General features: G+C 55.3%; 54 protein-coding genes (2 of these 54 only partly in view). 13 read left to right on the plus strand and 41 right to left on the minus strand.

Annotated features, from left to right (window positions below):
• The 3 genes in view from HCH_RS26150 to HCH_RS26160 are tightly spaced (each overlapping or abutting the next) and all read left to right on the plus strand, a layout consistent with a single transcriptional unit that may run on beyond the window.
• Positions 1-2,675 carry the 3' portion of a hybrid sensor histidine kinase/response regulator gene (locus HCH_RS26150; protein ID WP_011399541.1) on the plus strand. Its footprint begins 781 nt before the window's first position, so 2,675 of the gene's 3,456 nt are visible here — the last part of the coding sequence; the start codon falls outside the window, past its left edge; its stop codon occupies positions 2,673-2,675.
• Positions 2,672-3,157: a hypothetical protein gene (locus tag HCH_RS26155; RefSeq protein WP_011399542.1), complete on the plus strand. Its 486-nt coding sequence runs from the start codon at positions 2,672-2,674 to the stop codon at positions 3,155-3,157. Before HCH_RS26150 ends, HCH_RS26155 begins: the two co-directional genes overlap by 4 nt.
• Positions 3,111-3,602, plus strand: a complete 492-nt coding sequence (locus HCH_RS26160) for a chemotaxis protein CheW (RefSeq protein ID WP_011399543.1) — start codon at positions 3,111-3,113, stop codon at positions 3,600-3,602. The genes HCH_RS26155 and HCH_RS26160 overlap by 47 nt, the downstream gene beginning before the upstream one ends.
• A 76-nt stretch (positions 3,603-3,678) precedes the next feature.
• Here HCH_RS26160 and HCH_RS26165 read toward each other — a convergent pair whose 3' ends face one another.
• The 13 genes from HCH_RS26165 to HCH_RS26225 form a co-directional block, all read right to left on the minus strand.
• Positions 3,679-5,097, minus strand: a complete 1,419-nt coding sequence (locus tag HCH_RS26165; protein WP_011399544.1) for an ABC1 kinase family protein — start codon at positions 5,095-5,097, stop codon at positions 3,679-3,681.
• A gap of 33 nt (positions 5,098-5,130) precedes the next feature.
• Positions 5,131-6,129: a lipoyl synthase gene (gene lipA, locus HCH_RS26170; protein ID WP_011399545.1), complete on the minus strand. Its 999-nt coding sequence runs from the start codon at positions 6,127-6,129 to the stop codon at positions 5,131-5,133.
• Positions 6,122-6,796, minus strand: coding sequence for a lipoyl(octanoyl) transferase LipB (gene lipB / locus HCH_RS26175; RefSeq protein ID WP_011399546.1), 675 nt, complete (start codon positions 6,794-6,796; stop codon positions 6,122-6,124). Before lipB ends, lipA begins: the two co-directional genes overlap by 8 nt.
• A gap of 27 nt (positions 6,797-6,823) precedes the next feature.
• Positions 6,824-7,099 (minus strand): HP0495 family protein, encoded by a 276-nt coding sequence (locus HCH_RS26180; RefSeq protein ID WP_011399547.1) that lies wholly within the window; start codon positions 7,097-7,099, stop codon positions 6,824-6,826.
• Between the two features lie 139 nt (positions 7,100-7,238).
• Positions 7,239-8,399 (minus strand): D-alanyl-D-alanine carboxypeptidase family protein, encoded by a 1,161-nt coding sequence (locus tag HCH_RS26185; protein WP_011399548.1) that lies wholly within the window; start codon positions 8,397-8,399, stop codon positions 7,239-7,241.
• 140 nt (positions 8,400-8,539) lie between these two features.
• On the minus strand, positions 8,540-9,439 hold the full coding sequence (locus tag HCH_RS26190; RefSeq protein WP_011399549.1) for a septal ring lytic transglycosylase RlpA family protein: 900 nt from the start codon (positions 9,437-9,439) through the stop codon (positions 8,540-8,542).
• Positions 9,393-10,451 carry a lytic murein transglycosylase B gene (gene mltB, locus HCH_RS26195; RefSeq protein ID WP_011399550.1) on the minus strand — a complete coding sequence of 353 codons (1,059 nt, stop codon included), beginning with the start codon at positions 10,449-10,451 and terminating at the stop codon, positions 9,393-9,395. The genes HCH_RS26190 and mltB overlap by 47 nt, the downstream gene beginning before the upstream one ends.
• Positions 10,452-10,500: 49 nt before the next feature.
• A complete protein-coding gene (rodA, locus tag HCH_RS26200; protein WP_011399551.1) occupies positions 10,501-11,652 on the minus strand; it encodes a rod shape-determining protein RodA in 1,152 nt (383 codons plus the stop codon).
• A 98-nt stretch (positions 11,653-11,750) separates the two neighbouring features.
• Positions 11,751-13,616, minus strand: coding sequence for a penicillin-binding protein 2 (mrdA, locus tag HCH_RS26205; protein WP_011399552.1), 1,866 nt, complete (start codon positions 13,614-13,616; stop codon positions 11,751-11,753).
• A 283-nt stretch (positions 13,617-13,899) separates the two neighbouring features.
• Positions 13,900-14,370: a 23S rRNA (pseudouridine(1915)-N(3))-methyltransferase RlmH gene (rlmH, locus tag HCH_RS26210; protein ID WP_041598945.1), complete on the minus strand. Its 471-nt coding sequence runs from the start codon at positions 14,368-14,370 to the stop codon at positions 13,900-13,902.
• 40 nt (positions 14,371-14,410) lie between these two features.
• A complete protein-coding gene (rsfS, locus tag HCH_RS26215; RefSeq protein ID WP_011399554.1) occupies positions 14,411-14,764 on the minus strand; it encodes a ribosome silencing factor in 354 nt (117 codons plus the stop codon).
• A gap of 107 nt (positions 14,765-14,871) precedes the next feature.
• Positions 14,872-15,531 carry a nicotinate-nucleotide adenylyltransferase gene (gene nadD, locus HCH_RS26220; protein ID WP_011399555.1) on the minus strand — a complete coding sequence of 220 codons (660 nt, stop codon included), beginning with the start codon at positions 15,529-15,531 and terminating at the stop codon, positions 14,872-14,874.
• Positions 15,532-15,561: 30 nt separating this feature from the next.
• Positions 15,562-16,818: a glutamate-5-semialdehyde dehydrogenase gene (locus tag HCH_RS26225; protein ID WP_011399556.1), complete on the minus strand. Its 1,257-nt coding sequence runs from the start codon at positions 16,816-16,818 to the stop codon at positions 15,562-15,564.
• A 122-nt stretch (positions 16,819-16,940) separates the two neighbouring features.
• On the opposite strand from HCH_RS26225, the gene HCH_RS26230 reads away from it, so the two are divergent.
• The 3 genes from HCH_RS26230 (at position 16,941) to HCH_RS26240 (ending at position 20,577) form a co-directional block, all read left to right on the plus strand.
• Complete coding sequence (locus tag HCH_RS26230) at positions 16,941-17,945, plus strand: GGDEF domain-containing protein (RefSeq protein WP_011399557.1); 1,005 nt, start codon at positions 16,941-16,943, stop codon at positions 17,943-17,945.
• Complete coding sequence (locus HCH_RS26235) at positions 17,935-18,921, plus strand: GGDEF domain-containing protein (protein WP_011399558.1); 987 nt, start codon at positions 17,935-17,937, stop codon at positions 18,919-18,921. The genes HCH_RS26230 and HCH_RS26235 overlap by 11 nt, the downstream gene beginning before the upstream one ends.
• A gap of 222 nt (positions 18,922-19,143) precedes the next feature.
• Complete coding sequence (locus tag HCH_RS26240) at positions 19,144-20,577, plus strand: bifunctional DedA family/phosphatase PAP2 family protein (protein WP_011399559.1); 1,434 nt, start codon at positions 19,144-19,146, stop codon at positions 20,575-20,577.
• Between the two features lie 3 nt (positions 20,578-20,580).
• Here HCH_RS26240 and HCH_RS26245 read toward each other — a convergent pair whose 3' ends face one another.
• Positions 20,581-21,162: an LON peptidase substrate-binding domain-containing protein gene (locus HCH_RS26245; RefSeq protein WP_011399560.1), complete on the minus strand. Its 582-nt coding sequence runs from the start codon at positions 21,160-21,162 to the stop codon at positions 20,581-20,583.
• Between the two features lie 217 nt (positions 21,163-21,379).
• On the opposite strand from HCH_RS26245, the gene HCH_RS26250 reads away from it, so the two are divergent.
• Positions 21,380-22,237, plus strand: a complete 858-nt coding sequence (locus HCH_RS26250) for a potassium channel family protein (RefSeq protein WP_011399561.1) — start codon at positions 21,380-21,382, stop codon at positions 22,235-22,237.
• On the opposite strand, the gene HCH_RS26255 is transcribed toward HCH_RS26250, so the two are convergent.
• Positions 22,234-23,499, minus strand: coding sequence for an HDOD domain-containing protein (locus HCH_RS26255; protein WP_011399562.1), 1,266 nt, complete (start codon positions 23,497-23,499; stop codon positions 22,234-22,236). The two genes, HCH_RS26250 and HCH_RS26255, sit on opposite strands and share 4 nt — an antisense overlap.
• A 167-nt stretch (positions 23,500-23,666) precedes the next feature.
• Between HCH_RS26255 and ilvD the strand changes: the two genes are divergently transcribed.
• Positions 23,667-25,511: a dihydroxy-acid dehydratase gene (gene ilvD, locus HCH_RS26260; RefSeq protein WP_011399563.1), complete on the plus strand. Its 1,845-nt coding sequence runs from the start codon at positions 23,667-23,669 to the stop codon at positions 25,509-25,511.
• A gap of 112 nt (positions 25,512-25,623) precedes the next feature.
• On the opposite strand, the gene hrpB is transcribed toward ilvD, so the two are convergent.
• Genes hrpB through HCH_RS26285 form a run of 5 tightly spaced genes read right to left on the minus strand, consistent with a single transcriptional unit; the run spans position 25,624 to position 31,033 of the window.
• Positions 25,624-28,089: an ATP-dependent helicase HrpB gene (hrpB, locus tag HCH_RS26265; RefSeq protein ID WP_011399564.1), complete on the minus strand. Its 2,466-nt coding sequence runs from the start codon at positions 28,087-28,089 to the stop codon at positions 25,624-25,626.
• 11 nt (positions 28,090-28,100) lie between these two features.
• Positions 28,101-28,598 (minus strand): dihydrofolate reductase, encoded by a 498-nt coding sequence (locus tag HCH_RS26270; RefSeq protein WP_011399565.1) that lies wholly within the window; start codon positions 28,596-28,598, stop codon positions 28,101-28,103.
• 11 nt (positions 28,599-28,609) lie between these two features.
• The gene (gene thyA / locus HCH_RS26275) at positions 28,610-29,404 is read right to left on the minus strand and encodes a thymidylate synthase (protein ID WP_011399566.1); all 795 of its coding nucleotides are present in this window, start codon (positions 29,402-29,404) and stop codon (positions 28,610-28,612) included.
• 10 nt (positions 29,405-29,414) lie between these two features.
• The gene (lgt, locus tag HCH_RS26280; RefSeq protein WP_011399567.1) at positions 29,415-30,236 is read right to left on the minus strand and encodes a prolipoprotein diacylglyceryl transferase; all 822 of its coding nucleotides are present in this window, start codon (positions 30,234-30,236) and stop codon (positions 29,415-29,417) included.
• Positions 30,233-31,033 carry a sulfite exporter TauE/SafE family protein gene (locus tag HCH_RS26285; protein WP_011399568.1) on the minus strand — a complete coding sequence of 267 codons (801 nt, stop codon included), beginning with the start codon at positions 31,031-31,033 and terminating at the stop codon, positions 30,233-30,235. Before HCH_RS26285 ends, lgt begins: the two co-directional genes overlap by 4 nt.
• Positions 31,034-31,151: 118 nt before the next feature.
• Between HCH_RS26285 and HCH_RS26290 the strand changes: the two genes are divergently transcribed.
• Positions 31,152-31,940: an NRDE family protein gene (locus tag HCH_RS26290; RefSeq protein WP_011399569.1), complete on the plus strand. Its 789-nt coding sequence runs from the start codon at positions 31,152-31,154 to the stop codon at positions 31,938-31,940.
• On the opposite strand, the gene HCH_RS26295 is transcribed toward HCH_RS26290, so the two are convergent.
• From HCH_RS26295 to pomA, 3 genes are all read right to left on the minus strand, one after another.
• A complete protein-coding gene (locus HCH_RS26295; RefSeq protein ID WP_011399570.1) occupies positions 31,882-32,469 on the minus strand; it encodes a PilZ domain-containing protein in 588 nt (195 codons plus the stop codon). The two genes, HCH_RS26290 and HCH_RS26295, sit on opposite strands and share 59 nt — an antisense overlap.
• A 125-nt stretch (positions 32,470-32,594) precedes the next feature.
• Positions 32,595-33,575: a flagellar motor protein MotB gene (locus HCH_RS26300; protein WP_011399571.1), complete on the minus strand. Its 981-nt coding sequence runs from the start codon at positions 33,573-33,575 to the stop codon at positions 32,595-32,597.
• Between the two features lie 14 nt (positions 33,576-33,589).
• Positions 33,590-34,348, minus strand: coding sequence for a flagellar motor protein PomA (gene pomA, locus HCH_RS26305; RefSeq protein ID WP_011399572.1), 759 nt, complete (start codon positions 34,346-34,348; stop codon positions 33,590-33,592).
• 246 nt (positions 34,349-34,594) lie between these two features.
• On the opposite strand from pomA, the gene HCH_RS26310 reads away from it, so the two are divergent.
• From HCH_RS26310 to dxs, 3 genes are all read left to right on the plus strand, one after another.
• Entirely contained in the window at positions 34,595-34,873 is a 279-nt protein-coding gene (locus HCH_RS26310) for an exodeoxyribonuclease VII small subunit (RefSeq protein WP_011399573.1), read from the plus strand.
• Positions 34,857-35,756 (plus strand): polyprenyl synthetase family protein, encoded by a 900-nt coding sequence (locus HCH_RS26315; RefSeq protein ID WP_011399574.1) that lies wholly within the window; start codon positions 34,857-34,859, stop codon positions 35,754-35,756. The genes HCH_RS26310 and HCH_RS26315 overlap by 17 nt, the downstream gene beginning before the upstream one ends.
• Before the next feature lie 133 nt (positions 35,757-35,889).
• On the plus strand, positions 35,890-37,821 hold the full coding sequence (dxs, locus tag HCH_RS26320) for a 1-deoxy-D-xylulose-5-phosphate synthase (RefSeq protein ID WP_011399575.1): 1,932 nt from the start codon (positions 35,890-35,892) through the stop codon (positions 37,819-37,821).
• An 80-nt stretch (positions 37,822-37,901) separates the two neighbouring features.
• Here dxs and ribA read toward each other — a convergent pair whose 3' ends face one another.
• The 8 genes from ribA to HCH_RS26360 form a co-directional block, all read right to left on the minus strand.
• A complete protein-coding gene (gene ribA / locus HCH_RS26325) occupies positions 37,902-38,525 on the minus strand; it encodes a GTP cyclohydrolase II (protein WP_011399576.1) in 624 nt (207 codons plus the stop codon).
• Positions 38,526-38,657: 132 nt separating this feature from the next.
• A complete protein-coding gene (gene moaA / locus HCH_RS26330) occupies positions 38,658-39,644 on the minus strand; it encodes a GTP 3',8-cyclase MoaA (protein WP_011399577.1) in 987 nt (328 codons plus the stop codon).
• Between the two features lie 105 nt (positions 39,645-39,749).
• Positions 39,750-40,001 carry a molybdopterin converting factor subunit 1 gene (gene moaD, locus HCH_RS26335; RefSeq protein WP_011399578.1) on the minus strand — a complete coding sequence of 84 codons (252 nt, stop codon included), beginning with the start codon at positions 39,999-40,001 and terminating at the stop codon, positions 39,750-39,752.
• Positions 40,002-40,004: 3 nt separating this feature from the next.
• Positions 40,005-40,484 (minus strand): cyclic pyranopterin monophosphate synthase MoaC, encoded by a 480-nt coding sequence (moaC, locus tag HCH_RS26340; protein WP_011399579.1) that lies wholly within the window; start codon positions 40,482-40,484, stop codon positions 40,005-40,007.
• Positions 40,485-40,505: 21 nt separating this feature from the next.
• Positions 40,506-40,910: an 8-oxo-dGTP diphosphatase MutT gene (mutT, locus tag HCH_RS26345; protein WP_011399580.1), complete on the minus strand. Its 405-nt coding sequence runs from the start codon at positions 40,908-40,910 to the stop codon at positions 40,506-40,508.
• A 21-nt stretch (positions 40,911-40,931) separates the two neighbouring features.
• The gene (gene argJ, locus HCH_RS26350) at positions 40,932-42,152 is read right to left on the minus strand and encodes a bifunctional glutamate N-acetyltransferase/amino-acid acetyltransferase ArgJ (protein ID WP_011399581.1); all 1,221 of its coding nucleotides are present in this window, start codon (positions 42,150-42,152) and stop codon (positions 40,932-40,934) included.
• Positions 42,153-42,157: 5 nt separating this feature from the next.
• Complete coding sequence (gene secA, locus HCH_RS26355; RefSeq protein WP_011399582.1) at positions 42,158-44,884, minus strand: preprotein translocase subunit SecA; 2,727 nt, start codon at positions 44,882-44,884, stop codon at positions 42,158-42,160.
• Between the two features lie 317 nt (positions 44,885-45,201).
• Complete coding sequence (locus tag HCH_RS26360; protein ID WP_011399583.1) at positions 45,202-46,137, minus strand: M23 family metallopeptidase; 936 nt, start codon at positions 46,135-46,137, stop codon at positions 45,202-45,204.
• 139 nt (positions 46,138-46,276) lie between these two features.
• On the opposite strand from HCH_RS26360, the gene HCH_RS26365 reads away from it, so the two are divergent.
• Complete coding sequence (locus HCH_RS26365) at positions 46,277-46,720, plus strand: DciA family protein (RefSeq protein WP_011399584.1); 444 nt, start codon at positions 46,277-46,279, stop codon at positions 46,718-46,720.
• A gap of 5 nt (positions 46,721-46,725) precedes the next feature.
• On the opposite strand, the gene lpxC is transcribed toward HCH_RS26365, so the two are convergent.
• The 10 genes from lpxC to mraY form a co-directional block, all read right to left on the minus strand.
• Positions 46,726-47,634, minus strand: coding sequence for a UDP-3-O-acyl-N-acetylglucosamine deacetylase (gene lpxC, locus HCH_RS26370; RefSeq protein ID WP_011399585.1), 909 nt, complete (start codon positions 47,632-47,634; stop codon positions 46,726-46,728).
• A gap of 93 nt (positions 47,635-47,727) precedes the next feature.
• Entirely contained in the window at positions 47,728-48,891 is a 1,164-nt protein-coding gene (gene ftsZ / locus HCH_RS26375) for a cell division protein FtsZ (RefSeq protein ID WP_011399586.1), read from the minus strand.
• A gap of 91 nt (positions 48,892-48,982) precedes the next feature.
• Complete coding sequence (gene ftsA / locus HCH_RS26380) at positions 48,983-50,215, minus strand: cell division protein FtsA (RefSeq protein ID WP_011399587.1); 1,233 nt, start codon at positions 50,213-50,215, stop codon at positions 48,983-48,985.
• A gap of 29 nt (positions 50,216-50,244) precedes the next feature.
• The gene (locus HCH_RS26385) at positions 50,245-51,084 is read right to left on the minus strand and encodes a cell division protein FtsQ/DivIB (RefSeq protein WP_011399588.1); all 840 of its coding nucleotides are present in this window, start codon (positions 51,082-51,084) and stop codon (positions 50,245-50,247) included.
• Between the two features lie 113 nt (positions 51,085-51,197).
• Positions 51,198-52,145 (minus strand): D-alanine--D-alanine ligase, encoded by a 948-nt coding sequence (locus HCH_RS26390; protein WP_011399589.1) that lies wholly within the window; start codon positions 52,143-52,145, stop codon positions 51,198-51,200.
• Positions 52,146-52,234: 89 nt separating this feature from the next.
• Positions 52,235-53,668, minus strand: a complete 1,434-nt coding sequence (gene murC, locus HCH_RS26395) for a UDP-N-acetylmuramate--L-alanine ligase (RefSeq protein ID WP_420794865.1) — start codon at positions 53,666-53,668, stop codon at positions 52,235-52,237.
• Complete coding sequence (gene murG, locus HCH_RS26400; RefSeq protein ID WP_011399591.1) at positions 53,661-54,743, minus strand: undecaprenyldiphospho-muramoylpentapeptide beta-N-acetylglucosaminyltransferase; 1,083 nt, start codon at positions 54,741-54,743, stop codon at positions 53,661-53,663. The genes murC and murG overlap by 8 nt, the downstream gene beginning before the upstream one ends.
• Complete coding sequence (gene ftsW / locus HCH_RS26405; protein ID WP_011399592.1) at positions 54,740-55,933, minus strand: putative lipid II flippase FtsW; 1,194 nt, start codon at positions 55,931-55,933, stop codon at positions 54,740-54,742. The genes murG and ftsW overlap by 4 nt, the downstream gene beginning before the upstream one ends.
• Positions 55,930-57,270 (minus strand): UDP-N-acetylmuramoyl-L-alanine--D-glutamate ligase, encoded by a 1,341-nt coding sequence (gene murD, locus HCH_RS26410; protein WP_011399593.1) that lies wholly within the window; start codon positions 57,268-57,270, stop codon positions 55,930-55,932. The genes ftsW and murD overlap by 4 nt, the downstream gene beginning before the upstream one ends.
• A 7-nt stretch (positions 57,271-57,277) precedes the next feature.
• Positions 57,278-57,671, minus strand: partial view of a phospho-N-acetylmuramoyl-pentapeptide-transferase gene (mraY, locus tag HCH_RS26415; RefSeq protein ID WP_011399594.1) — the end only. The gene runs 689 nt beyond the window's last position; 394 of the gene's 1,083 nt are visible here — the last part of the coding sequence; its start codon lies off the right edge, out of view — the gene reads right to left on this strand; its stop codon occupies positions 57,278-57,280.

Here is a 57,671-nt window from a genome sequence, read left to right on the forward strand (position 1 = left end):
TGGGATTGTCCGGCCTGCAACTGCTGTTCGATATGGTGGCGATTCGCCTGCAGTCCATTGACCAGGTGGACCCGGAGCTGGCGGACTTACTGGAACAGTGGCCCGTATTGCTTCACGAATACCTGCAAAGCGGCGCATCAGAAGAAAGCTGCCTGTGTCTGATGCAGTTTATCGACGACGCCACCTGGGGCGAGCGTCTGGACGAAGAGACGCAGCAAGCTATTCTGGAAAATCTGGTGGACTTCCAGCTCAGCGACGACGAGTTTATGGAGGAAACAGCAGAAGACGCCGTATTAACGCCTGAAGATATCTCCCTGGTTCCATCTGACGGAGCCAACCAGGAAGTATTCCAGGCGTTTTTGCTGGATTCACCCAACCATACTCATGCGCTGTTCCATGCGCTGTCCTCCCTGCATGGCGATCTGTCTGACAAGAAAGCCTTCCTGCAGCAGGCCCAACGCGCCAGCCATACCTTGAAAGGCGCCGCCAACCTGATCGGCATCAAGGGCGTCGCCAATATCAGCCACGCCATGGAGGAGATCTTTGAAGCCCTGGCGGACGGCAAGGCGGCGTGGAGCCTAGAGATGAAAGACATGTTGCTCAGCGCCGCGGATTGCGTCAGCAGCATGATCGACCACCTGCTGGGACGGGATCAACCGCCGGAAGACGCCCTTCCTCTGCTCAACGCACTGGTGCACTGGCGCTCTCCAGAGAAAGCCGAAGCCGCCTGGGCGGCGATGCAGGAGCACCATGCAGACACTGAAGTCGACGCCTCCCCGGCGGATGACAAAGTGGTGGCGCTGCCCTCCCGCGACAACGCTGCGGAACGCGCGCCGGCTGCCCCCGCACAGGAAGAAGCCTCCGCCGCTCCCGCGCAGCAACAGTTTGCCGCGCCGCAGGACAACGCCGGTCTGGAGCAGTTGCTGCAGTTAGCGGAAGAGATGAGCATCAACACCGTACAGGCGCAGGAGCTGTACAAGCGCGTGCAGCTCACTGGCTTTGATCTGAAAGGCCACGACACCCGCTTGAACGAAACCCGTCTGGAGCTGGAAGGCCTGATCGACAGCCGCAGCATGGCGCGCAAACTGCGCCCGGACAGCGAACATGCGCAGGATCTCGATCCGCTGGAGATGGACCGCTATGACGACATGCATCGCTGCTCCCACCAGCTGTTCGAAGCCATCGCTGACGTACGCGAGTTGAACCAGAAGCTACAGGACCAACTGGCGATGATGGATGCGCTGATGCGACAACAGCACCGTCATATCGACACTTTGCAGCACCAGTTGCTGTCGCGCCAACGGGTCGCGGCGCAGGTTCTGAGCGGCCGTCTGCAGCGCTGCGTGCGTCAAGCCTGTCGCGCCGCCGGCAAACTAGCGGATCTGGTTATCGTTGGCGAAGATATTCAGGTGGACCGGGAGTTGGTGGAGAAACTGGCCGACCCGCTGATGCACCTGTTGCGCAATGCCGTCGACCACGGCATCGAAGATGAACAAAGTCGTCTCGCCACCGGCAAGTCCGGACAAGGTCTGATCGCCCTGAACTACCGCCAGGATGGACGTTTCCTGGAGATCAGCCTCAGCGATGATGGCCGCGGCCTCGACTTCGACAGCATTTACGAAAAAGCCAAGCAACGCGGCCTGCTGCCCGCCGACGGCGGACGCCCGGACAATCAATCCCTGGCGCAGCTGGTTTGGCTCCCCGGCTTCAGCACCAAGGACAAAGCCACTCAGTTATCCGGCCGCGGCATTGGCATGGACGCAGTGCGTAGCCAGGTTGAGCTGCTCGGCGGCACGGTGCGCTTCAGCTTCGATGACGAAGGCGGCTGCCGCCTGCTGATCCGGGTGCCAGTGAAGGAAATCACCCAGTACATGTTGCTGGTGCTTGTGGGCGCGCAACGCTTCGCCCTGCCCACCGCCGTTCTGAAACAGATTCTGCCGACTCACACCGGCGAACTGGAAGAGGTGGCCGGCAAGCCCTATCTGGAATATGACGGTCAGCTTTACCCTTATATCGACCTGGCGCAGCGCCTGTATGGGCAACCCGCTCCGGAAGGCGCCGGCAAACCAGTGGTGATCGCCGAACTCAACGAACGCACCGTGGCCATCGCCGTAGACATGCTGCTCACCGGCGAACAGCTGGTGGTGCGGACGCCGGGTAAATTGATCCCCGGTCTGCGCGGCGTCTTCGGCTTGACCATTCTGGGCGACGGCTCGCTGGTGCCGGTGCTGAACCTGTCGGATCTGTTGCAACAGAATCAATCCAAACAGGCTTATCAAACCGCTCACATCATCACCGAGAGCCAGGTTGATTCCCCTAAAATACTGGTGGTGGACGACTCCCTCAGCGTTCGCAGCACCCTGAAGCAGCTGCTGCAGGACTGCGGCTTTGAAGTCGTCACCGCCAGCGATGGCCTCGACGCCGTCGAGAAACTGCGGCACATCACCCCCAACCTGTTGTTGGTGGATATGGAGATGCCGCGCATGGACGGACTGGAGTTGACCCGACACCTGCGTCAGCAGCAGGACTGGGCCAACATGCCTGTGGTTATGCTGACCTCACGCAGCCACGAAAAACATCGTAGTCTGGCCCATAAGGCCGGGGTGACGGCTTACGCCACGAAACCCTACAACGACAACGAGCTCATGGATACCATCAGGGAGTTGCTGACATGATTGGAGAAAAGTCGAGCTTAACCGCATATTACTCACTGGTCGTCGCGGGCAGGACCTTGTATCTGCCCGCCAGCGACATTCTTTATCTGGCGGGAAAGGAAGAAGTGCTGGATATAGAACACATTCCATGCATCCGTTTTAACGGTGAACTGTATCCCGTTTACGGATTTCGCGAAGGGTTCATTCCCCAGCCCGGGCTACAGGGCGGCGATTCCCGCGCCGCCCTGATATGCAGCCCCGAATCCGGCGCCGAACCGGCGCTGGCGCTTTCCTGTCGCGCCATCTATAAACTGCGCGCCAATCATCGACCGCGCCGCCTACCGGACTTCATGGTCGGCTCAAGTCCGATCGAAGGCGTTCTGCGCCACAATACCGGCTGGGAGTGTTACACCAGCGCCCATCAACTGATCGAATACTTTGAGAAGGCATTACGCTATGAACTCCCCCAATTCCAATTTCAAAATGTTCGTTTGGTTAGCTGACGCCGGCGAGCGTCAGAGCATCGCCTTCGTCGCCGATACGCTTTGCGAATATCTGCAGGATGTGGCGGTGCAGGATTTGCCCACCTCCGCGCCGAGCTGTTCGCATGTCGTGGAGTGGATGGGGCATGTGGTGCCGGTGTTTCGTTTGCGTCCCGGCAATAGCAACGAACACGTCAACGTAGTGGTGTTGCGCGCCTCCGCCAACCAGGAAAACGGTTATATCGCGCTGGAAACCCGCAACGCGCCAGTGAAAGTGGAGATCACCGACGATCAGTTCGAGGCGTTTGACGCCAATGAGCGTCCGTTGTGGCGGGAGGCGCTGATCTCCGGCTTTATCCGCGACGGTCAATCCATTCCCATCGTGCATCCGGATTTACTGTGCGCCAAAGGCTTCGTCAGCACGGCTAATTCATACTTCATTAAACATTTGCGCCTGACGGCGTAATGCGCTTCCCGGCTCCCGCGTTCTATTTTCAGGGTGGACGGCGCGGGGGCCTTTTTTCAGCGTTAAGCCAGGAGGCTCATGCGCCCTGAACGGCAGTCTGTGGATAGAGATAACGTTCCAAAATAGCGCTGCCGTTGAATTCCGCATCCAGCACTGACACAAATGTGTAAACGCCAACCAGCTTACGATTAAGAAAGACAAACTCCTTCGGAGGAATCTGAAAGTAACGGTTAATCGCCGATTTGGCGGCGCGTTTGGCGATGCGGGTCGGCAGGTCGCTGCGCCGCCAGCAGTATTCATTGTCCGCATTCAGAGCGAATTCAGGTACATCCTCCGCCTCCGCAGCCAAGGGCTCCAGCACCGCCATGCAGACTTTACCGAATTCATCCAGCACGCTGGCCGGCCAGTCGCGACGCATGAAACGCAGTTTCACCGCACCCTCGATCACTCGCTCCAGATCCCGCTCATAGGAGGCTCGGATCATGTCGCATACGGGACGGATAAATGAATCCGGATATTTTTGCACAGCGCCGAAATCCAGCAGCACGATGCGGTCCGGCTCGCCTGGATTAGCGCCAAGGCGAATACGGTAGTTGCCGAAGTTGGGATCGGTCTGCAGCTCGCCCCATACAAACAGCTCGCGGAAGAATAACTCCAAAGCCGCCTGCGCCAGATGGTTACGACGCGCCAGGGACAATTCCTGGACCTGCGCATGGGTGACGCCCAGACCCGGCTCATAGGATGTCGCCATGACATGGGAAGTGGAATATTCGGGGAAAACGTCAGGAACCACGAAACGATCGTCGTCTTTGAGCATCTCGCCGAAGCGGCGGGTAGTTTCCAGCTCAAGGCTGTAATTCACTTCCCGGTGCATCATGGCGCGGACTTCTTCCAGCCACTCGTCGAAGTCAGGGCCGAACGACACCATACGCGCAACTTTCAACAGACGGGCGACGGAGTCCAGGTCAGAATCCACCGCCTCCGCAACGCCTGGGTACTGAATCTTCAGACATAGCTCTCTGCCGTCGGACTTGCGGCGCGCCCGATGCACCTGCCCCAGGGAAGCGGCGCCGATAGGCTCATGCAGGACATCCAGCTCCTTGAGCTTATCCGCTCCTAGCTCCTGAAGCAGAACTTGATGAATTTTGCTCCATCCCAGAGCTGTCGTGCGGTCTTCCAGAGTATGCAGAGCTTCGGTCACTTCCACAGGCAGGAAGTGTTCGCCATACAGCGCCATGACCTGGCCGATTTTAACAACGCTGCCTTTAAGCTGTCCCAGCTCCTCCACCAGATACTGAGCCTGACGGGACAGCGCTTCGCGACGGCTTTCCTCACGTTTTTCACGGGACTTGAACAGGTTGGCGGCCATATTGCCCGCCAACCGCGATCCCGCGACCAAACCAGCCCGCGTCAGGCTGAGGCGTCGTTCAAAGCTTCCAGTCTTGATACGGTCAACCTCCCGGGCATTGTTCTTGGCGTCTGGTTTATCACTCATGCCGCATTCAATATTCCCTTTAAAAGTTCCGCGTCAGGAGATGGTCTCGCCGGCGGCCTGCTTGTCCGCGTGATAGGAAGATCTCACCAACGGCCCGCTCGCCACCTGTTTGAAGCCGATTTCGTATCCGTAATCCGCCAGCTCCTTGAACTCGTCAGGATGTACGAAACGCACAACGGGCAAGTGGTCTTTGGAAGGAGCCAGATACTGGCCCAAGGTCAGCATATCGGTATTGTGCGCGCGCAGATCTCTCATGACCTGCTTAACTTCTTCAATTTCTTCGCCAATACCCAGCATCAGACCGGACTTGGTCGGCACATCCGGCGCCGCTTCTTTGAAACGCTTCAGCAGCAGCAATGACCATGCGTAGTCAGCGCCGGGACGCGCCTGCTTGTACAAACGAGGCACCGTCTCCAGGTTATGGTTGAAAACGTCAGGGGGCGACTCGCGCAGAATATCCAGCGCCACGTCCATACGACCACGGAAGTCGGGCACCAGAACCTCAATTTTCAGGTTGGGGCTGTATTTACGGGATTCGCTGATGCACTTGGCGAAATGTCCCGCGCCGCCATCACGCAGGTCGTCGCGGTCCACCGAGGTGATGACCACATACTTCAGATTCATTTCAGCAATGGCCTGCGCCAGATGCGTCGGCTCGTTTTCGTCAAGCGCGTTGGGACGACCGTGGGCCACGTCACAGAACGGACAGCGGCGGGTACAGATATCGCCCATGATCATAAAGGTGGCGGTGCCGTGACTAAAACACTCGCTTAAGTTGGGGCAGGACGCTTCTTCGCAGACAGAGTGCAGATTCAGCTTGCGCAGCTTTTGCTTGATGGCTTCCACGCTGGGGGAAGAGGACAGGCGCACCCGTATCCAGTCCGGTTTTCTGGGCACGGCGTCAGTGGCGATAATCTTAACGGGATTGCGGGATACTTTATCGTAACCGCGCAGTTTGACGCCCTGCTCCACCCGCTTGACCGCCGCTTTCGGCGCCTCAGCCAGAGAACCTTGTACGTTGGTTTCACTCATCTCCGGGTAACCCTCTCTGCTCTACAACTGATTGGAAGCCCGCTGCGCGGACAAATTGGCTCAGCCACGCATCGGCGACTGATGCCCAGCTCACATCCGGTACGAATTCTTTTATCTGCGTCATCCGCAACCCCTGATAGCCGCAGGGATTAATGCGCAAAAAGGGCTCCAGATCCATATCCACATTCAAGGCCAGACCATGGAACGAGGAACCGCGTCGAATTCTTAACCCCAGGGACGCAATCTTGGCGTCTCCCACATACACGCCGGGCGCATCTTTGCGGGCATGGGCTTCGATACCGTATCCCGCCAGCGTATCCACCAGCGTGTTTTCGATCATTGTCACCAGATCTCGGGCGCCCATTTTGAGACGCCGCAGATCCAAAAGTAAATACACCATTAGTTGGCCGGGACCGTGGTAGGTCACCTGGCCGCCGCGATCCACCTGCACAACCGGGATGTCGCCCGGGAACAGAACATGCTCGGCATCGCCGGCCTGCCCCTGAGTAAACACGGGCTCATGCTGCAATAGCCAGACTTCGTCCGTGGTTTCAGCGTCGCGCTGCTGGGTAAAATCCTGCATCGCCCGCCAGACCGGTTCATAGGACACCAGCCCAAAGCGCCGCACTATCAACGTCTGAACTTGCGTCGACGCCACAGTTTCCATCTCGACAGAGTCCTGCTGGGTCACGACTTACAACACCATTTGCACGGCGCTGTGCGCTTTCAGATCCAGAAACAGGCGACGAATATGCTCCTCGCTCTGTGCCTGAATGCTAAAACGCAATGAAAGATATTTACCGTTGCGGCTGTCGAGCGCGTCAATCGAAGACGCATCGAACTCAGGCGCATGGGCGCGCACAATTGTCGCCACGACTTCCTGAAAATCAGGCCCCGCCACACCGATGACTTTCAACGGATAGTCGCAGGGAAATTCAATTTTGGGAGCCTCTTTTTGGCTATCGGTCATGAGAGCACCTTTAACAGCAACCAAGACAAACCGCCTGGGTTAAAAATGAACAAAACCTCTGGTCGCCACGCGGCCAGAGGTCTGCTTATTATACGCTTTTACAGGGCGTTTTGGCTCGCCCTTGTCCCGGCGTTTGCGCTTATTCAAATAATCCCATAAAGAACAGCACGATAGCGTGCCAGATACGCTTGAAGAAGCCAGCCTCTTCAACTGCTTCCAAAGCCACCACTGGTTTTTCCAGCAGTAATTCGCCATTCAGCTTGACAGTTAGCTTGCCCAGCTCCGCGCCCACTTCGATTGGCGCCTTGATAACCTTATCGATATCGACAGTGGCTTCCAGCGCGTCTTTTTTACCCCGCGGGATAGTCACTACAATTTCCTTGCTCAACCCCAATGGAAGGGTGTCGGCGGAGCCGGCCCATATATCGCTGTCCACCAGTTTTTGCCCGGCTGAGTACAGCTTATGGGTTTCAAAATAGCGGAAGCCATAGTTCAACAACTTCAGCGTCTCGCGAGCGCGGGCTTCCTCGCTCTTGGCGCCCATCACCACACTGATCAGACGCATGCCGTCGCGTACGGCGGAAGACACCAGGCAATAGCCCGCTTCTTCCGTATGGCCGGTTTTAAGTCCATCCACGGACTTGTCGCGCCACAACAACAGGTTGCGGTTAGGCTGGCGGATATTGTTGTAAGTAAAGTATTTTTCTGAATAAAGCGGATATTGATTAGGGAAGTCGTTGATAATCGCTTTCGCCAACTTCGCCAAGTCATGTGCGGAGGAGTAATGATTCTCCGAAGGCAGGCCAGTGGCGTTTGCGAAATTGGTGTTGCTCATGCCCAGACGCTGCGCGTGCTGGTTCATCATGGAAGCAAAAGCGTCTTCGCTGCCGGCGAGAAACTCCGCGACGGCGACGCTGGCGTCGTTGCCGGACTGAATGATAATGCCCTTGAGCAAATCGCCCAGACGAACGCTGGTGCCTTCGCGCACGAACATTTTGGAGCCGCCGGTTTTCCAGGCTTTGACACTGATCGGCGCTTCGTCGTTGAAGCTGACATTGCCCTGGTCAACTTCGTAATCCAGCACGTAGGACGTCATCATCTTGGTCAAACTGGCGGGGGGAAGGCGTTCTTCAGAATTTTTCTCAACGATAATGGCGCCGCTTTCGGCGTCCATCAGGATGTACGAAGAGGCTGCGATTTGCGGCGCCGAGGGTATCAGGGAAGCTTGGTCCGCCCAGGCTGCGCCGACGGCCCAGCACAGGAAAAATGCAATATAAACTCGCATCCTTGGTAATGACATGATTGGTTCTCTGGCTTTTACTTGGATTTGTGTGTGATTAGGTCGCGGTTTTGCAGCTGAATAGTAACGGAAAGCCGGGGCTAATTCACCCCGAACTGAAACTCTGTCGCATTAACTTGCGGTAACCCGTAACGCGCCGTTCAAATGCTGGGATTATTCAGCGCCCGCTTGATCAGCATGGTTTCCGGATAGGCCGCGCGCTGCAGGATATCCAAAAAACGAGCCGCTTCCTCCTCTTTGACGAACGGCCCCACTCTCACCCGATAGATCGAGTCTGTATCCGGTTTGCTAACGAACACTGGCGCGTCCAGCAGTGAGCTGATGTGGTTACGCACTTTAATCGCCCCCAGTTCCGTACTGAACGCTCCCACCTGTAAAAAATATCCTTGTGCGACATCCGAAGTGGGTGCGGGAACCGGCGTCGGAGCCGCCGTCACAACCGGTTTGGAAGTCGCCGCATGCGCCACCTGGGCGGGCGTCGTGGCTTCCGTCACCACTTCCACCCTTACACGAGCGGTCCCCTTTTTGTCATAGCCCAGCTTTTTCGCCGCCGCGTACGATAAATCAATCAACCTGCCGCCATGGAACGGGCCGCGATCATTCACCCGCACGATCACGCTACGGCCATTTTCCAGATTGGTGACTCGTACATAGGTGGGCAAAGGCAGACTTTTATGAGCGGCGGTGTAGTCATACATGTTGTATGTTTCGCCGTTGGACGTCTTATAGCCGTGAAATTTGGTTCCATACCAGGAGGCCACGCCTTCTTCCACATAGCCGTCGCTGGAGTTCATCACATAATATGTTTTACCCCAAACAGAATAAGGGCTCTTATTACCGCCGCGACTACGCGGCTCTTTGCGGGGAGTTGGCTCTTTCAGATGGCTCAAGTCCACCTCGCCGTCTGGTCCCCGGTCGTGCTGAATATGGTAGCGGGAGGGCGGCGTCGTGGAGCACCCCGCCGCCAGCAGGATCAATAGTAGCGCCAGGGCGTTAACCCCCAGCCGCCTCCACTGACCCGTCGGTATCGCTCGAATCATCGTTACGTATCGCCTCACTGAGTTGGAACACCGCCATAGCGTATAAATCGCTGTGGTTATAGCGGGTTATCACATAAAAATTCTGTAGTCCCAGCCAATATTCCTTGCTGGTTTCCGCTTCCAACGCCATCAGTCTGGCGCGAGCTTTATCATCCAATGATTCAGGGACAGGCACCCCCGCCTTTTTTAATTTACCCACGCTATGCGCAGGCTTCTGCTTCTTCGGCAGTAGCGCTGCGGGCGGAGCCTCTTTCATCTCGACCTGCATTGCAACGCTTTCTCCCTGACGCCAGCCATGCCGCGCCAGATAGTTAGCCACACTGCCAATCGCATCCGTTTTGTCAGTCAGAATATCAGCAATCTTATCGCCATTAAAATCAACGGCATAGCTGCGGTAACTGCTAGGTATGAACTGACCGTAGCCCATTGCGCCCGCATAAGAGCCAGTCAAGCTCATAACATCAAAGCCCTGCTCCCGACCGAGTAACAGATAATGCTCCAGTTCGCTGCGAAAGAACTTGCTGCGCGGAGGGTAATCAAACGCCAGCGTGGATAAAGCGTCAATGACCCGATAGCGCCCCTTATGTCGACCGTACAGGGTTTCCACACCAATAATCGCCGTGATGACCTGCGCGGGGACGCCATATTCCGCTTCCGCCCGGATCAACGCATCCTTGTTCTCCTTCATGAACTCCTTACCGCCGGCAATGCGCTGGTCGGTGAGAAATATCCGGCGATAATCCTTCCATTCCAGCACTTTTTCCGCAGGCCGCTTCATTGCGTCGATAATATCCTGTTTCTTCTCCGTTCCCGCGAAAATCTGCTGCAGCTGCGCTTTATCAAAGCCGTGCTTGGTCGCCATACTGGCGATAAACTTTTTGGCTTCCGGGTGAGACTTATAGGCGACGCTTTCCTCCGCCGCATTCACAGCGCTTATTCCCAGCGCGCTGAATACAAACAACGCTAGCGCAGACTTTTTTATTGTTTGCGGAATGTCATTCCAAGATTGCATAAATCCCCTTCGTCTCTAAGGCCCCGCCACGCAGGACTGCCTCGTGAGTTTATCTGGACAGCATTTTCTTATGAGTATGAATCGACATCAGTATGCCGAAGGACGCCATCAGGGTAAGCACGGAGGTACCGCCATAGCTTACCAATGGCAAAGGCACGCCAACCACCGGCAGAATGCCGCTCACCATGCCCATATTGACGAAAACATATACGAAAAATGTCATGATCAACGATCCCGCCAGCAAACGGGAAAACGTATCCTGGCCGTTAGCCGCTATATACAGCCCGCGACCGATAATCATCATATACAGGGTAAGAATACAGGCCACGCCGATATAGCCGAACTCTTCCGCCAGCACAGCGATAATAAAGTCCGTATGGCTCTCCGGCAGGAAATCCAAATGAGACTGGGTGCCTTCCAGCCAACCTTTGCCGCCAAAGCCGCCGGAACCAATCGCAGTTTTGGACTGGATGATATTCCAGCCAGTGCGCAGAGGGTCCGATTCGGGGTCAAGGAACGTTAACACCCGCTGCTTTTGATAGTCGTGCATGACGAAAAACCACATCGCCGGCGCCAGCGCCGCAACGCCAGCAAGACAGCCGAGAATCCACCGCAACCCAAGCCCCGAGAATAACAACACGAAGACGCCGGAGGCGGCGATCAGAATGGCCGTTCCCAAGTCAGGCTGTTTGGCGATCAAGGCGGCGGGCACAAAGATAATGATCAGCGTCCCGATAATATGCTTAAAGGAAGGAGGCAGGATACGGTCCGACAGATACCAGGCCACCATCATCGGCACCGCCAGTTTCATGAATTCAGATGGCTGCACCCGTACGCCGACGCCTGGAATCTTCAGCCAGCGTTGAGCGCCTTTGGCGTCGCTGCCGACCACCAGTACCGCCACCAGGCCGGCCAAACCAAGGAAAAACACCCACGGAGCCCAACGCCTGAACACCTGCGGATCAAATCTCGCCAGCACCAGCATCAAGGCGGAAGCGATGCCGAAGTGAATGCCTTGCCTGGCCACATCGGACATACTTTTCTCACTGCCGCTGTAAAGCACGAACAAGCCGCCAAACACCAGAATCAGCAGCAAAGTGAATAGCGGAACGTCGATGTGAAGAACGCTGGCGAGCGTGCGAGGGCGACTGAAATGCGCCTCACCGCCGGGTAACTGCCTTACGAAATCGCTGCTTTTCATATCCCAAGTATCGATCTGCGTCACCCGACTCTGGTCGGGACGAATGTTTATAGTAATAGTCGCAACGGGGCTCGCCCGCGCATCAATACAAATCTAGTTCAGGGCGAAGCCGCCTGCATCCGCCCCGGTTCCAGTTCGGGTCCAACCAAATGGGCGTCAAACATTTTGCGCGCCACCGGCGCAGCCGCACCGCTGCCTCCGCCCCCGTTTTCAACCAATACCGCCACTGCGATTTTGGGGTTATCCACTGGCGCAAAGCCGACAAAAAGAGCGTGGTCACGATGACGTTCAGCGATGGCTTCCGCGTCATACACGGCATTCTGTTTGATGCCGATTACCTGCGCCGTCCCGGTTTTTCCCGCCATTTTGTAGGGTGAGTCCTTACCGCTGGAGCGGGCTGTGCCATGACGCCCATGCATAACGCCTTCCATCGCCTTGATCACATAGTTCCAATACCACTCCTGCTTGAGCGTGACGTCAGGCGGCGATTCAATATCCGTCACTTCACTTTCATTCAGTGTCTTGATCAAACGAGGACGCACCCACTTGCCTCGATTAGCCAGAACCGCCGTGGCGGTGGCCAACTGCATGGGGGTGGAAAGCATGAAGCCCTGACCGATGCCCATATTCAAGGAGTCGCCCGGGAACCAGGGAAGTCGCCGCGCCGCGCGCTTCCACTCTCGTGAGGGTAAGATGCCATCCTGAGCTTCGTCGATGTCGTAAACCGTCTGCTCACCGAAGCCGAACTGCGCCATATAGGCGTACATGTTATCGACCCCCATACGGAAAGCCATATCGTAGAAGAAAACGTCACACGATTGCTCAATGGAGGCATTGAGATCCACCCAGCCATGGCCGGAGCGCTTCCAATCGCGATACTTGCGGTCATCGTTTTTAAGCTGATACCACCCCGGATCCCATATCCGGGTATTAACGTTGATGGTTTCCGTATCCAATCCCGCCAGACCCAGAAACGGTTTGACGGTGGAGCCGGGCGGATATTGCCCCCGCAGCGCGCGGTTAAAAAGAGGAATGTCAGGTGAATCCTGCAATGCTTTATAGGTCGCGGAGTCGATGCCGGTGACAAACAGGTTGGGATCAAAACTGGGCGTACTGACCAGCGCAAGTATCCCGCCGGTGGAAGGCTCTATCGCCACGACCGCGCCCCGTCTGCCATCCAGCGCCTCTATGGCGGCGCGCTGCAGATTGACATCCAGGTACAAGGAAATATCGGAGCCAGGGGTTGGCGCAGCACGATCCAGAACTCTTAAAACCCGCCCCCGCGCGTCAGTTTCCACTGTCTGATAGCCAACGGAGCCATGCAGCAGGCTTTCATAATGACGCTCCACGCCAAGTTTGCCGTAATACTGCGTGCCGCTGTAATTGGCGGGGTCGACCTGCTTCAACTCCCGCTCGCTGATGCGGCCGACATATCCCAGCACATGAGCCAGGGTGTCGCCCAGCGGATAGTAGCGGATCAACTCAGCCTCGACTTCAACGCCCGCAAGTCGGTGTCGGTTCACGGCGATGCGAGCGATCTCCTCTTCCGTCAGCCTTGACTTCAATGTCACCGATTCGTATGGACGCCTACGCTGCCCCATCCGCTTGCGAAACGACTCAACGTCATCTTCTGTAATCTCAAGAATGTCTTGTAGTTCCGCGATTGTGGCTTCCAGATCTTGCGTTCTTTCTTTCACCAATGTGAGGGAAAACGTAGGCTGATTATCCGCCAGCAACACGCCATTGCGATCATAGATCAAGCCACGAGTGGGCGTGATGGATTGCAACTGCATGCGGTTACGGTCAGAAAGGGTCTTGTAGACTTCGTGTTGGCTGATTTGCAGGTAGTAATAGCGCGCAAACAGCGCAAGGCTCAAGGCGATCACTCCCAGTGCAGCCCAAATGGCCCGTTGGAAAAAAATGCGTTGCTCGCGGAAGTGGTCTTTCAGCTCTCGGGAAGCCATGGCTCTTTGTGGTCAATACCGTCAGTTGCTGGTTATGTCAGGCTCCGCCGGTAGATATTATTCTGGTCGCGGACGCAGGCGCTATTATCTTAGTCCTATCTATCCGAGGACGGTACTTACTATCTTTCCATTATTCCCATACTTACCTCCTTTTCTCCTTTAATTCGGGAAACGACTCAGTCAATCTTCAATTTGGAGCCGCCCTCAATCAGGGCCGGGGCCGTCTGTGCGGCCCGCCCGCTTGGTCTCCCCGCCTTGATCAGGCCTGACGCCGGTATATTGATTATTCCCGGTGGTAAGGATGTCCTTGCAATATGGTCCAGGCTCGATAAAGCTGCTCCGCGAGCAGCACTCGAACCAACGGATGCGGCAGCGTCAACGGCGACAGCGACCATTGTTGATTCGCTCTCGCTCGACACGCATCGCTCAGCCCGTCCGGTCCTCCCACCAGCAAAGCGACATCCTGCCCGGACATGCGCCAGCGCTCCATTTGTTGCGACAATTGGGGAGTGGACCATGACTTGCCTTCGACTTCCAATGCGACGACATGATCGCCGGAACCCAGTGACTGCAAAATGCTCTCTCCTTCCTGGATCTTGAGCTTATGCGGGTCCGCGTTCTTTTGACGCCTGGGCATGGGTATTTCGATGAGCTGCAAGGGCATGTCACGAGGCATACGTTTAACGTACTCGTTATAACCCTGCTCAACCCAGCCAGGCATTTTACCGCCCACTGCGATTAGCTTTATCCGCACTGTAATTCTTTAATCGTCAATAAATACTTTATCGCCGGAATTACACGTGATGCGACATGGATTCCGCCACTGGCGAATCGCGCCAGAAGCGCTCCAGATCATAAAACTCCCGGGACGACGGCAGCATGACATGAACCACGATATCGCCCAGATCCACCAGGATCCAATCGGACGCCGCGCCGCCTTCAGAGCCCAGCGGACGACCGCCGTTGGCTTTGACTTCAGCAATGACGTTATCCGCGATGGATTTAACGTGACGATTTGAGGTTCCGCTGGCGATAACCATGTAGTCCGTTACGCTGGTGCGGTCTTTTACATCCAGCACGGAGATATCTTTTGCTTTGATATCTTCCAGTGCTTTAATGACTATCTCTTTCAGATTTTCAGTCTCCATAACGCCTCATAGAGGGGGGGGTTAAAGAATATTTAAATAATGCGGCGCCCGCCGCCCGCAAGCGGTTTCCAATAACTGTCGCGTTGCAATAATTAAGGAAAAGCGCCCTAGGCATTCACAGCGCCATACAAACGATGCTGGCGAATATATCGCCACACCGAATCCGGTAGTAAGAAACGGGGGGATAGGCGCAAGCCGATCAGCTCACGCACCTTGGAACTGGAAATTCCCATTTGGGTAAGCGTAATAAATCCAACCTTTCCGGCAGGCTGGCGTATCAGGTCGTTATTGCTCTCTGCGGAGTGCTGACGCAAAAAATCTCCCAATTCACCTTGCTCACAAAATGACCAACCCGGTCTGTTAACCACCATTATATGGGCTAATTGAATAATTTCCAGCCATCTTCGCCATTTTGGCAGTGACTCGAATGCGTCAGTCCCCATAACAAATATCAACGGCCGCAGATTACCTACCTCTTGACGCAGCTCCAACAGCGTATCCACCGTATAGCTGGCGCCAGTTCTGCGAACCTCAACTTCGTCAATACGCAAGCTTGGTTCTCCTTCCAACGCCAGCCGCAGCATGGCTAGACGATGTTCCCCGGACGCCTTGGGAGCCGAGCGATGACGCGGGTCGCCACAGGGAATCAGGCGCACTTCGGCTGACTCGCCGAAGTGCTGCTGTAGTTCCAGCGCCGTACGCAAGTGACCGAAATGTATGGGATCGAAAGTGCCGCCAAGCAGCACTATGGGAGAATGTTCCTGCATGATCAGGTAGGAAAACTCGCCTCGCGCCCGTTACTGCCTAATATGGCCATCTCCGAGCACCACGTATTTTTGTGAGGTCAGCCCTTCCAGTCCGACGGGACCACGCGCATGAATTTTATCGGTGGAAATGCCGATTTCCGCGCCCAAGCCATATTCAAAGCCGTCAGCGAATCGTGTGGATGCGTTGATCATCACCGAGCTGGAGTCTACCTCCGTCAGAAAACGACGGCCTTTGCTGTAGCTCTCCGTCACGATCGCGTCAGTATGATGCGAGCCATAGTGATTGATATGAGCTATCGCCTCATCCAGGTTTTCAACTACCTTGATCGCCAGAATCGGCGCCAGATATTCTTCGGACCAATCCGCTTCCACTGCGCTCAACGCCTGCGGCAGGATTTCCCGGGTTCGCTCGCAGCCCCGCAACTCAACGCCTTTCTCGGCGTAGGCTTGCGCCAACTGCGGCAAAATGGTTGCGGCGACAGGCGCGTCCACCAATAGCGTCTCCATAGTATTACACGTGCCGTAACGCTGGGTTTTCGAGTTAACCGCAATAGTCAGGGCTTTATTCAGATCCGCATCGCGGTCGATAAAAACATGGCAGACGCCATCCAGATGCTTTATGACAGGCACCCTGGCTTCGCGACTGATGCGCTCGATCAGTCCCTTGCCGCCACGAGGGACGATAACGTCGACATAATCAGGCATGGTAATCAGTTCGCCCACAGCAGCGCGATCCGTCGTCTTGATCACCTGCACCACTGATGCAGGCAAACCCGCTGTTTTCAAACCATTTTCGATACAGGCGGCGATCGCCTGATTGGAATGAATGGCTTCAGAGCCCCCGCGCAGAATGGTGGCGTTGCCTGATTTCAAACACAGGCTGGCCGCTTCAACGGTCACATTGGGACGAGACTCATAGATGATGCCCACAACGCCTAACGGCACGCGCATTTTGCCGACTTGAATTCCGCTGGGACGATAGTTAAGACCCGTAATTTCGCCTACCGGGTCCGGCAGTGCTGCAACCTGATGCAACCCTTTGATCATAGCGTCGATACGGGCCGGCGTCAGCTCCAGACGATCAAGCAATGCAGCGTCCAGGCCATTCGCCCGACCGGACTCCAGATCTTTGGCGTTAGCGGCCATCAGTTCTTCTCGCGCGGCGTCGATAGCTTCCGCAGTAGCGATCAGCGCTTTGTTCTTGACGCCGGTGTCCGCTTTAGCGATCAATCGGGACGCCGAGCGGGCTTCGCTCCCCACTTCGCGCATGTAGGCATTTATATCCATGCAGTCTAAGACCTCTGCTTGGTATTTCCGAAACATGATGTAAACTGGCTATTATACATCAGCAAATGCTGAATAATACTGACAACTTATACTCAAATCCCCGATGCATAACATAAAACAACATGACGCCCGTTGAGCTAAACAACCAACTGCGCAGTAAAGCTTATTCTCTCGCGGCGGTAGTCGCCGCACTTTTGGCGCTGGGCGCCGCACTCTTCGCAGAGTGGTTGATGGCCGGCGTCGCCGGCGTATTCGCAGGCCTGTTGCTGGCCAACGGCAAGCTCAATCAACGCCATGGAGAGCAACCCGCTCCGTTATGGTTGTCCCATGTCATCGTGGTGTTTCTGGTGATCATCACCCTGGCGGCCATGGTGCGCTATCCGGGCACCGCCGAGCAATGGTGCTACATTGTGCCGTTGATCGCCTTTCTGATTTATCGGATTCAAGTGGCGACTATCGTCACCTCCGCTTACTCCATCGCATTAGCGCTGGCGCTTATCGGCTATTATCAGGGGCCGGAAAAAGTGCAGATCTTCTTCATCTACTTATTGAGCTTGGCCATGTCTCTGGCTTTTGTGTATCTGCGCGAGATCAAAGAACAGCAGCTCAAGCCGTTGCGCCGCACCGACAACCTTACTCTGGCGTCCACCCGCGAGTATCTGGCGCAAGACCTCGACAAGGAAATTCAGCGCAGCGAGCGCGAAGGCACTGACTTGTCTATTCTGGCCTTGAGCATTGATAGCAACTCCCTGGAGCACGCCTCCGCCGACGATAAAGATCACATTCTGCACAGGCTGGGTCGCATGCTGCATGAGAATCTACGCCTGTTCGACAGCTACTATCGTTATGAAAACGTGGACTTTATTATTCTGCTGCCCCACTGCAACTCCAGAGAGGCGACGAAGAAAGCATCGCAGTTGAGAGTGAAAGCAAAACAGGCGCTGAGCACGCGCGAGATCACAGTCACCGTCAGCCTGGGACTGGCGACGCTCAATGTTGGCGATACTCCAGAAACGCTGATCGCCAACGCCCGTCGCGCGCTCACATTCGCCCGCAACAAAGGCGCGAATCAACAGACTGATTTCCTGGAAGTGGAATCCGACGGAGGAGCGACACTTGCTGGCTGAATCCTATTTACGCACCCGTACGCGCATCGCCTTATACCTGGCGACGTTGTTCCTGCTCTTGTTCATGTCCGTACAAAATGTTCGCTACGGCTTATATGACCTGTTTTACATGAGCATTCTACTGGCGCCGGCGATGCTGTTCGGAGCCATTTACGCCTGGGCTCGACGCAGCGACCTGAACGCCTATGGCGGTCATCTCGCGGTGTTGACCGTTATGCTCGTGGTGGTCTCGCTACAGCTGAGCGGCGGTCAAAAGGCGATCGTACATTGGCTGTATGGCATCGGGCTGTTCAGCTTTTTGCTTCTTCCTCTGCGCCCCGCGTTTACTTTCAATATTGTCACCTTGCTCATCAGCAGCGTCGCTCTGTCATACAGCGACTCTTTCTATAGCACGCTGCGTTTCGCCACCAGTTATGCGCTGTTAGTCGGCCTGGCCGGCGTCTACGCCTATTTGTATCACCATAAATCCCGCTTTCTGGTGCATGCGTCCATCAAAGACCCACTCACCGGCGCCTACAATCAAAAGCACCTGGAATTCTCTCTCAAGCAGGAAATTTCTCGTTCGGAAGCCACGTCCCACCCCTTGTCTCTGGTGGTATTGGAAGTCGACTTTTTCGATCAGCAGCGCGAAGTGCAGGGGCAGAATTTCATTAATGAGCTGCTTTCTCAATTCGGCGCCCAACTCCTGCAAATGACCCGAGCGGGCGACAGTATCTACTACGTCGATAATGGCCGCTTTTTCATTATGTTGCCGATGACGCCAGAAGAAGGGTTGCTGGTGATCGCGGAGCGTTTACGTCGCAGTGTGGAGGAGCATACCTGGCCAATTATCGACAGTCTCACTGTCAGCGTAGGTTGCCTGACGCGGAAATCCGGAGAAACAGACGATCAGGCTCTGACGGACCGGGCGTTGACCGCTTTAAAGCAGGCCCAGCAATCCGGTCATAACCGCGTGGTGCTAAGCAAGTCCAAATAACCGGAGCCATTCAGGCTCCTGTCGCCGCCAAATGATCAGGTCACTTACTCTTTCCTGGTCTACCTGTACGCCCGCGTGAGCGGCCAAACATTACCAGTCTTTCAGGGCGGAAAGTTAGAAAAAAGGCCGCCTGCAGCTTAAAATAGCCCTCCGAAAAGCGCTCACCTGGAGATACTTACAATCGGGCGATGCGCCAATAGTTTCAGTTGCAAAGGAAACACTGTGTCTCCGAATTCTCTTCTCATTTGGATGCAACAGCATCCTGACTGGTTAGCTATCGCCGTCTTCCTGGTGGCTTTTCTGGAATCCCTGGCTATCGCCGGCATTATCATACCCGGAGTCGTATTGCTGTTCGGTCTCGCGGCGATTTGCGGCGGCGGCGCGCTGGCGTTGCAATGGACCATCATGGCGGCCTTTTTAGGCGCAGTCTGTGGCGATGGCTTGAGTTTCTATCTCGGTAAATACCTGGATGTCCGCGTTCGCGGGTTGTGGCCTTTGTCGAAATACCCTGACCTGCTGACGCAAGGAGAAAGCTTCTTTCAGCGCCATGGCGGAAAAAGCGTCATTATCGGGCGCTTCATAGGCCCCGTCCGTCCTGTCATTCCCCTGGTGGCGGGGATGCTCAATATGAGCGCGCGCCGCTTCTTTACCTTTAATCTGTTATCCGCTCTGGCCTGGGCGCCCTTGTATGTCGTACCCGGTTTTCTGGTCGGCGCCGCTATCGACACGCGTGCGCCATTGCCTCCGCATTTCTACCCGGTATTAACCGTCGTCGTTCTGGTCCTGGTGAGTCTGGCCAGCCTGTTTACTCAGTTTCATTATCAATTGCGCCCCAGCGGCAAGCTTTACCGTTCCCTGCTCCGTTTCGGCGCTAAGCGCCCTGGCGTCGGCCGTTTATGGTCCAACAGCTATAGTCTCCGTGGCGGCGTCAAAGAATATCCTATCAGCTCCTTTCTTCTGGGCTCCTGCGCGCTGTTGCTTTTCATCTTGTGGAGCTTGTTGGTGATGAACACCGACGCAGTGTCGCACTTGAACGCCTGGGTCGCGGAGAATATACAACGTCTGCACACTCCAATTCTGGATTATCTCTTCACAGGCATGACGCTACTGGGCGATCCCGCATTTTTATACATCGCCTTCGGATTCTTCTGTCTGTTGTTACTACTGCAGAACAACCTGCGCCTGATGTTGTGCTGCGTGGGCGCTGGCCTGGTCACCCATGCCGCAACCACTGGACTGAAACACTGGTTACAAATCGCCCGGCCGGAAGCGCTGCTGGCGCCTGAGTCTTTCGCCTATCCCAGCGGCCATACCAGCGGCGCGGTACTGGTCTATGGACTGGCGACATCAATGCTGGCGCGGGAGTTCAGGCCACCGCAACGTTGGCCGATCTATATTTCCGGCGCGATGGCCGCCTTGCTGATAGCGTTCAGCCGCCTGTATCTGGGCGTACATTGGTTTTCAGACGTCGTCGGAGGCGCCTTACTGGGACTGACAATCTGCGGCTTCGCCCGGGTAGCGCAAAGCCATTTCGACAGAGCCCCGATGTGGCGGGCCGGTTGGCGCTATGCGCTGCTATTCGGTTTTATTCTGGCGGCGTGCGCCTATCTTGGCTGGACCATGCCGGAAGCCGTCAGCGTTCAAATGAAGGGGTAAGGGCTATTCCGCCAGGGCGTGGATAAGGTACCGGATTTGCTCAAGTCGGTAGACGGGGTCCTCCAGAGTCAATAGATACTGTTTATCCTCCATCGCCAGCGGCAATAGCTCCACTAAGCGCCACCCCACATCGCGGGCGTCATGAAAATCCACGCTCATGCCCAGCGCCTGAATGACCGGATGACGCAACAGGTCCTCCAGGAGGTCCGCCAGTTCGGAATATTGCTCGGGGGTTTCCGTCGGGGTCTCCAGACCTAGCGCCTCAACTTTCGCCACATATAACCCATCACTTTGCCGATGCGCCTGAGATATGCTCACCTTGCACTCCCCTTCCGCAGTGATTCCTAAAAAACCATTCGGCAACTGCTGGAAATCGACGACCCTTGCGTAAGAGCCGACATCAAAGAAAGTGCATTCGCCACTCGCTTCCTTGCCGTTTTTGATCAGCACAATGACAAAGCCTTCGTGAGATTTCAGGCACCGGCTGATCATAGACAGATAACGTTGTTCGAAAATCTGCAGTGGCAATCGCCCCTTGGGGCACAACACAGAATTCAGCGGAAATATAGGGAATTCTTTCGTCATTATCACAGCATCCCCCCCGTTAAGCCGGGGAACAGCGCCCGTCTGTTCGCCTTGCGTCGCTCCTTACGCGCCAAAGCGGCCTAATCTCAGATATTAGACCGCCTATGTGAAATGGCAAGTTACTGAAACAAAAGGCCCTGACTTGCATCGCCACGCTGGCTATATTTGTTTCATAAACATGAAACAACACACCAAGCAGAGTTAGCCCAAATCCAATATGTCTTTATCCGACCGCCTCCCTATTGTCACCGGCCTTGCCGGCGTATCCGTCACTGAGAATTCACGCGCCAGATTCTGGGGACAGATTTTGGAGTGGCCGATGATGATGCTGGCGATCTGGATCATCATTGAGTGGTATTTACAGGCCAACGACGAACTGTCCGGCGAAGCGCTACTCATCACTGACTGGCTGATCTGGCTTTTCTTCATCGTGGAAACCCTTCTGCTCACCGCCCTGGTGGACAAAAAAACCTATTACCTGCGCAATAATTGGGTCAATCTGATCATCATTCTGTTCGGCTGTCCCTTGATCTGGTGGTTCTCACCGCTGGCTGGCGCGTTGCGCACCCTGCGTTTATTGGTCATGTTCAGCCTGTTGCTGCAGATTTCCGGCACGGCGCGGCGCCTTTTATCTCGTCATAACCTGGGTAACACGCTGTTTATCGGATTTATCGTGATTATCATGGCGGGGTTTATCATCGCTGGACTTGATCCGGCCATTGAAACGCCTTGGGATGGAGTCTGGTGGGCATGGGTGACGGTGACGACGGTCGGCTATGGCGATATTGTGCCGACCAGCACTGTCGGCAGGCTATTCGCCTCCTTTTTGATTCTTCTCGGCATGGCGTTGTTTTCATTACTGACAGCGGGATTTTCCGCCTTCTTCGTCTCTCAGGATGAAAAAGACCAAGTACGCCGCGACCTGGAAATTCTTAACAAGTTGAACGATCTGGAAATGAAGATGGAGCGGCTGGAGCGCCACCTCACCGTGTTGGCGGAGGAAGTTAACGTCAAAAACAATGGCCGTCCCGATGCGACGGAAGACCTGGACACCCGAGAAACGCCAGACGTTTAGTCCATCAGCAAACGCCGCACGCTGTTGATTTCCTCTTCCGCCATTTGCAGCACCTGCAGGCTACGCTGCGGCGATAGTTCGCCCAAGGCCAGTTTATGGAAGGCGGGAACCTGATCCAGCGGCGGTATGGAACCGTGCTCCGGCTTACCAATGTAAGAATGTATCTGCGCCACAATCACCAGATCCGCATAGGTAGGCGTTTCCTGGCCGGAGTCGTACATGTAGTCCTCAGCATGACGCGCCGCCGCTACGAAGGCGTCGGGGAACTCCCAACTCTCCAGCAAGGCGCAGCCGATTTCCTGCCGCAGCTCCATAATCAGGCTTTCCAGCATGTCCTCGTGAGTCCGCAGCGCCGGATGCTCTTCCGCATACATAATCACCGGCACCACGCCGATGTCATGAAGAATACCCGCCAACAACGCCTGCTCCGGTTTGATTCCCGGCGTCATGCGCGCCAGCACAAACGAGATCGCACCAACATCGGAAGAGTGGCGCCATAGCTTGGTCATGCGTTTTTGCAGCATAGCGTTCTTGCTGCGGAAGATTTCCCGCAGCGTGAAAATCGTGATCAGCTGTCGCGTGGTATCCAGCCCCAAACGCACCACGGCGTCCTCGCAGCACTCAATTTCCTTGAAACCTCGGTACAAAGGGCTGTTGGCGGAACGAATCAACTTCGCCGTCAGTACGGGATCGCGCACGATCACCTTGGCGATATCGTTGAGGTGAAAGTTCGGCTGCTCGGTGACATGGCGAATACGCATCGCCATGTCCGGCAGACTGGGCAAAGTCAACCGGTGCGCATTCAGGTCCTGATAGAACGAGGTGACCAGTGAGTAGGCGGGATGCTCCGTGCGGTCCACCTGCGACACACCTTCGCCAATCTGGTAATCCAGCGGCGCGTCCTTCAGCATGCGGGTCAGGGTCGGCTGATCCACCACCAGCATCACACAAGGCGATTTCGCTTTGACTTCATAGCGGCGCGGCTGCAAATGCGCGATGGGCTGTCGCGCCGCCTGCGACGCGGCAGCGATCAACGCCGTGCGTCCATCCTCCGCCGTCAGCGCGACTTCGCCTTCCAGCAAAAAGTAGTCATAACTGTCCTTGCTCCCCAAGTCGAGAATCTTGGCGCCTTTGGAGAAGCGTCGATAGTCCGCTCGCGAGGACAAAACCACCAACTGCGGGTCGGATAGCTTGGCCAGTAGAGAAAAGTGCTTCAGTCGCGACAAGTTGGAGCTTGCCTGATCAAGGGATTCTGATGACATGGGAGGCGCATTCCGGTTGGCTCACACTCTACAGTAGCAAGTCTAGACCTATATCCAAAATGCAGCGACCCAGATCGGCAAAAGAATTTATGGGGTCAGGCAAGTTTGCTATCCTGTAGCCGATGAGTGCTTTTCGTTAGCTGTTTTAATAACCACGGAGTATAACCATGCCCGAATACCGCTCCAGTACCACTACCAAAGGCCGTAATATGGCTGGGGCTCGCGCTCTTTGGCGCGCCACCGGTATGAAGACCGAAGATTTTTCCAAACCCATTATCGCCGTAGTGAACTCTTTCACTCAGTTCGTTCCTGGGCATGTTCATTTGAAAGACCTGGGACAACTGGTGTGTCGGGAAATTGAAGCCGCCGGCGGCGTTGCGAAAGAGTTCAACACCATCGCGGTGGACGACGGCATCGCCATGGGGCATGACGGCATGCTGTACAGCCTGCCTTCCCGGGAAATCATCGCCGACTCTGTGGAATATATGGCTAATGCGCATTGCGCCGACGCCTTAGTGTGCATCTCCAACTGCGACAAGATCACTCCCGGAATGCTGATGGCGGCGCTACGCCTGAATATTCCAGCTATTTTCGTCTCCGGCGGCCCGATGGAAGCCGGTAAAACCAAATTGTCCGAGCACAAACTGGACTTAGTGGACGCCATGGTGATTGCGGCGGACTCCAGCGCCTCCGACGAATTGACCGAAGAATATGAACGTTCCGCTTGCCCGACTTGCGGCTCCTGCTCCGGCATGTTCACGGCGAACTCCATGAACTGTCTGACTGAAGCCATCGGCCTGTCCCTGCCCGGCAACGGCACCACGCTGGCGACTCACTCTGATCGTGAACAACTATTCCTGACTGCAGCGCGCCGCATCGTCGACTTGACCAAGCGCTACTATCAAGACGAAGACACTTCCGTATTGCCGCGCTCCATCGCCAGCTTCAAGGCCTTTGAAAACGCCATGACTCTGGACATCGCCATGGGCGGCTCCACTAATACCATTCTGCATCTACTGGCGGCGGCTCAGGAAGCCGAGGTGGATTTCAGCATGACCCACATCGACCACCTGTCGCGGAAAGTCGGCCAGTTCTGCAAGGTCGCCCCCAACACGCCGAAATATCATATCGAAGACGTGCATCGCGCCGGCGGCATCATGGCGATTCTAGGTGAACTGGATCGCGCCGGACTGCTGCATACCGACGTCCCCACGGTCCACAGCGACACCATGAAAGACGCATTGGATGCATGGGATGTCATGCGTAATAATGATCCGGAACTGCACAAGTTCTTTAAAGCCGGTCCGGCTGGCATCCCGACCCAGCAAGCATTTAGCCAGTCCACACGCTGGTCATCGCTGGACCTGGATCGCGAGAACGGTTGTATCCGCAGCGCCGAACACGCATTTAGTAAAGAAGGCGGTCTGGCGGTGCTGTACGGCAACATCGCCGAAGACGGCTGTATCGTAAAAACCGCGGGCGTCGATGAAAGCATTCTGTTGTTCAAGGGCAAAGCCAGAATCTTCGAAAGCCAGGACGACGCCGTAAAAGGCATTCTGAACGACCAAGTGAAAGAAGGCGACGTGGTGATCATTCGCTATGAAGGCCCCAAAGGCGGACCGGGCATGCAGGAAATGCTGTATCCCACCAGCTACCTGAAATCCAAAGGCCTGGGCAAGGCCTGCGCCCTGCTCACCGACGGCCGTTTCTCCGGCGGCACCTCCGGTCTATCCATCGGCCATTGCTCTCCGGAAGCAGCGGCGGGCGGCGCTATCGGTCTGATTGAGGAAGGCGACGAGATCATCATTGATATTCCCAATCGCGGCATCAACGTCAGTCTGACGCCGGAACAGCTCAAAGCGCGTCGTCAGGCGATGGAAGCCAAAGGCGCCGACGCCTGGAAGCCGGCTCAGCCTCGTCCACGTAAAGTCACCACGGCGCTGAAAGCCTATGCGCTACTGGCGACGTCCGCCGATAAGGGCGCTGTGCGCGATAAAGAGTTATTGAAGTAATCTGATATCGCCCTACCAGTGCGGAGCCAGTCTCCGCACTGGCTTCACATTGACGGCGCGTCTAAAACAACTCTGCCTCCCCTCACCAACGCGTCCTTCATTGCTTAATCTTTCAGAACTGTTGCTTCTTGGTTCCCTGCTTGGCTTCCGCCGTCAGAGGATCTTCCGGCCAGGGGTGTTTGGGATAACGGCCGCGCATGTCTTTACGCACATCCGGATAGCTATTGCGCCAGAAACTGGCTAAATCGCTGGTGACCGCCAGCGGTCTTTGCGAAGGCGATAATAAGTGAATCACCACCGGTACTCGCCCACCAGCCACTCGTGGCGTTTCTGTCCAGCCGAACAGCGCCTGCAGTTTGGCGGCAAGCACCGGGCCATTCTCCGCCCGGTAATCCAGAGTGACCTTCTGTCCGGTAGGAATCGTCAACACAACCGGCGCCTGGGCGTCGAGAGTGTGTTGCGCAGTGTAGTCAATCAAGGTTTTCAGGGCCGACAGCACGTCCAGTTTTTGCAGTCCTGCCCAGTTGGATACGCCATTGAGGAAGGGGCCAAGCCAGTTTTCCAGCTCAGCCAACAGCGCATCATCGCTAAGGTCAGGCCATGCGTCAGGCTGCTGTTTGCGCATCAGGCCGACGCGCGCGCGCCACTGCCGCGCAGCGTCGCTCCATGGCAGGCTGTCCAGTCCTTTGCGGCGCACAGCGGTCAGCAGCGCCTCTCTGATCAACTCAGGGCCTACGGCAACTGGCCGCTCTTCCAAAATCAACGCGCCTAACCGTTTGACTCGGCGCGCTACTACCGCGCCTCGCTGATCGTCCCAATCCGCCATGTCTTCCGTGACGATATGAGCGCTCAGACCCATTTCAATGTCAGCGGGGTTCAAAGCCGCCGCCAAAAATATTCGAGACTCCCGCGCCTGCCCATCAAGATCGGCGGCGACCAGCCAAGTCTCCCGACCCAGCGGGTCTTCTTCCGCCAACGCCGCCCCACGTCCATTGCTGAGCTGATAACGGGGACTGGAGCCTTGGCGCCGCCGGGCGATGCGATCTGGATAAGCGAACGCCAGTAAACGGCCGGCGGCCTCAAGCCCCAGGTCATCCCTGGCATTTCCATTGACCAGTTTGCGCGTATCCTGGCGTACGCTTTCCAAGCGCCGGCGATCCAACTTGGCGCCTTTGTACTCCCCACGCAGGGCTCGCACTCGCTGCTGCAGGTCCGCGCCGACATCGCGCCCCAGCAAATCCCGCTCTCCCAGCAGCGCTGCGACTTCCGCCGCAAGCACCGGCGCGCCTATCGCTTTCCCCATCACCACCATATGCGCCAAACGGGGGTGTATGCCGAATTCACGCAGATTTTCCCCGTGAGAGGTGATTGCGCCCGTCTCATCCAACGCGTCCAGCCATCGCAGCGTATCTACAGCTTGACGCCAGTGCGCCTTCGGCGGTGGGTCCAGCCAGACTAGATCCTGTGGCTGACGCGCTCCCCATTGGGCCAACTCCAGCACTAACGGAGCCAGATCCGCTTCCAGTATTTCAGCCGGTGTATACGACGCCAGCCCCTGTTGCTCCGTCTCCGACCAGAGGCGATAACACACCCCAGGCTCCAAACGCCCGGCGCGACCTTTGCGTTGCTCCGCCGACGCCTTCGACACTCTGCCTGTTGAGAGGCGGGTCATGCCGCTGTTGGGATCAAATACCGCCCGTCGCTGCAGACCGGCGTCTATCACTACACGCACGCCTTCAATGGTCAAACTGGTCTCTGCAATAGCGGTGGCGAGAACCACTTTTCGCTCGCCCTCGGCGCAAGGCAGAATCGCCTGATCCTGCTCTTCTGCTTTAAGGTTGCCGTACAGAGGCGCTAATCGCACTCCACTTGGCAAATGCTCCGCCAATAAATCATGAGCACGCCGAATTTCACCAACGCCCGGCAAAAACACCAACAGCGAGCCGCTTTCCTCCGCCAGCGCCTCTCGCACCACTGCGACAACTTTTTCCACCGGTCGCTGCTCTCGTTGTAGAGGGCGATAGCGCACGTCCACTGGATAGGCGCGACCTTCGCTGGTCAGCACTGGCGCATCATCCAGCAGTTTCGCAAGGGGGGCGGAGTCCAACGTCGCGGACATGACCAGCACCCGCAAGTCTTCGCGCAGCGCCTGCTGACTCTCACGCACCAAGGCCAAGCCTAAATCCGCCTGCAAAGAGCGCTCGTGAAATTCATCGAACAGCACCGCTGCATAGTCTTCCAGGGCGGGATCAGATTGAATCAGGCGGGTCAAAATACCTTCCGTCACCACCTCGATACGGGTATCGGCGGAGACTTTGGTGTCCTGGCGAGTGCGATAACCAACCCGGCGTCCAACCGGCTCTCCCAGTTGCTTCGCCATATAGCGAGCGGCAGAGCGCGCCGCCAATCGACGCGGCTCCAGCATTAGAATTTTGCGCTCACCGCGCCAGGGCGAATCCAGCAGCGCCAGAGGAACCCGAGTGGTCTTACCGGCCCCTGGCGGGGCCTGCAGCAGAACAGTGGAGTGAGCTTCCAGGGTGGTGAGAAGCTCGGGGATAATGTGATCGATAGGGAGCATGAACTGAGGCGTTATGATCGCTCAAAGACAACAAAATCATGGGGATACTGATTTTTCTCATCCGCCGGGTGCGACTCGCGAGATGTTTCACGCCAGTCAGCGAGGTCAAGCTCAGGGAAGAACGCATCACCCTGCACGGAAGTCTTTACTTCCGTCAGATAAACGCGTTGCGCGGCAGCCAGCCCTTGCCGGTACAATTCCGCGCCGCCAATCAGCATGACTTCTTCCGCCTGCTCCCGCGCCGCCAGAGATACCGCCTCATCCAGAGAATGAGCCACATTGACGCCATCGTGACGCCAGTCTTTATTACGGGTCACCACAATGTTGGTTCTGCCCGGCAGCGGACGCCCAATCGAATCGAAGGTCTTGCGGCCCATGATAATCGGCTTGCCCATAGTGACCTGCTTGAAATACTGCAGGTCGTTGGATAAACGCCAGGGCAGCGTATTTTCCACGCCAATAGCGCCATTCTCAGCACGGGCGACAACGATTGATAACACTACGCTCATATCTTTGCTCCTTAAACCGCTACCGGCGCTTTGATATGAGGATGCGGGTCATACCCCGTAATCTCAAAATCTTCAAATTCATAGTCAAACAGCGACGCAGGCTTGCGACGAATCTGCAATTGCGGCAGCGGGCGTGGTTCACGATCCAGTTGTTCTTTTGCTTGATCTAGGTGGTTGTTGTACAAGTGGACGTCGCCGCCGGTCCAGATGAAATCTCCCACATCCAGATCGCACTGCTGCGCAAACATATGTGTCAGCAACGCGTAGCTGGCGATATTGAAAGGCACGCCCAGGAAAATATCAGCGCTGCGCTGGTACAACTGGCAGGACAAGCGTCCTTCCGCCACATAAAACTGGAACATGGCGTGACAGGGAGGCAGCGCCATTTGGTCCACAAACGCCGGGTTATACGCCACCACCATATGACGGCGGGAGTCCGGGTTGCGTTTGATCTGCGCCAGCACATTGGAAATCTGATCAATATGCTCGCCATTCGGCGCCGGCCAGCTGCGCCATTGATAGCCGTAAACGGGCCCCAGGTCGCCGCTTTCATCCGCCCACTCGTCCCAGATGCTGACGCCATTGTCCTTCAGATATTTGATATTGGTGTCGCCATTCAGAAACCACAGCAATTCATAAATGATCGAACGCAAATGCAACTTCTTGGTGGTCACCAAAGGAAACCCCTGTTGCAGATCGAAGCGCATCTGGTAACCAAATACGCTACGGGTGCCGGTGCCGGTGCGGTCGGTTTTGACGGCCCCTTGTTCGCGCACGTGGCGCATCATGTCGAGATACTGTTTCATATAACGTCTACTAACTCCGCGCCGCTTTTGCTTCCGCCCCATACACGGTGCGGCCATAAATAATGAAAGCCACCCCAATCACAATCATCGGGGTTGATAATACCTGCCCCATGGTCAGCCAGTCCCATGCAAGGTAGCCTAACTGCGCATCGGGTTCGCGCACAAACTCCACCAGGAAACGGAAGCAGCCGTAACATAGCAGGAACAGGCCGGAGACGGTCATGCGCGGGCGGGGTTTGGCGGAATAGAACCACAGGATCAAAAACAGGGCGACGCCTTCCAGAGCGAACTGATAAAGCTGTGAGGGATGGCGCGCCAAGTGTGATGGATCGCGCGGAAACACCATGGCCCAGGGGACATCAGACGCCCTGCCCCATAACTCACCGCCGATAAAATTACCCAAACGCCCTGCGCCCAAACCGATAGGCACCAGCGGCGCGACAAAATCCGCCACCTGAAAGAATGAAAGTCCCAATGAACGACCGTAGACCCACATGGCGATAATGACGCCGATCAGTCCGCCGTGGAATGACATGCCGCCAGTCCAGACTTCAAACAACCAGAGAGGATCATCCAGAAACTGCTCGAAATTATAGAAAATGACATAGCCAACGCGCCCACCCAGCACAACACCCAGCGCGCACCAGAATATCAGGTCAGCGACCTGCTGCTCCTTCATAGGCGCATGCGGCTGATGCGAACGGTGTTTTCCCAACATCCAGGCTGCGGCGAACCCCAGCAGGTACATCAACCCATACCAATGCACGCTTAGCGGCCCAACGGAAAAAGCCACCGGGTCGATATTCGGATAGTCAAACCAACGTTCTGTCACAATTGTCCCCACGCTTGATATAGAAACCGGCCGCCCACAATAAACAGCAGCACTGAGAAAATTCGTTTAAGCACGTCTCCGGGCAGACGATGAGCCAACTTGGCGCCCAGGCTCGCGAACGGCATGCTGGTTATCGCAATGCCCGCCAGCGCAGGCAGGTAGATAAACCCCAGACTATATTCCGGCAACGCCGCTTCGCCCCACCCTTCCCAGATATTAGTAATGGCGCCCATTAACGCAATCGGCAAACCGCAGGCGGCGGAGGTGCCCACCGCCTGTTGCATGCGCACGTTACACCATGTCAGATAGGGCACCGACAGAGAACCGCCGCCGATGCCGAAGATGGCGGACGCCCAACCGATACCGCCGCCCACGCCGACCAGAACGCCACTCCCCGGCAGGCTTCGATGGGGCTTTGGTTTCAGCGCCAGAGCCATCTGCACGCCGATGGTAATGGCGAAAATCCCGATTACCAGCTTCAATTGCGCCGCCGGCATCAACGAAGCCGTCTGCGCGCCCAACACCGCGCCAACCATCAGCCCCACCGCCATGGGACGAAATACGCGCCAGTTCACCCCTTGCTTCTGGTGGTGCGCGCGAATCGAATTAATTGAAGTGAAAATGATTGTCGCCAGTGACGTACCGACAGCCAAGTGCGTGGCGACGCTTGGGGCCACACCCTGCAGTTCGAAGCTGAAAATCAATGCGGGGACAATAATCAATCCGCCGCCGATGCCGAACAGTCCGGCCAACACTCCCGCTAGCGCGCCCAATGCCAAATACGCCAGGAATACCATTTCGCCCCCAAAATAGGATCAGGCCACTCCGCCCGGAGCCCCGTATAAAGAAGGTGGTATGATACATAAATTAAGGACTCTGTGCTTTTCCAATTCCACGCACGTCTGGGAGCAAGCTATGTGCCTACTATTTGTCGCTTACCAAGCGAATCCCCGGTTTCCGCTGATTGTCGCCGCCAATCGCGATGAGTTCTATGCCCGTCCCACCCAACCTCTGACGCAATGGCCTGAACGCCCGCGCATCTATGCGGGACGCGACTTGCAGGAAGGCGGAACCTGGATGGGCGCGACGACGAACGGTCGTTTCGCCGCCGTCACCAATCACCGTTCCGGCCCCCGCGAAGCCGCGCAGCTATCCCGAGGGGCCCTGGTCAGGAGCTTTCTGGAATCGGAATTATCCGTGGGTGACTTCGCCGCCGCCTTGGAACCGACCAGCCAGTCCTACGGCGGCTTTAACTTGATGATGCTTGCAGGCTCCACTCTGGCTTACTTCAGTAATCGCAAAGAACCTCAATATCAACGCTTAACGCCAGGGGTGTACGGTTTGAGCAACGGATTATTGAATACGCCATGGCCGAAATTGACCGCGGGAAAACGCCGGTTCATCTCCGCAATGACAGAGCCGAATCAGGATGAGCTCTGGGCGTTACTGGCGGATGACGCCGCCGCGCCGGACTATCTACTGCCGGATACCGGCGTAGGCGTTGAAGCGGAGCGGTTGCTTTCTTCCGCTTTTATTACCTCGAAGGACTACGGCACCCGCAGTAGTACGCTGTTGCTGCATGATGCAAGCGGCGTCACGCAGATGTGGGAAAAAACATTCGAGAAGGGCGTATATCAAAGTGAGGTCAGTCTTTCTTTTCCTTCTCCTCTCGCCGCTCCCGCAGTTGCCGGGTCTGACACTTGAGGACATGCTGAATCAGGATTTCCTGATTCTGCTCTTCAATGTCCGTAAAGTCCGCTCGCAGGATAAAGCCGTCTTTGTCCTCATCGTCCGCTCTGGGCTTGTCGCAGGCGATAACGAGCGCACGCAGGGACATGGAGATATTGCTGGGATATAAGATCATATGGAGTTGCAATGTCACGCCGACGTCCAGGCGATCATCCACAGGAAAAGCGATTCCGCAGGCGCTGAGATTGACCCGTCTGGCCCGCCGGGGTTCTGACCAGACGCCATCGTTGCGGCTCTCCAGAGTAAGCGCCAGGTTGATCTTGCGGTTGAACAGCTCAAGCATGTGAGCCAAGCCGGCGTTCGCCGCCCGCATGCTCTCCAGCGCTTTGGAGATATCATTCTCCAAAGTCAGCAAAGAAGCCGAACTAACATGGGATGCCGATGACTCTTTCTCCGTGGCCTCCCCTCGCTGCAACACCCGATACGCCAAACCTACTGTATCGCTAATTCGAAAGAAGCGACGTCTTTCAGCTAACTCAGACATAGATTCTCACCCGCGCTCATACGCCAATATTCTCATGCGCGTCCTGCTACTCTGCTCCCATCATGTCTCTTTCTATTTATACGCTCTCACCCGGTCTAATGCGAACCGTTCAGCAAGTCGCCAAATCAGAATATTTCGTCCGGAGCCAAGCCTTGCCATTCCTCAGATTGATCGCTGGGCAGAATACCAGGGGCGACGTCTCTCGCCTTTTGGATCTCTTTCTTGGTCTCATCATCCAGAGGTTGTTGCAATATAATTTCCACCCGTCGATTGCGGGCGCGGTTTTCCGCCGAATCGTTCGGCGCCAGGGGCTTGGTATCCGCGTAACCGGCGATGCTGAAACGGGAGGGCTCCAGTTCTCCCGACTCAAACAATGCATGGGCTACTTCCAGCGCCCGTGCCGCGGAGAGATCCCAGTTGGAACGAAACCGGGCTGTGCGAATGGGAATACTGTCTGAATGCCCTTCCACGGAGATACTCCCTTCCATGGACTTGAGCAATTCCACCAGCTTGTCTATCACGGGATAAAACTCAGGATTCAAATCCGCGGAGCCGCTACTGAACGAGCCTTTTTCCTGCACGCGGATGACAATCTTGCGCCCCCGGGTTTCCACTTCCACTTGATTGTTGCGGACTTCCGACTCCAATGCGGAAGCCAGGGTAATGGCGTCGTTCTCCGTCTCCTCCACCAACATCTTGATCTTTTCCAACACAATGTCGCTAAGTTCTTCTCCTTGAACCTTCGGGCATTCTTCCTGTAGTGCGTCCGCCACCTGTTGCTCGCAGAGCTGCTCCAGATTGGGCAAATCCATTTCGGTTTGCTGCATGATAGTCTGCAGTGGAGTTGGATCAGGTTTACCAGGACTGAATTCCTGGGCGATGATGCTGGTCCCTTTGGGAATGCTGTCCACATTGACGATAGCCTGCACGCCGAAGGCTTCCCGCATGGAGCCCGCCAGCCTCTTGAACTTGAGCGCGTCCATCTCTGAGAAAGACAACAGCAGCACAAAGAAACACATCAGCAAGGACATCAAATCGGCGAATGTCGCCATCCAGGCGGGCAGCCCGGGAGGACATTCGCATTTTTGCTCTTCTTCGTCACTCATTGGCGCAACTCCCGTCAGGCTTCTTCAGTCTGACGTTTACCTTCAGGCAGATAGGTGCGCAGCATGGTTTCAATCACACGTGGGTTCTGTCCCGCCTGAATCGCCAATAGAGCGTCGATGATCATGGATTTGATCTGCTCTTCCTCTCCCATTCTCAGTTTCAATTTATCCGCCACCGGAATAGCTATCATATTCGCCAACATGGCGCCATATAACGTGGTCAGCAGCGCCACAGCCATCGCAGGTCCAATGGACTTTGGATCATCCATATTCGACAGCATCGCCACCAGACCGATCAGCGTCCCTATCATACCCATTGCGGGAGCAACATCTCCCATTGCTCCGAACACGGAAGATCCTTGCTTGTGTCTGTCTACAGTGAGATTACGGTCCTTGGTCAGCAGCGCTTTGACGACATCGCCGTCATGGCCGTCAATCAACAGCTGTATTCCTTTAGACAGGAATGCGTTGGGAATTTCTTTACCTTCCAGGGAGAGCAGGCCGCCTTTTCTGGCTGCATCAGCCAGCTCAACGACCTGTTCAATTAATTCTTCGGGCTTATCCAGCTTGAACATAAAGGCCTTGGCCGCCACCTTGCCAGCGCTCAGGAACTGACCGAGAGAGAACTTCATCAAAACAACCAAGAGTGTGCCGCCAAATACGATAAGCAGCGACGGCACATCAACAAACATTCCAATTGAGCCGCCTAACATCATCGCCATCGTAACGATAGCCAAACCGCCAATGAGGCCCAAAAGCGTAGCTAAATCCACAAAGCGCTCCTTTACGGGTGGACAGTACAGAATAAACCCAGAGGACGCCGACGCAAGAACAGGCCGCGCCGGGCTTCCCCAAAAGTATAGACAGGGAATTTAAAAACTGCTGACTTATCCGGGTGTTAGTTTGGTGAAGGAGACGCCTGTCAAGCGGAGCCCGGCTGAATTTTAACGGCGACAGATTGACCCTGACGACGCTCTCAGGTAGGGTGGCTCTGCGCTAAAACCCGGCATAAGAATACGATGACTGAAAAAAACGCCAACTCTGATGTCAGCCAGTCCGCCAGCGGCTCCACACCCGATTTTGAAGATGCGTTACAGCGTCTGGAAACCCTGGTGAGAAAGCTGGAGCAAGGCGATCTTAAACTGGAAGAAGCTCTGGTCGCTTTTGAAGAAGGCGTCCAACTCACTCGCCATTGCCAAACCGCCTTGCAAACTGCGGAACAAAAGGTTCAACAGTTAATTGAAGAGCGCGGAACCCCGCTAACCAAGCCTTTTGACCAGAATGACGCCGAAGACTGATTCTCTCGACGATTTTTTCCAGCGTAACCGCGCCCAAATTGACCAAGCCCTAGCCAATCTGCTTCCCGAGCCGGAAGGCCCCAAGGCCAGGCTGAATGAGGCCATGGGGTATTGCGTGCTTAACGGCGGCAAACGAGTGCGTCCTTTATTGCTGCTCGCCACTACGGAAGCCCTGGGCGGCGATCTGCAACAGGCGCTGCCCGCCTGCTGCGCGGTAGAACTGATCCACGCTTACTCTTTGGTGCATGACGACTTGCCCGCTATGGATGACGACTCCCTGCGCCGGGGCAAACCCACCTGTCATATCGCTTATGATGAAGCCACCGCCATCCTGGTCGGGGATGGCCTGCAAACTCTGGCGTTCAGCGCTTTAACCGAATCCTCCGGCGCCTCAGCGGAAAGCGTGCTGCAAATGGTGCGGGAACTCGCTCGCGCCAGCGGACATCAGGGCATGGTAGGCGGACAGGCTATCGATATTTACTCAGAAGGCCATACGCTCAAGCTTGAAGAGTTGGAGCGCATGCATTTAGAAAAAACCGGCGCGCTGATTGAAGCCAGCATCGTACTGGGCGCCTTGGCCAGCGGACGGGCTGACGCTGAATGCATAGAAGGCTTACGCCGTTTCGCTCGCGCTATTGGTTTGGCGTTCCAGGTCCGTGACGACATCATAGATGTAGAAAGCGACACCAGTGTGCTGGGCAAAACCGCCGGGAAGGACGCCGAGCGCAACAAACCTACGTACACGTCACTATTGGGCCTTGAACAAGCGAAGCTAAAAGCGCTCCAACTGCATAACGAAGCTCTCAGCCAGTTGCAGGCGTTGGGATTACAGAACTCCCGGTTGCAGGATCTTGCCAGCTTCATGATAGAGCGCACGCATTGATCGCCAATTGCCCGTGTTCTCCAACCCAACATCGCTTATAATGGCCGATTGCTTTTATAGGCAATTTTTTTTGCGTCCGAGGCTTATGATCCGGCGGCTAATCCCTTAGAACCGAGCGACTACAACTGCAAGAATGCAAAAACCATACGTATTTCAAGAAATTCCAGTGCATCGGCCCAATACGCCGTTGCTCGACAAAATCGACTCTCCGGCCCAGCTGCGCCTTCTCAATGAAGCCGAACTCCTGCAGTTGGCGCACGAACTACGTGCATTTTTGCTGTACAGCGTAGGCCAATCCGGCGGCCACTTTGGCGCGGGCCTGGGTGTAGTGGAGTTAACCGTAGCTTTGCACTACGCCTTCAACACACCGGAGGACCGACTGGTTTGGGATGTGGGGCATCAAGCTTATCCCCACAAAATTCTTACCGGCCGCCGTGAGCAAATGCTCACTATTCGGCAAAAGGACGGTCTCGCCGCTTTTCCCCGCCGCGAGGAAAGCCCTTACGATACCTTTGGCGTCGGCCACTCCAGCACCTCCATCAGCGCCGCGCTGGGCATGGCTATCGCCGCCCGCTTGCAGAACCAGCCGCGAAAAGCCATCGCTGTTATCGGCGACGGCGCCATGACCGCTGGTATGGCGTTCGAAGCCTTGAATCACGCCGCCGACACCAAGGCGGACCTGCTGGTGATTCTGAACGACAATGACATGTCTATTTCTCGCAATGTCGGCGGTTTATCCAACTACTTCGCCCGCCTTCTGGCGAGCAAGACCTACAACCAGATGCGCGACAGCGGCAAGCGCGTCCTGCAGGGAGCGCCAAGCCTCATGGAGCTGGCGCGCAAGACGGAAGAACACTTCAAAGGCATGGTCGCTCCCGGCACCCTGTTCGAAGAGTTGGGCTTCAACTACATCGGCCCCATTGACGGCCACGATTTGCCTCGTTTGGTTGAGACCCTGAACAACATCAAGGAGCTGAACGGACCGCAGTTCCTGCATGTCGTCACGAAAAAGGGCAAAGGCTTCGCCCATGCGGAAAGCGACCCAATAGGCTATCACGCCATCAATAAAATTGAACCCAAGCCCAAGGTGCAAGACACCGCCAAAGCGCCTAAAAAGCCGCGTTACTCCAATATTTTTGGTCAGTGGTTGTGCGACATGGCGGAACAGGACGCCAGCTTAGTAGGCATCACTCCCGCCATGTGTGAGGGCTCCGATCTTATTGAGTTTTCCAAACGTTTTCCGGAGCGTTATTACGATGTCGCCATCGCAGAGCAGCATGCAGTGACATTAGCTGCAGGCCTGGCCTGCGATGGCGCCAAGCCGGTAGTGGCTATTTACTCCACTTTCCTTCAGCGGGCGTATGATCAACTCATCCACGATGTCGCAATCCAGAACCTGGATGTGCTTTTCGCCATCGACCGTGCTGGCCTGGTCGGCGAAGACGGTCCTACCCATGCAGGCAGTTTCGATCTTACCTTTCTGCGCTGCATCCCCAATATGCTGATCATGGCGCCTTCGGATGAAGATGAAACCCGTAAAATGCTAACCACGGGATACCAATACACAGGCCCTGCTGCAGTCCGCTACCCAAGAGGCAACGGACCAGGCGCCGACATCAGCCCAGGATTGGAATCCTTGGAGATTGGGAAAGCCAACCTGCGCCGCCGCGGCGCGCAGACTGTCATTTTGAACTTCGGCGCCTTGTTGCCTGCGGCCTTGGGCGTGGCGGAAGAGAGTAATTTCACCGTCGTAGATATGCGATTCATCAAGCCCCTGGATCAAAATATGATTCTGGAAATGGCGGGAAGTCATGACCTTCTGGTGACGCTGGAGGAGAACTGCATACTTGGCGGCGCGGGTAGCGGCGTGATTGAATTTCTCGCTTCCCAGGGCATCGCCATGCCCGTGTTGCAACTGGGTCTTCCTGATGAATTCATCGAACACGGCAAGCCAGCCGAACTGCATAAAGAAGTCGGTTTGGACGCCCAAGGCATCGCCAACGCAATCAAAAAGCGCCTAAAGAGTTTGAACCTGGCGTCGCCCAAGACCGGCACTAGCGCCTGAAAACGCAAACGGGGCGCAGTTTGCGCCCCGTTTAACCTTTCCCAGGACAATCCTGAGTTCTGTTTTAATTCTCGACTCTATTACTTCGCAGCGACAACATAATCATCGTCTTGGTGTGTCGTCAGCAAATGCCCCAACTTGCCAGCTTTAGTGGCCAGGTAGTTGCGATTATGAGGATTTCTCCCCACTTCCAGAGGCACTCTTTCAACGACCTCAATACCCAGCTTCGTCAGTGAATCAACTTTGCGCGGGTTATTCGTCATCAAACGAATACGACTGATGCCCAAGTGGTACAACATGGGTTTACACATACTATAGTCGCGCATATCCGCCGCAAACCCCAGCTGCTCATTGGCTTCCACCGTATCAGCGCCCTGATCCTGCAGATTGTAGGCGCGAATTTTATTCAATAAGCCAATGCCACGGCCTTCCTGACGCAGATATAACAGAATTCCGCGTCCTTCCGCTGCAATGCTGCGCAAAGCCTCATCTAACTGGTAGCCGCAATCGCAACGCATGCTGAACAACGCGTCTCCGGTCAGGCACTCGGAATGCGTGCGCGCCAGCACCGACGCTCCGTCGCCAATGTCTCCCAATGTCAGGGCTATATGTTCTTTTTGCGTACCCACTTCCTGAAATCCGTGCATGTCGAATACACCAAAAGGAGTTGGCAGTTTGCAACTGGCGACATAGGTGACAGACACTCGATACTCTCTCTAAAACTTGGCGGGGCGGAAATTCTATCAGATGCGTCGTCCCACCCCAACACTTAGACTCATGGGCGCAACCTATGGCGTCAATAAGTTACGCTAATGGTTCGCCACACAGGACTGGCGTCAACCGCCAGTCATATTCATAAAGCGTACGATCTGAGGTTCTTCTTCAAGATCAAAGTAGTGCCGCTCCGGCTTAATCGCCATCGCGTCGACGATTGCCTGCCGTAACTGTTCGGGTCTGCCGCGCAATACTTCACGCAAATCGACGGAATGCTCATTACCCAGGCACAACAGCAAGCGCCCTTCCACCGTCACTCGCACCCGGTTGCATAAATGGCAGAAGTTATGGCTATGAGGAGAAATAAAGCCAATTCTGGATGCGCTGTCGGACATTCGGTAGTAACGAGAAGGGCCCCCTGTATTCTCACTGCAGGGAAGCAATTCGTAATCCAGACTTATGCGCTCACGTAATTCAGCACTGGAGACAAATGAAAGTTGTCGATTATGCTCAGTGATTGCGCCCAGCGGCATTTCTTCAATAAAAGAAATGTCCAGCTTCTGCGCTCGCGCATATCGCACCAGGTCCATGACCTCGTCTTCATTTCGCCCGCGCAAAACCACTGCGTTAAGCTTGATTCTCTCTATGCCGGCGGTTTTGGCGGCTTCAATTCCCGCCAACACCTGCTGCAGGTCCCCGGTGCGGGTCAATTCCTTGAAACGATCGGCATTGAGGCTGTCGAGGCTGACGTTAATGCGCTTGACGCCGGCTTTACGCAGGTCCTTCGCCATTCTGACCAGCTGAGAACCATTGGTGGTCAGGGTTAGCTCATGCAGTCCCTGCAAGCGCCCAAGTTTATCCACCAGCTCCAAGATATTTCGACGTACAAGCGGCTCTCCTCCCGTCAGCCGTAGTTTGTGAACGCCAAGCTCGACAAAAGCCTTGCCGACTTCATAGAGTTCTTCCAACGAAAGGATTTGCTCACGGGGAAGGAAGGTCATGTCCTCCGCCATGCAATACACACAACGGAAGTCACAGCGGTCGGTTACAGACAGCCGCACGTAATTTACTTCACGGCCAAATCGGTCAATCAGGCGGGCTGAAGACATAGCGAGACGACTCCCCCTCAATAACTACTAACTCCATTTATACGCCACCTTCTTTGCCGAAACAAACCCGGCCCAAGCTGGCGACGAACTACTAACGACGCGCCCTCACCCGCCGGTTACTGGCGGAAAGAATGCAACTTCATCGCCATCCACAACAGTCGCAGTCAGCGGCGCCATTTCTTGGTTAATCGCCGCCAGGACATTTCCCTGCTTCAATGCGGACTCTGCACTCGGCAGCTCCGCTATTACTGCATCCAACAACGCGGCCACACTGCTTTCCGCCCCCAACGCAGGAAGCTCCATCTCAGTACAACCAACCTGTTCCCGCAGTTTCGCGAAAAACAATACCTTAATCATTGCTTACTCCTGAACCTGCCAATGCCCGCTGCGTCCGCCCTGTTTCTCCAGCAAACGCACTGATTCAATCACCATCCCTTTATCCACGGCTTTGCACATGTCATAAAGGGTTAACGCAGCCACGCTGGCGGCTGTCAGCGCCTCCATCTCCACACCAGTCTTCGCATCAAGCTTACATATCGCTTCAATGCGTACGACAGAAGCGTTTGCATCCGCTTCCAGATTTACTTTCACTGAAGTCAGATTAAGACTGTGGCAGAGAGGAATCAGGTCAGAGGTTTTTTTCGCGGCCTGGATACCGGCGATGCGAGCAACGGCGAAGACATCGCCTTTCTTGTGGCGACCTTCGGTAATCATGGCCAGAGTTTCCGGCTGCATACGAATTAATGCTTCCGCACGCGCCACCCGGGTGGTCGTCTCCTTATCGGAAACGTCCACCATGTGCGCTGCGCCCTTGTCATCAAGATGGGTGAGTTCAGCCATCCGCACTCCTCACTCAGGTCATTAATTGGCTTGCCGCAGCGCCGCGATGATCTCACGATTAGCGGCGGGAAACGCCTCAGGATCAAGCTCATTCAGATCCAGCCAAGCCACAAACTGGCCTTCACGGCCTTGCGCTTCGCCAGAGAATCGAGATACGCGCCACACATCCAGCAATACATGTTTATCAGGATAGTGATGCTCTATTTGAATCAAAGGGTGCGTTGCGTCCTCAGATATATCCAATTGGACGCCAACTTCCTCAAAAAGTTCACGCTGCAGCGCCGCCAAGACCGTTTCACCGGGCTCGACTTTACCTCCAGGAAACTCTAACAGCCCCCCTTGGTGCAAATGCTCGGGCCTGCGGGCCACCAACACTTTATTATGTTGGTCGAGAATCACCGCAACAGCGACATGAACAGCCTTCATTCTCCGTCTCCGCAACAGCTATCAAGTGCGATATTCAGCATTGATAGTGACATATTCATGGGAGAAATCGCAGGTCCAGACGGTGTCTTCCACTTCTCCGCGGCCCAGATCGACGCGAATAGTAATTTCTTCAAGGTCCATTACCGCTTGTCCAGCCTCTTCCGTATAAGAAGCCGCCCTCGCGCCGCCCTCAACAATACATACTTCATTAAGATAGATATTGATGCGTTCGACCTCCAGGTTCTGCAGGCCTGCACGCCCAACCGCAGCCAGAATCCGCCCCCAATTAGGGTCGCTGGCGAATAATGCCGTCTTAACCAATGGAGAGTGGGCGATGGTGTATGCGACATCAAGCGCCTCACTAAGCACAGCCGCCCCCTGAACATTGACTGCAACGAATTTGGTGGCGCCTTCCGCATCTCTCACAATAGCATGGGCGAGCTGTTGCATCAGACCATCCAGCGCTTCCTGGAACGGTCGCCACAGCTCAGCATTATCCTGAGTAAATTTGGGAGTTCCGGAGCGTCCTGTCGCCACCAGCACGCAAGCGTCATTAGTGGAAGTATCTCCATCCACGGTGATGCGGTTGAAGGACTTATTAGCCGCAGCAGTCAGCATACGCTGCAACAACTCCGGCTCGATATCCGCATCCGTCGCTACAAAGCCCAGCATTGTGGCCATATTCGGCTTGATCATCCCCGCGCCTTTACTGACGCCACTGATATGAACAGCAACGCCATCAATATCAAGACGCATTGTGGCGCCTTTGGGACGGGTATCTGTTGTCATTATGCCTTGGGCGGCTTCAGCCCAGGCGTTGTCACTGAGATTACCCAGAGCGCTGGGCAGCCCTGCTACGATTTTATCTACCGGCAGCGGCTCGCCAATGACTCCTGTGGAAAATGGCAACACTTGCTCGGACGCCACTGCGCCAAGTTGCGCTAGCGTCTCGCAGCATCGCATGGCGTTATCCAGGCCTTGCCGACCAGTGCCCGCGTTGGCGTTACCAGTGTTGATTAACAAATAACGAGGCGCGCTCTCAGCCAAGTGACGCTTCGCCAGCATCACAGGAGCGGCGCAAAAAGCATTGCTTGTGAAAACAGCGGTGGTTTGCGCCCCTTCACATAGCTCAAACACCACTAAGTCTTTACGTCCCGGCTTTTTAATTCCTGCGGACCCAACCCCAATGCGAACGCCCGCAATAGGGTGAAAGTTGGGTAAAGGCGCGTGCCCCACAGCCATCTCAATTACTCCAGGCGACCATGACACTGTTTGTACTTCTTGCCGGAACCACAAGGGCAAGGTTCATTACGACCCACTTTCTTGTGGTCGCGGACATAAGGCGCATCAGAGCCCTCAGCTTGCTCTTCCGCATCAGAATCTTCTTCAGTCGCTTCGGGGTGAGTCGCCTGGGCGCGTTGCATTTGCTGCGCGAGCGCTTCGCGACGACGACGCTCCAACTCTTCCATTTCTTCCTGTTTTTGAACTCTTACATGACAAATAACTCGGACCACATCATGCTTGATGGTATCCAGCATGTTCTGGAACAGTTCAAACGCTTCACGCTTATATTCCTGTTTGGGGTTTTTCTGCGCGTAACCACGCAAGTGAATCCCCATGCGCAGCAGGTCCATATTGGAAAGGTGCTCTTTCCACAAGGTATCCAGGACTTGTAAGAACACCTGTTTCTCAAAGTTGCGCATAACGGATGCGCCAACCACTTCTTCTTTCTCGCGGTAAGAATCGACTACCGCCTGTAGAATTTTCTCGCGCAAGGTCTCTTCATGCAGACGCTTGTCCTCGTCCAGCCATTGCTGCACAGGCAAATCAACGCCGAAATCCGACTCCAGTTGCTTTTCCAGCCCCGGAACATTCCACTGTTCGGCAATACTTTGCGGCGGGATAAACTGGCTGACTGTAGCGCTGACCACATCGCCCCGGATTGCGTCGATCATTTCCGAGATATCATCGGTCGCCATGATTTCATTACGTTGTTCGTAAACCACATGACGCTGATCGTTAGCCACGTCGTCATATTCAAGCAGCGATTTACGAATATCGAAGTTGCGGCCTTCCACTTTACGCTGAGCTTTTTCAATCGCGTTGCTCACCATGCGGTGCTCAATCGCCTCGCCCTTCTGCATTCCCAATGCCTGCATAATATTTTTCACCCGGTCAGAGGCGAAAATACGCATCAGGTTATCTTCCAAAGACAAGTAAAAACGAGTTGAACCAGGATCGCCTTGACGCCCCGAACGACCTCGTAGCTGGTTATCAATACGGCGAGACTCATGGCGCTCAGAACCAACGACATGCAGACCACCTGCAGCGATTACCTGATCATGTCGCTTCTGCCAATCAGCTTTGATTTTAGCGATTTGTTCTGGTGTTGGATCTTCCAACTCAGCGACGTCGGCCTCCCAGTTTCCGCCCAAGACTATGTCCGTCCCGCGACCCGCCATGTTAGTAGCGATGGTGACTGCGCCAGGACGACCCGCTTGCGCAATAACATGCGCTTCACGCTCGTGCTGCTTGGCGTTCAACACGTTGTGAGCAATGCCCTCTTTTTTCAGCATTGCCGACAAATACTCAGACGCCTCGATAGAGGCCGTACCAACCAGAACCGGACGGTTTTGCGTCACAGTGTCCTTGATATCATCAATAACCGCCTGGAACTTCTCATCCACGGACAGGTAAACCAAGTCATTGTAATCGATACGCTTAATCGGCTTATTAGTTGGGATGACAATGACGTCCAAGCCATAAATCTGGCGGAACTCAAAAGCTTCCGTGTCAGCAGTACCGGTCATACCGGCGAGCTTTTCGTAAAGACGGAAGTAGTTCTGGAAGGTGGTGGAAGCAAGCGTCTGACTTTCAGCCTGGATCTTGATGCGCTCTTTCGCTTCAATCGCCTGATGCAAACCTTCGCCCCAGCGACGGCCTGGCATCGTTCTTCCTGTATGTTCGTCGACAATCACCACTTGGCCGTTCTGCACAATATAGTCAACGTCTTTACTATATAAATGGTGAGCGCGTAGCGCAGAGCTAATGTGGTGCAGCAAACCCAGGTTAGTGGCGGCGTAAAGACTGTCGCCCTCTTCCAGCAAACCATTTTTGGTTAACAGCTCCTCCACGTAGGTATGGCCTGACTCCGACAACTCCACGGAGCGACTTTTCTCATCAACAGTGAAGTGACCGTCTACAGGTTGTCCTTCCTCTGGCGGCTCTCCTTTCTTGAGCTGAGGAACCAGTTCGTTGATCTTTCTATACAGCTCAGAACTGTCTTCCGCCGGCCCACTGATAATCAAAGGCGTCCGCGCCTCGTCTATCAGGATTGAGTCAACCTCGTCGACAATCGCAAAATGCTGTCCTCGTTGCGCTTTGTCCGTCAGGCTGAACGCCATGTTGTCACGGAGGTAATCAAAACCGAATTCGTTATTGGTTCCGTAAGTAATGTCTGATGCATACGCAGCGCGCTTGGTTTCGCCGTCCTGTCCACTCACTACAACGCCAACGCTTAATCCCAGATATTCGTACAAAGGCCTCATCCAGTCTGCATCACGACGCGCCAGATAATCGTTTACGGTGACGACGTGTACGCCTTTTCCAGACAGTGCATTCAAGTACACGGGAAGCGTCGCGACCAGCGTCTTACCTTCCCCGGTACGCATCTCCGCAATTTTGCCTTCATGCAGCACCATACCGCCGATCAACTGAACATCGAAATGGCGCATGCCCATCACGCGCTTGCCTGCCTCGCGCGCTACCGCAAATGCTTCTGGCAACAGTTGCTCAAGCGTTTCTCCCTTTTCAAGTCGAGAGCGAAACTCCTGCGTTTTTGCTTTGAGAGCGGCTTCGTCTAATGCGCTGATTGACTCTTCCAGTTCGTTGATGCGTTTGACAACTTTGCCCATGCGCTTAATTTCGCGGGCATTTTTGCTGCCGAAAATTTTCCTGGCGATAGATGAAAACATAACTAACGAAATTACCTGTCTCTTTGAAGCGTTTATGGAGGCTCCGCTCGTGGCGGAATCGCTTACTCGTTACTTTATGGATTTGGAGCCACCTTGCCGAAGGAGATAAAAATTCAGCGGGAGCGTAATTCCAAGCTCCGCATTCTAACCTCAATTTGTTACAGCAATAAAGGGATTAGTACACACTTGTTACCCCTAGTAACAAGCAATGCGCCCAGAGTGGGAATAGAGACGCCGTTATACGGCCAGATAAAAAGCACGGAAAAGTCAGTAATAACAAGGCCTCAACCAGAGTTCAGTTAAGACCTTTAAAAGTGTTACCGGCTTGCGCGATGAATAAATTTTGTGGGATTTGCGGAGCGCCCATCCTGAAGCACTTCGAAGTGTACGTGTGGACCTGTGGAGCGTCCCGTGCTACCCATCTTCGCCAGGACTTGGCCTTTTTGCACCACATCCCCGGTTTTAACCATAAGTTTGGCGCAGTGCGCGTAACGAGTAACAAGCCCCCCGCCATGGTTGACCTCAACCAAATTGCCGTAGCCGAAGCGCTCTTCTGAATGAGTTACAACGCCACCTGCAACCGCAACAATGTCGCTGCCTTCTTTACCTGCGAAGTCTACGCCGGAGTGCCACGCCCGCTTACCAGTGAACGGGTCTGAACGGAAACCATAATGAGAGGACAACCAACCTTTCTTGATTGGACGGCCTGCAACAAACTGCTCTCGCTGAAAGCGCTGATTAACGAACAGTTCATCCATCACACGCAGTTGCTGCTCACGAGACTCCGCTTGCTGTTCAATAGACTCGAGCACTTGCGTTAACATGGGAACAGAGAACGATTGCTCTAAAGCAGGCTCTTCAGGCCCCCCTAAAGCGGGTGACGATTCGAAGTCAAACTCCCCTTCATCCAGACCTGCTACGTCAGTAAGACGTTGCCCAAGCGCATCAAGCCGCAACAGTCTCGCCTGCAACTCTCCCATTCGCAGCGTCAGCGCATCAATATTTTGCTGCGCGAGTGACTTATACGTGCGGATTTCTTCTTTCTGTTGTTTCAGATTCTCCTGCCAAGTCTTAACCAGCTCAGGAGTAATGGAAGCGTCAGATGCGGCGGACTGCCGCCCCAGCCAAAACGCCCCCGCCAGCAACGCAGCCACTAGAGACAGCGCAAGGACCACCGTCAGCACAACCGCGCGCGCGCCCATAGAACGGGCGCGTGACTGACCATGTCCATCTCTCAGGAAGATAATATTCATGCTTTTCCAGGGTTTTGAGTTGCCTGAATTATATAAACGACGGAGGTTATCTAAAAATACTATACTTGTAAATTGTAACAGATGTTGTGATAGTTGATGTCTGCAAATGTAACGAACCTTTAATCTTTGGTTAACTGTTATGCCTGACAGAGATAGAAAGCTGGGAGATATTCTGTCGTCTTCCTCCCCTACGCTGGAGTCTCTTTTTCACCGAGCCCTGCAGCTGGATAAGCAACAGCAGATATTCTCACAATGCCTGCCTGCTCAATTACGTGACAAGGTGACTCTATCGTCAGTTAAAGATGGCGTTATTCGCGTAACCGTCCCCGATGCCGCAACCGCAAATCAGTTGCGCATGAATCAACACACATCCCTGCCGGAACTACGCAAACATAAAGATTTCGACTTCGCTTATCAGTTCAAGATTCGCGTGGAGCCAATGGAAGTTAAAGCAAAGGCAAAAAGGAAGGCGAAACCAATTTCGCAAAAGAACGCCGAGCTTCTCAGACAAGAAGCTCAGCTCTGTGACGATCCGGAGTTAAAGAAAGCCCTGGAGGCTCTTTCAACTCACACAGCGGACTAGAAATCTCAGGCCAGCACCGGTTTCAGGTAGGAAATAGGCGCTTCCCCGGCGTCTTCAAAGGTCACAACCTCCCAAGCATCCTTTTGGGAAAGGAGTTCGCGAAGAAGTTTGTTATTTAAGCCGTGACCCGACTTGTGCCCTTTAAACTCACCGATCAGGCTGTTACCCAACAGGTATAGATCTCCGATGGCGTCCAACACCTTGTGCTTGACGAACTCGTCTTCATAACGCAAGCCGTCTTCATTGAGAATCTTGAAGTCATCGACAACAATAACGTTATCCATGCTACCGCCCAAGGCTAGATTCATCGCACGCAATTTTTCAATATCGCGCATGAACCCGAATGTCCGCGCGCGACTTACTTCCTTAACGAAAGAAGTGCTGGAGAAGTCAATAACTGTCTCTTGTGAGCGGCCTTTGATCACGGGATGATCAAAGTCTATGCTAAAAGTCACTTTGAAGCCGTCGAACGGCACAAAGGTAGCCCGCTTATCTTCGTCAGTTACCGTCACTTCGCGCTTGATGCGAATGAATTTCTTGGGCGCGTCCTGCTCAGCAATGCCCGCCGATTGAATCAGAAATACAAACGGACCGGCGCTGCCATCCATAATAGGCACTTCGGCTGCGCTCAACTCAACGTAGCAGTTATCGATACCAAGTCCGGCCAGAGCTGACAGCAAATGCTCAACAGTTGCTATCTTTACTCCACTTTTTACGAGAGTCGTAGAGAGAAGGGTTTCGCCTACGTTCTCAGCACGCGCCGGGATTTCCACGATAGGATCGAGATCTGTACGGCAGAATACAACACCCGTGTCCACCGGGGCCGGCTTCAGGGTCAGGTAGACCTTTTCCCCTGAATGCAGACCCACACCAGTGGCCCGGATGATGTTTTTAAGTGTGCGCTGTTTTATCATTTCAATGATTTACCAAGATCTGGATAAAATTCGGCCAAATAATACCAGAAAGGTATTAGGTGCACCAACCTAAAAGACCGAACTCATTCTCATTTAATCCGCCTGACGACGCAAAAACGCAGGTATATCCAAATAGTCCACGTTTTGCTCATCCCCTACGGCCCGACGATCCACCGCCGCATTGCCCACAACTGATGTAGCGCGTTTGCGCATTACAGTCGGGCGCTCCAGCTGATGATAATCAGTGGTGCCGTTCATAGTCCGGGAAGAGTTGTCCACCACTTTAGTGGGTCGGTCATGTACACCGCCCAAACCCGTAGCGACTACCGTCACCCGCAACTCATCCTTCATTTCCGGATCGATTACCGTTCCAACCACCACTGTCGCAGCGTCGGAAGCGAACTCTTCAATGGTGGCGCCCACTTCAGAAAACTCGCCCAAAGACAGATCCATGCCTGCAGTAATATTGACCAGAATCCCACGCGCGCCCTGCAGATTGATATCTTCAAGCAGCGGGCTGCGTACGGCTCTTTCCGCCGCTTCACGAGCGCGGTTGTCGCCGCTGGAAACGCCGGTGCCCATCATCGCCATGCCCATTTCCGACATAACGGTGCGAACGTCCGCGAAGTCTACGTTTATCATTCCTGGACGGATAATCAAATCCGCAATTCCCTGTACAGCCCCCAAAAGCACATCGTTAGCGGCGGCGAAAGCATCCAGCAGACTGGTGTTTTTGCCCATGACGCTCAACAGCTTCTCATTGGGAATTGTGATCAAAGAATCGACGTGTTGTCCCAACTCACGCAGGCCGGCTTCCGCAACTTTCATGCGTTTGCCGCCTTCAAACGGGAACGGACGGGTCACAACCGCAACCGTCAGAATCCCCATTTCACGGGCGATTTCCGCGACTACCGGCGCGCCGCCCGTTCCAGTGCCGCCGCCCATACCGGCAGTAATGAAGACCATGTCCGCGCCTTTCAGCGTTTCCGCGATGCGCTCTCTGTCCTCCATCGCCGCCTGACGACCTACTTCTGGATTGGCTCCGGCGCCCAGCCCTTTGGTGACGCTGCCGCCGAGTTGAATGACGTGCTTGGCGTCGACATCACGCAACGCCTGAGCGTCGGTGTTCGCGCAGATAAACTCCACGCCTTCCACCGAAGAGGCGAGCATATGGCGAACTGCGTTGCCGCCGCCGCCGCCAACGCCTACAACTTTAATGACTGCATTTTGTGGTACGTTATCTACGAGCTCAAACATTCCCCTTCTCCTTCTTCGTTATAGTACCTGCGACCTGAAACTAATTTCCGCAAGTTGGTATAGACCTTTGAGTTGACTCTATTTGGGCTGATTAAAAATTCCCCATAAACCAGTTCTTCAGCCGTTGGAACAGGTTTTCCGCAGGTTCTCCCCGGTGCTGGGCGCCCCGGCCGAGTTCCTGCTGTTTAAATCCATAGAGCAGTAATCCGACTGCGGTGGAGTACATAGGATTGCTAACCACATCGCTCAGGCCGGTGACCCATTGCGGCACCGCCAGCCTTACCGGCATGTGGAAAATCTCCTCCGCCAACTCCACGACCCCCTCCATACTGGAGGTTCCTCCCGTGAGCACGACCCCTGCGGCGATGAGATCTTCATATCCGCTGCGTCGCAACTCTGATTGGATCAAGGTGAACAACTCCTCATAGCGCGGCTCCACGACTTCCGCCAACGACTGCCGGCTTAAGTCCCGCGACGGGCGATCTCCCACGCCCGGCACCTTGATCGTCTCATCCGCACCTGCCAGCTGAGTCAGCGCACAGGCGTATTTGATCTTGATTTCTTCCGCATTTTGCGTCGGCGTTCGCAACGCCATCGCAATATCATTAGTGACCTGATCGCCAGCGATAGGAATAACCGCTGTATGGCGAATAGAGCCGCCAGTGAATATTGCGATATCGGTTGTGCCGCCGCCGATATCGACGACGCACACGCCCAATTCTTTTTCATCGTCAGTCAGTACTGCGTAGCTGGAGGCAAGTTGCTCCAGGATGATTTCATCCACTTCCAGTCCGCAGCGCTTCACACACTTTTCAATGTTCTGATAAGCGTTGACCGCACACGTAACCAGATGCACTTTGGCTTCCAGGCGCACGCCAGACATCCCTACTGGCTCCTTCACACCTTCCTGATTGTCGATGACATATTCTTGCGGCACGACGTGGAGCACCCGCTGATCCGCAGGAATCGCCACTGCCTGCGCCGCATCCAAGACTCTTTCCAGATCCGCCTGCACCACTTCCCGGTCGCGCACCGCAACGATGCCGTGGGAGTTCATACTACGAATGTGGCTACCGGCGATACCGGCATAGACGGAGTGAATGCGGCAACCGGCCATCAGCTCAGCCTCCTCCACCGCACGTTGTATGGCCTGGACCGTAGTTTCGATGTTGACGACAACGCCCCTTTTGAGTCCGCGTGACGGATGGGAACCGATGCCAACGACTTCAATCGCTCCTTCCTGATTTCTCTGCCCGACAATGGCCACCACTTTGGATGTGCCAATGTCCAGCCCCACAATCATATTCCCACTCGAACTCGCCATATATTTCGACTCTGTCTTAAAGTTCACATTCAACCTTGTTCCGGAGTAACGTCTGCTTTCCATTTCACCGCCACCCCCCGGGTGTATCGTGCGTCAACACTCGCTATTTTTTCTCGCTCCTGGTGCAGTTTCTTCTCAAACAGCACAGTAAAACGGTGTAGCCGTCCCTCAACATCCTGCTTCCCCAGGTTAAGCTCCCACCCATCCGTAAAGCTGATCAGCCATGCGCCTCTGGACTCCATGATCACACCGTTCACATCCAGTCCCACTTTGGCCAGCTCCGCCTTCCATTTCTGGAAGTTATCAAACACCAGCCGCTCGCTGTGCGGCGGTCCAATCAGCGCTGGCAGGCCATTCACCACGACGCCGGTTTCTTTAACGAACAGCCGCCCGGCTTCGTTGATATAGCCCTGGTTGCGCCATCTGACAAAAGGCTCTTCTTCTTCCAGATCCACTTGCACAGCGTCCGGCCATAATCTGGAGATGGAAGCCCGTTTTACCCAGGGGTGGGCTTCCAGACTTTTACGCACACCTTCTAGGTCGGATGTAAAAAAACTGGCGTGGAGTAACGGCGACAGCAGCTCTTTCACCTCTCCGCGGCTCACGTAATTCAACTCGCCGACTACCTGAACCGTGGCGACTGGACGGTCCAACCATTTGACGCCGGCGATCAGCGCACTTAACACCAATAGCCAAAAGCAGAAGATCGACACGTGCAGCAGCACCCGATTCCACGGGATAAAGGCCAGCAGTCGCACGATCGCAGCCGGCCCGGTATTCCGGTTGTCGGCGCGCTCCTTTGCGCGGGTCGCAGTTGCGCCGCGTCGGGAACCAAGCGATTTGTCGAGCTGCTTCTTCATTGGCGTCATTAGCTGTAGCGACTCTCAGTTACTTGCCTTGGCGTAACTATCATTACGCACGTCCGTCCACTTCAATTTGTTCAGTCGTCCCTGACTACCATCCAGGTCGTTCGTCGCCCTGGTTACAATGTTGTTCCAAGTATGCTCAAAACCAGCTGTTCAAAGCTTAATCCTGATGCTTTCGCAGCCATGGGAACCAGACTATGGTCCGTCATCCCCGGCACCGTGTTCACCTCCAGCAACCAGGGCTGGCCGGCGGCGTCGCACATGATATCCACCCGCCCCCATCCGGAGCAGCCAATGGCGCGATAGGCGCGCAGAGCCAACGTCTTGAGTTCGTCTTCTTTGTCCTGAGGTAAACCACAGGGCAGAATGTAGCGCGTGTCGTTCACCACATACTTGGCTTCGTAGTCATAGAACTGGCGGTCTGTCTCCAGCTTGATGGCCGGCAACGCGTCCTCACCTAAAATAGAGACCGTGTATTCCGCGCCGGTTATCCACTGCTCTGCGATGACAACCGAATCAAACTTCGCCGCTTCCAGATAGGCCGCTTCCAACTCTTCAGCGGTAACGACTCTACGCATGCCGATGCTGGACCCTTCATGGACCGGCTTGACCATCAGCGGCTGCCCGGCGCCCACTTCCGTTACAATAGCCTCCCAATCGCTGCCTGCATCCAACACGGCATACTTGGGCGTCGGAATGCCCATGGTTTCCCATAATTGCTTGGTGCGCAGCTTATCCATGGCCAGAGCGGACGCCAAAACGTCACTGCCGGTGTAGGGTTTATTCAGCAGGGTTAACAGTCCCTGCATAGTTCCGTCCTCTCCGCCACGGCCGTGCAACACGATGAAAACGCGATCAAAGTCGCCATCCAACAAGGGCTGTAAGCCATCGCGCGGATCAACATGAAAACAATCCACACCGACGTTACGTAAGGCCGCGAGCACTTGCCCACCGCTTTTCAGAGACACGTCCCTCTCTGCAGACGCGCCTCCGAACAGCACCGCCACCTTGCCGAAATCGGCGGGGGGCAGGTCTTTTACTTTTTCCCAACTGACGACCGTCATATGCGATTTAATTACCTTGTTGCTTCGTTACGCCAGTCCGCTTTGCTTCTGGCGTCATCGTTCACTCTTCTTTGTACAGGTTCTGGCTGCTATTGCAGCCCGCCTTCCGCCAATACGCCTGCGACGGCGCCAATGTCTCCCGCACCTTGCGTCAGCAGAAGATCTCCATCCTGAAGCACGCCGCTCAGCACGGCTTTCACATCCTGGCCGCGCTCGATAAATATCGGGTCAAGCTGTCCGCGTTGCCGGATGCTGCGGCAAAGACTGCGTCCATCCGCCCCGGGGATTTCTTTTTCGCCCGCGGGATAAACATCCATCAGCACCAACACATCCACTTTGGACAATACCTGCACGAAGTCCTCATAAAGGTCCCGGGTGCGCGTATAGCGATGCGGTTGAAACACCGCCACCAGACGCTTTTCAGGCCAACCGTCGCGAATGGCCTTGATGGTGGCGTCAACCTCTCTGGGATGATGGCCATAGTCGTCGACCAGCATGACAGAGCCCTCATCTACCGGATAATTTCCGTAAACCTGAAAGCGACGCCCCACGCCCTGGAATTTATTCAATGCCGAAACAATGGCTTCGTCAGCAATACCCTCATCAGTCGCTACCGCTATCACCGCCAGCGCATTCAATACATTGTGCTTGCCCGGCATGTTCAGGCTGATGCGTAAGTCTGGATGACCGCCTGGGCGTTTCGCAGTAAAAGATGTCTGCATACCCTGCTGCGCGATATCCACGGCGCGTACATCCGCTTTCTCGTTAAACCCGTAGGTGATAACGGAACGCCCTACACGGGGGATAATTTCACGCACCACCGGATCGTCGTAGCACATCACCGCCACGCCGTAGAATGGCAGGTTGTGCAGAAAGTCGACAAATGTCTGCTTCAGCTTCTCAAAGTCGCCGCCATAAGTGTGCATATGGTCCGCATCGATATTGGTGACTACTGACACCATCGGCGTCAGGTGCAAAAACGAAGCGTCGCTTTCGTCCGCCTCCGCCACCAAATATCTTGAGGCCCCCAGTTTGGCGTTGGTTCCGGCGCTATTCAGACGACCGCCGATAACGAACGTTGGGTCCAAGCCCGCTTCACCTAATACGGACGCCATCAGGCTGGTTGTCGTTGTCTTGCCGTGAGTGCCGGCGATGGCGACGCCGTGTCGATAACGCATCAATTCCGCCAGCATTTCCGCGCGGGCGATAACCGGAATACGTTGCTCATTAGCCGCCGTCACTTCCGGGTTGTCTTTGGCCACGGCGCTGGAAGTCACCACCACATTGGCGCCGGCAATATTCTGCGCAGTATGGCCAAAGGTGATGCTCGCCCCCATATCGCTCAAACGTCTGGTTGTGGCGGACTCTTTCAAGTCGGAACCGCTGATTTCATAACCTTGGTTCAGCAGCACTTCCGCGATGCCGCACATACCGGAACCGCCAATACCCACAAAATGTATGCGTCTGATACGGCGCATTTCGGGCGGTCCCCAAACAGTATTCTTCATAGTTGTCTCAGTCATTGGCGCACGCCTCCCAACAATACTTGACCACTTCTCTGGTCGCTTCGGGCTTGGCTAACGTCCGTGCGGCGTTAGCCATATCCAGCAACTTTTGCGGCTGCCCGAGCAGGGAAGTCAAAGTCTCAGCCAATCTTTCCACCGTTAAATTATCCTGTTGAAATATCTTCGCCGCTCCCGCCTGCTCCAAGTGCCGGGCATTCGCGGTCTGGTGATCGTCCACCGCATGTGGGTACGGCGCCAGCAGCGCTCCCAGTCCCACAGTACAAAGCTCCGCAAGAGTCAACGCCCCCGCTCGACATAAAGCCAGATCTGCATTTGCGTAAACACTGGCCATGTCTTGTAAAAAATCGTAGACCTCAGCCTCCACTCCCAAACTCGCATAGAGCTCGCGACAGGTCTGGTCCTTGCCCTCGCCCGCCTGGTGCACGACTCGCGGACGCAGCGTTTCCGGCAAGGCGGCGATTGCTTTTGGCGCAGCTTCGTTCAGAGCCAGTGCGCCGCGACTTCCGCCAAGAATAAGCAGCGTCGGTTTTCTAGCGCCGATTCCCCGCTCCTGTGGCGATGGCAAAGCGGCCAATTCGTCTCTGACCGGATTACCCACTGTCACAACCGATTGCGCCTGAGCAAAGGTTTGCGGAAAAGCTTCCAATACATAGCGCGCCCCGCGGGCTAACCAACGGTTAGTCATTCCGGCAATCGCATTCTGTTCGTGAATTACCAGCGGCGTGCCAGTCAAACAGGCCACGATGCCGCCAGGGCCTGACGCGAAGCCGCCCATTCCCAGTACACAATCGGGCTTTTCCTTACGGAACACGCTGAACGCCTGCCACAGGGCGCGCACCAGATTTACCGGCGCCATCAATAACGCAGCGACGCCTTTGCCCCGCAAGCCGCCAATAGTAATCAAACGCATAGGAATGTCAGTGCGACCAATAATGCGCTCCTCCATCCCTCCACGCGCGCCCAGCCAGACGACGTTCGCCCCCTGCTCACGCAGCGCCAGCGCAGACGCCAGCGCCGGGTATACATGCCCGCCTGTGCCGCCCGCCATAACCAGGAAAGTCTTGCCGCTCATCGCTGGGCGCCTCCCCGGTTTTTCACTTTCGGCGACTCATCTTCAGTCTGCTCGCCACTAACCGCCTCAGAGCCAATACGCAGCAAAATCGCCACGCACAAGCAACTGATAATCAAACTACTGCCACCGTAACTGATCAGCGGCAAGGTCAATCCTTTAGTTGGAAGCAACCCTGTGTTCACGCCCAGATTGATCAACGCCTGACCGCCCAGCAGCAGCGTGACGCCATAGCCGGCGTAGGCGTTAAACAATTGGCCCGCGCGTTCCGCCACCCGCGATACATACATGCCCCGCCACAACAACACGCCGAACAATACGATAATCAACAAGCTCCCCAGCAGACCCAGCTCTTCCGCAATAATCGCGAACACAAAGTCGGTATGCGCTTCAGGGAGATAAAAAAGCTTTTGCACACTGTTACCCAAACCTACGCCGCTCCATTCGCCACGCCCGAAAGCGATCAGCGCCTGAGTCAGCTGATAACCGCTGTCAAACTGGTCCGCCCATGGATCGGTATACGCCGTCAACCGTTTCAAACGGTAGGGCTGCGATACCGCCAGTAACGCCACGCTGCCCACGCAGAACATCAAAAGCGCAGCGAATCGACTTAGCGCCACGCCGCTCAAAAAAATCATTCCAACTACTGCGCACATGGTGACAACCAGCGCGCCGAAGTCCGGCTCCATCAGCAGTAACAACGCCACCAGCATCAGCACCAGCAACGGCTTCGCGAACCCCCACCAGCTGCCGCGCACTTCATCCAGACGACGCACCAGATAGCTAGCGGTATATATCGCCAGACAGACCTTGGCGATTTCCGACGCCTGGATATTAATCACTCCCAGGCTAATCCACCGTGTGCTGCCGTTAACCGTGCGCCCTATACCAGGGATTAGCACCGCAACGAGAAAGCCCAGCGCCACCACCAGTAATAACCAGCTTTGCTTATGCCACCACTCCAAAGGCAGCCGCAAAATCACAAAGCCGACGGCAACGCCGGCCAGCAGGTAAGTCAAGTGCCGCCACATGTAATACAGCGCCTGCCCATTGGCGTCGTCAGCGAAGTCAACCGACGCGGAGGTCACCATAATCAGCCCAATAGCCGCCAACGCCAGGGCGGAGCCCAGCAAGGGCAAATCCAATGTCATCGTCTGGGTGTTTTTGGAAGCGGTAAGCGTTAATGCGCTCATAACGCCCTCACCCATTGTTTGAACTGATCGCCGCGATCCTCATAGTTTTTGAACATGTCAAAACTGGCGCAGGCAGGCGACAGCAGCACCAAATCACCGGGCGAGGATTTTTCCGCCGCCAGTTTAACCGCTTCTTCCATGGTCTCCGCAGACAGAGCCATTACGCCACCCGCAAGTGCTTCTTTTAATTTAGGGCCGTCTTCACCAATGATGATCAGCGTCGACACCCACTCTTTCACCGCTGGGGCCAAAGGAGTGAAATCCTGTCCTTTCCCTTGTCCGCCGCAAATCAATACAATTCCACCGCTTGTAACAGGGCCCAATCCGGCCAATGCAGCTTGTGTGGCTCCCACGTTGGTGGCTTTGGAGTCATTGATGTAGGCGACCCCGTCTTTGTCGGCCACCCACTCGCAACGGTGGGTCAGCCCTGTAAACTCTCTCAACGCCTGCAGACAGGGCTCGCGCTCCAAACCTGCTGCATCCGCCAACGCCAGCGCAGCCAGCGCGTTGCTCCAGTTGTGTTTACCGCGAATGCGCATTTGCTCCACGGGCAACAGCTTTTCTGCGCCATAGGCCAGCCAGGCTCCGTCCTTCTCCTCCAACACCCCATACTGTCCAGGCTCGGGCGTCTTTAAGGTAAACCACGTGATTTCCGCTTCCCGGCTTAGCGGCGGTTGCGCCAACGCATCATCGCGATTCAGCACTTGGCGACGGCAGCCATAGAAAACTCTCAACTTGGCGAGGTGGTAAGCCATCATGTCCGCATAGCGATCCATATGGTCTTCCGACAGATTCAGCACTGTCGCCGCCAAAGCGCCCAAGCGATCAGTCGTCTCTAACTGGAAGCTGGACAGCTCCACCACATACAACTCAACCTCATCCGCCAGCAGATCCAGCACAGGCGTTCCCAGGTTTCCACCCACAGCGACATTCACGCCGCACGCCTTCGCCATCTCGCCGACCAGCGTGGTCACCGTGCTTTTGCCGTTGGAGCCGGTGATGGCCAGAATGGGCGCATTGGCTTCACGGCTGAATACGTCTACATCGCCACAGATTTTGACTTGCCCTTTCACAGCCTGAAGATCCGGGTGGCTCAATGGCACGCCAGGGCTCAACCAGATTTCGGCTGCGCGAGCCAGCATGTCCTGATCCAACTTGCCAGTCACAACCGGAACATCCGGATTGATCGCATTAAGCTCCGCCAGTCCAGAAGGATTCTCCCGCGTATCCATCACGCAAAAACCATAACCGCGCCGCGTCAGATAATCCGCGCAGGACAGCCCGGTCTTACCTAATCCGATAACAGCGATATTACGGTCGCGCGCCAGAATCGACATGAACGAATTACCTGATCTTCAACGTCGCCAAACCAACCAGCACCAACACTACGGTTATTACCCAAAACCGCACGATGACTCTCGGCTCCGGCCAGCCTTTAAGTTCAAAATGATGGTGCAACGGAGCCATTCGGAAGATACGCCTTCCAGTCAGCTTGTATGACGCCACCTGTAGAATCACGGACACCGTCTCCATCACGAACACGCCGCCCATTACGAAAAACACCAGTTCCTGACGAACGATGACCGCCACCACGCCAAGCGCAGCGCCAAGCGCCAAAGCGCCTACATCGCCCATGAATACCTGCGCCGGGTAGGTGTTGAACCAGAGAAACCCCAGTCCTGCGCCAACCAGCGCGCCCAGGAAAATCACCAGCTCGCCGGTCCCGGGCAAATAAGGA

Origin of the sequence: Hahella chejuensis KCTC 2396 (assembly GCF_000012985.1) — a bacterium.
In the GTDB taxonomy this organism is placed as follows: domain Bacteria; phylum Pseudomonadota; class Gammaproteobacteria; order Pseudomonadales; family Oleiphilaceae; genus Hahella; species Hahella chejuensis.

Bases quoted from the DNA above. Each gene is read 5' to 3' on its own strand.
- moaC (WP_011399579.1), bottom strand. From the start codon at position 40,484: ATGGCTGAACTCACCCATCTTGATGACAAGGGCGCAGCGCACATGGTG.
- HCH_RS26160 (WP_011399543.1), top strand. From the start codon at position 3,111: ATGAACTCCCCCAATTCCAATTTCAAAATGTTCGTTTGGTTAGCTGAC.
- HCH_RS26290 (WP_011399569.1), top strand. From the start codon at position 31,152: ATGTGCCTACTATTTGTCGCTTACCAAGCGAATCCCCGGTTTCCGCTG.
- rodA (WP_011399551.1), bottom strand. From the start codon at position 11,652: ATGAAAAGCAGCGATTTCGTAAGGCAGTTACCCGGCGGTGAGGCGCAT.
- HCH_RS26310 (WP_011399573.1), top strand. From the start codon at position 34,595: ATGACTGAAAAAAACGCCAACTCTGATGTCAGCCAGTCCGCCAGCGGC.
- nadD (WP_011399555.1), bottom strand. From the start codon at position 15,531: ATGCAGGAACATTCTCCCATAGTGCTGCTTGGCGGCACTTTCGATCCC.
- HCH_RS26390 (WP_011399589.1), bottom strand. From the start codon at position 52,145: ATGACGGTCGTCAGTTGGGAAAAAGTAAAAGACCTGCCCCCCGCCGAT.
- lipA (WP_011399545.1), bottom strand. From the start codon at position 6,129: ATGAGTGAAACCAACGTACAAGGTTCTCTGGCTGAGGCGCCGAAAGCG.
- HCH_RS26315 (WP_011399574.1), top strand. From the start codon at position 34,857: ATGACGCCGAAGACTGATTCTCTCGACGATTTTTTCCAGCGTAACCGC.
- HCH_RS26180 (WP_011399547.1), bottom strand. From the start codon at position 7,099: ATGACCGATAGCCAAAAAGAGGCTCCCAAAATTGAATTTCCCTGCGAC.
- thyA (WP_011399566.1), bottom strand. From the start codon at position 29,404: ATGAAACAGTATCTCGACATGATGCGCCACGTGCGCGAACAAGGGGCC.
- HCH_RS26385 (WP_011399588.1), bottom strand. From the start codon at position 51,084: ATGACGCCAATGAAGAAGCAGCTCGACAAATCGCTTGGTTCCCGACGC.
- HCH_RS26185 (WP_011399548.1), bottom strand. From the start codon at position 8,399: ATGTCATTACCAAGGATGCGAGTTTATATTGCATTTTTCCTGTGCTGG.
- HCH_RS26165 (WP_011399544.1), bottom strand. From the start codon at position 5,097: ATGAGTGATAAACCAGACGCCAAGAACAATGCCCGGGAGGTTGACCGT.
- moaA (WP_011399577.1), bottom strand. From the start codon at position 39,644: ATGTCTTCAGCCCGCCTGATTGACCGATTTGGCCGTGAAGTAAATTAC.
- hrpB (WP_011399564.1), bottom strand. From the start codon at position 28,089: ATGCTCCCTATCGATCACATTATCCCCGAGCTTCTCACCACCCTGGAA.
- mrdA (WP_011399552.1), bottom strand. From the start codon at position 13,616: ATGGCTTCCCGAGAGCTGAAAGACCACTTCCGCGAGCAACGCATTTTT.
- HCH_RS26225 (WP_011399556.1), bottom strand. From the start codon at position 16,818: ATGGATATAAATGCCTACATGCGCGAAGTGGGGAGCGAAGCCCGCTCG.
- rsfS (WP_011399554.1), bottom strand. From the start codon at position 14,764: ATGGAGACTGAAAATCTGAAAGAGATAGTCATTAAAGCACTGGAAGAT.
- lpxC (WP_011399585.1), bottom strand. From the start codon at position 47,634: ATGATAAAACAGCGCACACTTAAAAACATCATCCGGGCCACTGGTGTG.
- lipB (WP_011399546.1), bottom strand. From the start codon at position 6,796: ATGGAAACTGTGGCGTCGACGCAAGTTCAGACGTTGATAGTGCGGCGC.
- argJ (WP_011399581.1), bottom strand. From the start codon at position 42,152: ATGGCTGTGGGGCACGCGCCTTTACCCAACTTTCACCCTATTGCGGGC.
- HCH_RS26155 (WP_011399542.1), top strand. From the start codon at position 2,672: ATGATTGGAGAAAAGTCGAGCTTAACCGCATATTACTCACTGGTCGTC.
- HCH_RS26270 (WP_011399565.1), bottom strand. From the start codon at position 28,598: ATGAGCGTAGTGTTATCAATCGTTGTCGCCCGTGCTGAGAATGGCGCT.
- dxs (WP_011399575.1), top strand. From the start codon at position 35,890: ATGCAAAAACCATACGTATTTCAAGAAATTCCAGTGCATCGGCCCAAT.
- HCH_RS26295 (WP_011399570.1), bottom strand. From the start codon at position 32,469: ATGTCTGAGTTAGCTGAAAGACGTCGCTTCTTTCGAATTAGCGATACA.
- HCH_RS26190 (WP_011399549.1), bottom strand. From the start codon at position 9,439: ATGATTCGAGCGATACCGACGGGTCAGTGGAGGCGGCTGGGGGTTAAC.
- ftsA (WP_011399587.1), bottom strand. From the start codon at position 50,215: ATGGCGAGTTCGAGTGGGAATATGATTGTGGGGCTGGACATTGGCACA.
- HCH_RS26285 (WP_011399568.1), bottom strand. From the start codon at position 31,033: ATGGTATTCCTGGCGTATTTGGCATTGGGCGCGCTAGCGGGAGTGTTG.
- HCH_RS26360 (WP_011399583.1), bottom strand. From the start codon at position 46,137: ATGAATATTATCTTCCTGAGAGATGGACATGGTCAGTCACGCGCCCGT.
- HCH_RS26230 (WP_011399557.1), top strand. From the start codon at position 16,941: ATGACGCCCGTTGAGCTAAACAACCAACTGCGCAGTAAAGCTTATTCT.
- secA (WP_011399582.1), bottom strand. From the start codon at position 44,884: ATGTTTTCATCTATCGCCAGGAAAATTTTCGGCAGCAAAAATGCCCGC.
- HCH_RS26245 (WP_011399560.1), bottom strand. From the start codon at position 21,162: ATGACGAAAGAATTCCCTATATTTCCGCTGAATTCTGTGTTGTGCCCC.
- mutT (WP_011399580.1), bottom strand. From the start codon at position 40,910: ATGAAGGCTGTTCATGTCGCTGTTGCGGTGATTCTCGACCAACATAAT.
- ftsZ (WP_011399586.1), bottom strand. From the start codon at position 48,891: ATGTTTGAGCTCGTAGATAACGTACCACAAAATGCAGTCATTAAAGTT.
- moaD (WP_011399578.1), bottom strand. From the start codon at position 40,001: ATGATTAAGGTATTGTTTTTCGCGAAACTGCGGGAACAGGTTGGTTGT.
- murG (WP_011399591.1), bottom strand. From the start codon at position 54,743: ATGAGCGGCAAGACTTTCCTGGTTATGGCGGGCGGCACAGGCGGGCAT.
- HCH_RS26300 (WP_011399571.1), bottom strand. From the start codon at position 33,575: ATGAGTGACGAAGAAGAGCAAAAATGCGAATGTCCTCCCGGGCTGCCC.
- murD (WP_011399593.1), bottom strand. From the start codon at position 57,270: ATGTCGATTCTGGCGCGCGACCGTAATATCGCTGTTATCGGATTAGGT.
- mltB (WP_011399550.1), bottom strand. From the start codon at position 10,451: ATGCAATCTTGGAATGACATTCCGCAAACAATAAAAAAGTCTGCGCTA.
- murC (WP_420794865.1), bottom strand. From the start codon at position 53,668: ATGACTGAGACAACTATGAAGAATACTGTTTGGGGACCGCCCGAAATG.
- HCH_RS26365 (WP_011399584.1), top strand. From the start codon at position 46,277: ATGCCTGACAGAGATAGAAAGCTGGGAGATATTCTGTCGTCTTCCTCC.
- ilvD (WP_011399563.1), top strand. From the start codon at position 23,667: ATGCCCGAATACCGCTCCAGTACCACTACCAAAGGCCGTAATATGGCT.
- HCH_RS26250 (WP_011399561.1), top strand. From the start codon at position 21,380: ATGTCTTTATCCGACCGCCTCCCTATTGTCACCGGCCTTGCCGGCGTA.
- HCH_RS26255 (WP_011399562.1), bottom strand. From the start codon at position 23,499: ATGTCATCAGAATCCCTTGATCAGGCAAGCTCCAACTTGTCGCGACTG.
- ftsW (WP_011399592.1), bottom strand. From the start codon at position 55,933: ATGAGCGCATTAACGCTTACCGCTTCCAAAAACACCCAGACGATGACA.